Annotated in this window: 53 protein-coding genes, 1 tRNA gene and 3 pseudogenes (2 of these 57 cut by a window edge); 21 read left to right on the forward strand and 36 right to left on the reverse strand. The window is 61.9% G+C overall.

Annotation, left to right across the window (positions count from 1 at the left end; all coding sequences use genetic code 11):
- The 3 genes from A9K71_RS25625 to A9K71_RS25635 all read right to left on the reverse strand — a co-directional run.
- Positions 1-534, reverse strand: the 5' portion of a protein-coding gene (locus tag A9K71_RS25625) for a sarcosine oxidase subunit alpha (RefSeq protein WP_067002605.1). Its footprint begins 2,475 nt before the window's first position; only the first 534 of its 3,009 coding nucleotides appear in the window; the start codon lies at positions 532-534; its stop codon lies off the left edge, out of view.
- The gene (locus A9K71_RS25630) at positions 531-827 is read right to left on the reverse strand and encodes a sarcosine oxidase subunit delta (protein ID WP_067002607.1); all 297 of its coding nucleotides are present in this window, start codon (positions 825-827) and stop codon (positions 531-533) included. Before A9K71_RS25630 ends, A9K71_RS25625 begins: the two co-directional genes overlap by 4 nt.
- Before the next feature lie 86 nt (positions 828-913).
- Positions 914-2,167 (reverse strand): sarcosine oxidase subunit beta, encoded by a 1,254-nt coding sequence (locus A9K71_RS25635; protein ID WP_067002609.1) that lies wholly within the window; start codon positions 2,165-2,167, stop codon positions 914-916.
- 253 nt (positions 2,168-2,420) lie between these two features.
- On the opposite strand from A9K71_RS25635, the pseudogene A9K71_RS25640 reads away from it, so the two are divergent.
- The 6 genes and pseudogenes from A9K71_RS25640 (at position 2,421) to A9K71_RS25665 (ending at position 7,387) form a co-directional block, all read left to right on the forward strand.
- Positions 2,421-3,151, forward strand: a pseudogene (locus A9K71_RS25640) (SDR family oxidoreductase).
- A 108-nt stretch (positions 3,152-3,259) separates the two neighbouring features.
- The gene (locus A9K71_RS25645; RefSeq protein ID WP_067002611.1) at positions 3,260-3,646 is read left to right on the forward strand and encodes an SET domain-containing protein-lysine N-methyltransferase; all 387 of its coding nucleotides are present in this window, start codon (positions 3,260-3,262) and stop codon (positions 3,644-3,646) included.
- 177 nt (positions 3,647-3,823) lie between these two features.
- The gene (gene rpsU / locus A9K71_RS25650; RefSeq protein WP_040969057.1) at positions 3,824-4,087 is read left to right on the forward strand and encodes a 30S ribosomal protein S21; all 264 of its coding nucleotides are present in this window, start codon (positions 3,824-3,826) and stop codon (positions 4,085-4,087) included.
- 136 nt (positions 4,088-4,223) lie between these two features.
- A complete protein-coding gene (locus A9K71_RS25655) occupies positions 4,224-5,075 on the forward strand; it encodes a tetratricopeptide repeat protein (protein WP_067002613.1) in 852 nt (283 codons plus the stop codon).
- A gap of 189 nt (positions 5,076-5,264) precedes the next feature.
- Positions 5,265-5,741, forward strand: a complete 477-nt coding sequence (locus tag A9K71_RS25660; RefSeq protein WP_067002615.1) for a DUF992 domain-containing protein — start codon at positions 5,265-5,267, stop codon at positions 5,739-5,741.
- Positions 5,742-5,935: 194 nt separating this feature from the next.
- Positions 5,936-7,387, forward strand: a complete 1,452-nt coding sequence (locus A9K71_RS25665) for an MFS transporter (RefSeq protein ID WP_245299773.1) — start codon at positions 5,936-5,938, stop codon at positions 7,385-7,387.
- Here A9K71_RS25665 and coaBC read toward each other — a convergent pair.
- The 3 genes from coaBC to ubiE form a co-directional block, all read right to left on the reverse strand.
- The gene (gene coaBC / locus A9K71_RS25670) at positions 7,384-8,856 is read right to left on the reverse strand and encodes a bifunctional phosphopantothenoylcysteine decarboxylase/phosphopantothenate--cysteine ligase CoaBC (RefSeq protein ID WP_067002617.1); all 1,473 of its coding nucleotides are present in this window, start codon (positions 8,854-8,856) and stop codon (positions 7,384-7,386) included. The two genes, A9K71_RS25665 and coaBC, sit on opposite strands and share 4 nt — an antisense overlap.
- A gap of 73 nt (positions 8,857-8,929) precedes the next feature.
- Positions 8,930-10,504, reverse strand: a complete 1,575-nt coding sequence (ubiB, locus tag A9K71_RS25675) for a 2-polyprenylphenol 6-hydroxylase (RefSeq protein ID WP_067002619.1) — start codon at positions 10,502-10,504, stop codon at positions 8,930-8,932.
- A 13-nt stretch (positions 10,505-10,517) separates the two neighbouring features.
- Positions 10,518-11,294, reverse strand: a complete 777-nt coding sequence (gene ubiE / locus A9K71_RS25680) for a bifunctional demethylmenaquinone methyltransferase/2-methoxy-6-polyprenyl-1,4-benzoquinol methylase UbiE (RefSeq protein WP_067002621.1) — start codon at positions 11,292-11,294, stop codon at positions 10,518-10,520.
- A 171-nt stretch (positions 11,295-11,465) separates the two neighbouring features.
- Between ubiE and A9K71_RS25685 the strand changes: the two genes are divergently transcribed.
- The 3 genes from A9K71_RS25685 (at position 11,466) to A9K71_RS25695 (ending at position 13,861) form a co-directional block, all read left to right on the forward strand.
- Positions 11,466-12,440: an adenosine deaminase gene (locus A9K71_RS25685; RefSeq protein WP_067002772.1), complete on the forward strand. Its 975-nt coding sequence runs from the start codon at positions 11,466-11,468 to the stop codon at positions 12,438-12,440.
- A 119-nt stretch (positions 12,441-12,559) separates the two neighbouring features.
- Positions 12,560-13,189 carry a uracil phosphoribosyltransferase gene (gene upp / locus A9K71_RS25690; RefSeq protein WP_067002624.1) on the forward strand — a complete coding sequence of 210 codons (630 nt, stop codon included), beginning with the start codon at positions 12,560-12,562 and terminating at the stop codon, positions 13,187-13,189.
- A gap of 105 nt (positions 13,190-13,294) precedes the next feature.
- The gene (locus tag A9K71_RS25695; protein WP_067002626.1) at positions 13,295-13,861 is read left to right on the forward strand and encodes a TIGR02281 family clan AA aspartic protease; all 567 of its coding nucleotides are present in this window, start codon (positions 13,295-13,297) and stop codon (positions 13,859-13,861) included.
- Between the two features lie 8 nt (positions 13,862-13,869).
- Here A9K71_RS25695 and deoA read toward each other — a convergent pair whose 3' ends face one another.
- From deoA to A9K71_RS25725, 6 genes are read right to left on the reverse strand one after another with little or no spacing between them, the layout of a single operon-like run.
- On the reverse strand, positions 13,870-15,186 hold the full coding sequence (gene deoA / locus A9K71_RS25700) for a thymidine phosphorylase (RefSeq protein WP_067002628.1): 1,317 nt from the start codon (positions 15,184-15,186) through the stop codon (positions 13,870-13,872).
- A complete protein-coding gene (locus A9K71_RS25705; RefSeq protein WP_067002630.1) occupies positions 15,186-15,992 on the reverse strand; it encodes a purine-nucleoside phosphorylase in 807 nt (268 codons plus the stop codon). The genes deoA and A9K71_RS25705 overlap by 1 nt, the downstream gene beginning before the upstream one ends.
- Entirely contained in the window at positions 15,989-16,381 is a 393-nt protein-coding gene (gene cdd / locus A9K71_RS25710) for a cytidine deaminase (RefSeq protein WP_067002633.1), read from the reverse strand. Before cdd ends, A9K71_RS25705 begins: the two co-directional genes overlap by 4 nt.
- Before the next feature lie 58 nt (positions 16,382-16,439).
- A complete protein-coding gene (locus A9K71_RS25715) occupies positions 16,440-17,411 on the reverse strand; it encodes an ABC transporter permease (RefSeq protein WP_067002635.1) in 972 nt (323 codons plus the stop codon).
- Position 17,412: 1 nt separating this feature from the next.
- Positions 17,413-18,552 (reverse strand): ABC transporter permease, encoded by a 1,140-nt coding sequence (locus A9K71_RS25720; protein ID WP_067002637.1) that lies wholly within the window; start codon positions 18,550-18,552, stop codon positions 17,413-17,415.
- Positions 18,549-20,081, reverse strand: a complete 1,533-nt coding sequence (locus A9K71_RS25725; RefSeq protein ID WP_067002639.1) for an ABC transporter ATP-binding protein — start codon at positions 20,079-20,081, stop codon at positions 18,549-18,551. Before A9K71_RS25725 ends, A9K71_RS25720 begins: the two co-directional genes overlap by 4 nt.
- A gap of 163 nt (positions 20,082-20,244) precedes the next feature.
- On the opposite strand from A9K71_RS25725, the gene A9K71_RS25730 reads away from it, so the two are divergent.
- Together A9K71_RS25730 and A9K71_RS25735 are read left to right on the forward strand one after the other, a co-directional pair.
- Positions 20,245-20,454, forward strand: coding sequence for a SlyX family protein (locus A9K71_RS25730; protein ID WP_067002641.1), 210 nt, complete (start codon positions 20,245-20,247; stop codon positions 20,452-20,454).
- A 38-nt stretch (positions 20,455-20,492) separates the two neighbouring features.
- Positions 20,493-20,900 (forward strand): hypothetical protein, encoded by a 408-nt coding sequence (locus A9K71_RS25735; protein ID WP_067002643.1) that lies wholly within the window; start codon positions 20,493-20,495, stop codon positions 20,898-20,900.
- Here the strand turns inward: A9K71_RS25735 and A9K71_RS25740 are convergent.
- The 4 genes from A9K71_RS25740 to A9K71_RS25755 form a co-directional block, all read right to left on the reverse strand.
- Positions 20,895-21,350, reverse strand: a complete 456-nt coding sequence (locus A9K71_RS25740) for a GNAT family N-acetyltransferase (RefSeq protein ID WP_067002646.1) — start codon at positions 21,348-21,350, stop codon at positions 20,895-20,897. The two genes, A9K71_RS25735 and A9K71_RS25740, sit on opposite strands and share 6 nt — an antisense overlap.
- 70 nt (positions 21,351-21,420) lie before the next feature.
- Positions 21,421-22,410, reverse strand: a complete 990-nt coding sequence (locus tag A9K71_RS25745; protein ID WP_067002774.1) for a BMP family ABC transporter substrate-binding protein — start codon at positions 22,408-22,410, stop codon at positions 21,421-21,423.
- 197 nt (positions 22,411-22,607) lie between these two features.
- A complete protein-coding gene (locus A9K71_RS25750) occupies positions 22,608-22,928 on the reverse strand; it encodes a hypothetical protein (RefSeq protein WP_067002648.1) in 321 nt (106 codons plus the stop codon).
- A 91-nt stretch (positions 22,929-23,019) separates the two neighbouring features.
- On the reverse strand, positions 23,020-23,721 hold the full coding sequence (locus tag A9K71_RS25755) for a hypothetical protein (RefSeq protein WP_067002650.1): 702 nt from the start codon (positions 23,719-23,721) through the stop codon (positions 23,020-23,022).
- Between the two features lie 402 nt (positions 23,722-24,123).
- Here A9K71_RS25755 and A9K71_RS25760 point away from each other — a divergent pair.
- The 6 genes and pseudogenes from A9K71_RS25760 to A9K71_RS25785 form a co-directional block, all read left to right on the forward strand.
- A tRNA-Ser gene (locus A9K71_RS25760) sits at positions 24,124-24,213 on the forward strand.
- A 524-nt stretch (positions 24,214-24,737) separates the two neighbouring features.
- A complete protein-coding gene (gene groES, locus A9K71_RS25765; RefSeq protein ID WP_067002652.1) occupies positions 24,738-25,034 on the forward strand; it encodes a co-chaperone GroES in 297 nt (98 codons plus the stop codon).
- Positions 25,035-25,096: 62 nt separating this feature from the next.
- Positions 25,097-26,749 carry a chaperonin GroEL gene (groL, locus tag A9K71_RS25770; protein ID WP_067002654.1) on the forward strand — a complete coding sequence of 551 codons (1,653 nt, stop codon included), beginning with the start codon at positions 25,097-25,099 and terminating at the stop codon, positions 26,747-26,749.
- 1,873 nt (positions 26,750-28,622) lie between these two features.
- Entirely contained in the window at positions 28,623-29,708 is a 1,086-nt protein-coding gene (locus A9K71_RS25775) for an HlyD family efflux transporter periplasmic adaptor subunit (protein ID WP_067002776.1), read from the forward strand.
- Between the two features lie 30 nt (positions 29,709-29,738).
- Entirely contained in the window at positions 29,739-31,895 is a 2,157-nt protein-coding gene (locus A9K71_RS25780; protein WP_067002656.1) for a peptidase domain-containing ABC transporter, read from the forward strand.
- A 339-nt stretch (positions 31,896-32,234) separates the two neighbouring features.
- A pseudogene (locus A9K71_RS25785) lies at positions 32,235-32,627 on the forward strand (Tn3 family transposase); the annotation flags it as partial.
- Positions 32,628-32,682: 55 nt separating this feature from the next.
- Here the strand turns inward: A9K71_RS25785 and A9K71_RS30855 are convergent.
- The 4 genes from A9K71_RS30855 to A9K71_RS25800 form a co-directional block, all read right to left on the reverse strand.
- Entirely contained in the window at positions 32,683-33,396 is a 714-nt protein-coding gene (locus A9K71_RS30855) for a flavin reductase family protein (protein WP_082980700.1), read from the reverse strand.
- A gap of 186 nt (positions 33,397-33,582) precedes the next feature.
- Positions 33,583-34,815, reverse strand: coding sequence for an FAD-dependent oxidoreductase (locus tag A9K71_RS25790; protein ID WP_082980701.1), 1,233 nt, complete (start codon positions 34,813-34,815; stop codon positions 33,583-33,585).
- A 29-nt stretch (positions 34,816-34,844) separates the two neighbouring features.
- Positions 34,845-35,489: an FMN-binding negative transcriptional regulator gene (locus A9K71_RS25795; protein ID WP_067002661.1), complete on the reverse strand. Its 645-nt coding sequence runs from the start codon at positions 35,487-35,489 to the stop codon at positions 34,845-34,847.
- Positions 35,490-35,554: 65 nt separating this feature from the next.
- Complete coding sequence (locus A9K71_RS25800; protein ID WP_067002778.1) at positions 35,555-35,770, reverse strand: rubredoxin; 216 nt, start codon at positions 35,768-35,770, stop codon at positions 35,555-35,557.
- Positions 35,771-36,319: 549 nt separating this feature from the next.
- On the opposite strand from A9K71_RS25800, the gene A9K71_RS25805 reads away from it, so the two are divergent.
- The 3 genes and pseudogenes from A9K71_RS25805 to A9K71_RS31800 form a co-directional block, all read left to right on the forward strand.
- Positions 36,320-37,531 (forward strand): hypothetical protein, encoded by a 1,212-nt coding sequence (locus tag A9K71_RS25805; protein ID WP_245299775.1) that lies wholly within the window; start codon positions 36,320-36,322, stop codon positions 37,529-37,531.
- A 41-nt stretch (positions 37,532-37,572) separates the two neighbouring features.
- Entirely contained in the window at positions 37,573-38,070 is a 498-nt protein-coding gene (locus tag A9K71_RS30860) for a GNAT family N-acetyltransferase (RefSeq protein WP_082980702.1), read from the forward strand.
- A gap of 812 nt (positions 38,071-38,882) precedes the next feature.
- Positions 38,883-39,023 (forward strand): annotated as a pseudogene (locus tag A9K71_RS31800) (sulfite exporter TauE/SafE family protein); the annotation flags it as partial.
- A 287-nt stretch (positions 39,024-39,310) separates the two neighbouring features.
- On the opposite strand, the gene ccoS reads toward A9K71_RS31800, so the two are convergent.
- From ccoS to ccoN, 8 genes are all read right to left on the reverse strand, one after another.
- Positions 39,311-39,466 (reverse strand): cbb3-type cytochrome oxidase assembly protein CcoS, encoded by a 156-nt coding sequence (gene ccoS, locus A9K71_RS25820; protein WP_067002668.1) that lies wholly within the window; start codon positions 39,464-39,466, stop codon positions 39,311-39,313.
- A complete protein-coding gene (locus A9K71_RS25825; RefSeq protein WP_067002670.1) occupies positions 39,463-41,742 on the reverse strand; it encodes a cation-translocating P-type ATPase in 2,280 nt (759 codons plus the stop codon). Before A9K71_RS25825 ends, ccoS begins: the two co-directional genes overlap by 4 nt.
- A complete protein-coding gene (locus tag A9K71_RS25830; RefSeq protein ID WP_067002672.1) occupies positions 41,739-42,236 on the reverse strand; it encodes a FixH family protein in 498 nt (165 codons plus the stop codon). Before A9K71_RS25830 ends, A9K71_RS25825 begins: the two co-directional genes overlap by 4 nt.
- Positions 42,233-43,792 carry a cytochrome c oxidase accessory protein CcoG gene (gene ccoG / locus A9K71_RS25835; RefSeq protein ID WP_067002674.1) on the reverse strand — a complete coding sequence of 520 codons (1,560 nt, stop codon included), beginning with the start codon at positions 43,790-43,792 and terminating at the stop codon, positions 42,233-42,235. Before ccoG ends, A9K71_RS25830 begins: the two co-directional genes overlap by 4 nt.
- A gap of 211 nt (positions 43,793-44,003) precedes the next feature.
- A complete protein-coding gene (gene ccoP / locus A9K71_RS25840) occupies positions 44,004-44,867 on the reverse strand; it encodes a cytochrome-c oxidase, cbb3-type subunit III (protein ID WP_067002676.1) in 864 nt (287 codons plus the stop codon).
- Positions 44,864-45,019, reverse strand: a complete 156-nt coding sequence (locus tag A9K71_RS25845) for a CcoQ/FixQ family Cbb3-type cytochrome c oxidase assembly chaperone (RefSeq protein WP_067002678.1) — start codon at positions 45,017-45,019, stop codon at positions 44,864-44,866. The genes ccoP and A9K71_RS25845 overlap by 4 nt, the downstream gene beginning before the upstream one ends.
- Before the next feature lie 10 nt (positions 45,020-45,029).
- Positions 45,030-45,761 carry a cytochrome-c oxidase, cbb3-type subunit II gene (gene ccoO, locus A9K71_RS25850; protein ID WP_067002680.1) on the reverse strand — a complete coding sequence of 244 codons (732 nt, stop codon included), beginning with the start codon at positions 45,759-45,761 and terminating at the stop codon, positions 45,030-45,032.
- 11 nt (positions 45,762-45,772) lie between these two features.
- A complete protein-coding gene (ccoN, locus tag A9K71_RS25855) occupies positions 45,773-47,383 on the reverse strand; it encodes a cytochrome-c oxidase, cbb3-type subunit I (protein WP_067002683.1) in 1,611 nt (536 codons plus the stop codon).
- An 86-nt stretch (positions 47,384-47,469) separates the two neighbouring features.
- Here ccoN and A9K71_RS25860 point away from each other — a divergent pair, with 86 nt between their 5' ends.
- Positions 47,470-48,045: a hemerythrin domain-containing protein gene (locus A9K71_RS25860; protein ID WP_067002685.1), complete on the forward strand. Its 576-nt coding sequence runs from the start codon at positions 47,470-47,472 to the stop codon at positions 48,043-48,045.
- Here A9K71_RS25860 and A9K71_RS25865 read toward each other — a convergent pair.
- From A9K71_RS25865 to trbE, 8 genes are all read right to left on the reverse strand, one after another.
- Positions 48,042-48,800 carry a Crp/Fnr family transcriptional regulator gene (locus A9K71_RS25865; protein WP_067002687.1) on the reverse strand — a complete coding sequence of 253 codons (759 nt, stop codon included), beginning with the start codon at positions 48,798-48,800 and terminating at the stop codon, positions 48,042-48,044. The genes A9K71_RS25860 and A9K71_RS25865 overlap by 4 nt on opposite strands.
- 401 nt (positions 48,801-49,201) lie before the next feature.
- A complete protein-coding gene (locus tag A9K71_RS25870; RefSeq protein WP_067002689.1) occupies positions 49,202-49,474 on the reverse strand; it encodes a DUF2274 domain-containing protein in 273 nt (90 codons plus the stop codon).
- A 13-nt stretch (positions 49,475-49,487) separates the two neighbouring features.
- Positions 49,488-50,705 (reverse strand): TrbI/VirB10 family protein, encoded by a 1,218-nt coding sequence (locus tag A9K71_RS25875; protein WP_067002691.1) that lies wholly within the window; start codon positions 50,703-50,705, stop codon positions 49,488-49,490.
- An 11-nt stretch (positions 50,706-50,716) separates the two neighbouring features.
- Complete coding sequence (gene trbG / locus A9K71_RS25880) at positions 50,717-51,745, reverse strand: P-type conjugative transfer protein TrbG (protein WP_067002693.1); 1,029 nt, start codon at positions 51,743-51,745, stop codon at positions 50,717-50,719.
- Positions 51,735-52,466 (reverse strand): conjugal transfer protein TrbF, encoded by a 732-nt coding sequence (trbF, locus tag A9K71_RS25885; protein ID WP_067002696.1) that lies wholly within the window; start codon positions 52,464-52,466, stop codon positions 51,735-51,737. Before trbF ends, trbG begins: the two co-directional genes overlap by 11 nt.
- Complete coding sequence (gene trbL / locus A9K71_RS25890; protein WP_067002699.1) at positions 52,467-53,789, reverse strand: P-type conjugative transfer protein TrbL; 1,323 nt, start codon at positions 53,787-53,789, stop codon at positions 52,467-52,469.
- 33 nt (positions 53,790-53,822) lie between these two features.
- Positions 53,823-54,548 carry a P-type conjugative transfer protein TrbJ gene (gene trbJ, locus A9K71_RS25895; RefSeq protein ID WP_067002701.1) on the reverse strand — a complete coding sequence of 242 codons (726 nt, stop codon included), beginning with the start codon at positions 54,546-54,548 and terminating at the stop codon, positions 53,823-53,825.
- On the reverse strand, positions 54,545-56,289 hold the 3' portion of the coding sequence (gene trbE / locus A9K71_RS25900; protein WP_067002782.1) for a conjugal transfer protein TrbE. It continues 706 nt past the right edge of the window; the window shows 1,745 of its 2,451 coding nt (coding positions 707-2,451); the start codon falls outside the window, past its right edge; it ends in the stop codon at positions 54,545-54,547. The genes trbJ and trbE overlap by 4 nt, the downstream gene beginning before the upstream one ends.

The raw sequence follows: 56,289 nt of genomic DNA on the forward strand, positions 1-56,289 counted from the left end.
GCCGCCCAGCACCAGCACGTCGCAATGCGCGTAGCGCGCCGCATAATGGTCAGGATCCGGCCGGTCGGGGGAAACGCCAAGGCCGGCCGTCGCGCGGATCTTCGGCTCATAGAAGTTCAACCAGGCCGACTTCGGCCACATGAAGGTCTTGTAGTAGAAGCCGGCCGAGAACATCGGCGAGGCAATGTCGTTGACCGCGCCGACATCGAAGGCGAGCGAGGGCCAGCGGTTCTGCGAACTGGCGGTGAGCCCGTCATAGAGCTCCTGCACGGTCGCGCGCACATTCGGCGTCTTGCGCGCGTCGTCGCGCACGATCTGCACCAGCGCGTTGGGCTCTTCCGCACCGGCCGACAGGAAGCCGCGCGGCCTATGGTATTTGAAGGATCGGCCGACCAGATGGACGCCGTTGGCAAGCAAAGCCGAGGCCAGCGTGTCGCCTTCGATGCCGAGATAGGACTTGCCGTCGAAGCTGAACGAGGCGGTCTTGGCCTGGCTGAGGCGCCCGGCGCCGGAGATGCGGAACGACGCGTTCATTTCGAGGCTCCAGGCAGCTTCGCGGGCTTCGGCTCGCCGGCCTTGTAGGTCATGACGAACTTGTCGGTGACGGTGTCGCGCACGGCGTTGAAGAAGCGGGCGCAGCCATGGATATGCCGCCAGCGCTCATAGATGACGCCTTTCGGGTTCGAGCGGATGAAGAAGAACTTCTCGAAATCGTCTTCGCTTTCGGCGGCAATGTTGGTCGGGCGCGCGATATGCGCCTCGCCGGCATTGCGGAACTCGAGTTCCGGGCGCTCTTCCTCGCAATAGGGACAGCGGATGAGAAGCATCTAGGTTGATCCTACAATTCGCCATGGCCGACGCGGGCGCCGGCCGGGTTGATCGCAAACCTTCTGGCAGGCCATCTCGGCAACCATCAATGCGCCACCGCCGCCGCCGCCGCTTCGTCGATGAGACGACCGGTGCGGAAGCGCTCGAGCGTGAAGGGCGCGTTGATAGGGTGCGGGTCGTCCCTGGCGATGGTGTGGGCAAAGACGTTGCCCGAACCTGGCGTCGCCTTGAAGCCCCCCGTGCCCCAGCCGCAATTCACATAGAGGCCCTTGACCGGCGTCTTAGCCAGTATCGGCGAGCGGTCGGGGGTCACGTCGACGATGCCGCCCCAGGAGCGCAGCATCTTCATGCGGGTGAAGATCGGGAACATTTCGCAGATGGCGTCGAGCGTGTGCTGCAGGATGTGCAGGCCGCCGGTTTGCGAATAGGAGATATACTGGTCGGTGCCGGCGCCGATGACCAGTTCGCCCTTGTCCGACTGCGAAATATAGGCGTGCACCGTGTTCGACATGATGACGCATGGCACCACCGGCTTGACCGGCTCCGAGACCAGCGCCTGCAACGGATAACTCTCCAACGGCATGCGCACGCCGGCCATATCCATGATGACCGACGAATGGCCGGCCGCAACGACGCCGACCTTCTTGGCGCCGATGAAGCCGCGCGTCGTCTCGACGCCGGTGACCGCGCCGTTGGCCGCGCGCTTGACGCCGGTGACCTCGCAGTTCTGGATGATGTGCACGCCGCGCGCCGAGGCGCCGCGCGCATAACCCCAGGCGACCGCATCGTGGCGGGCCGTGCCGCCGCGGCGCTGCAGCGCGGCACCCATGACCGGATAGCGCGCCTCCTTGGAAATGTTGAGCGGCGGACAGAACTCCTTCGCCTGTTCCGGCGTCAGCCACTCATTGTCGATGCCGTTGAGGCGGTTGGCATGGATGTGGCGCTTGAACACCTGAACGTCATGCACATTGTGCGCGAGCATCATGACGCCGCGCGCCGAATACATGACGTTGTAGTTGAGCTCCTGGCTCAGTCCGTCCCACAACTTCAGCGCATGGTCGTAGATGCCGGCGCTTTCGTCATAGAGATAGTTGGAGCGGATGATGGTGGTGTTGCGGCCGGTGTTGCCGCCGCCGAGCCAGCCCTTTTCCAGCACCGCGACATTGGTGATGCCGTGCTCGGTCGCCAGATAATAGGCGGTGGCCAGGCCGTGGCCGCCGGCGCCGACGATGATTACGTCGTATTCCTTCTTCGGCTCGGGTGAGGTCCATTGCTCTTCCCAGCCCTTGTGGCCGCGCATCGCCTCGCGGGCAATGGCGAATACGGAGTATTTCTTCACGTTCAGCCTCGCGCCAAAAATCGCGGATCTCGGCCGGGCATCCCCCGGCGCGCGTGGTGTATCACTAGCGAAAGCGCGCAGCCACCCTTGCGCTGTTTGCGACGGCGCTTGCCGTTTTGCGCCGCGGCTGCGCGGCGCATGCCCGACAACTCGCATTCCGATCGGCAAGTCAGCTTTCGGGTGGCTGCCGAAATGCCGATTTGCGACCAAGCATCCCACCACCGGCTGGACCGGCATAGAAAAAGGATGTGAAATGTTCGCACTCACCGAAAAGGTCGCCATCGTCACCGGCGCCAGTTCCGGCATCGGCCGCGCTACGAGCAGGGCGCCAGTCTCGTCGTCGCGGCGCGCCGCCGGGCCGAGCTCGATGCACTCGTCGGCGAAATCGAGACGGCAGGTGGAACCGCAATTGCACTCGCCGGCGATGTCCGAGACGAAGCCTATGCCAGGGCTCTGGTCGAGCTTGCAGTCGAAAGGTTCGGCGGCCTCAACAATGCCGGCGCCGTCGGCTTCATGACACCGGTCCCGGAGATGGCGCCGGCGACTTGGCACGACACGATCGACACCAATTTGACCAGCGCCTTCCTGGCTGCCAGGCACCAGATCCCGGCGATGCTGGAGCGCGGCGGCGGCTCGCTGATCTTCACCTCGAGCTTCGTCGGCTATACCGCAGGCATGCCGGGCATGGCGGCCTACGCCGCCGCCAAGGCGGGGCTGATCGGGCTGACGCAGGTGCTGGCCGCCGAATACGGACCGAAAGGGCTGCGCGTCAACGCGCTGTTGCCCGGCGGCACCGACACGCCCGCAGCGACGTTCAAGACGCCGGAATCGCGGACATTCGTCGAAAACTTGCATGCCTTGAAGCGTGTGGCCCGGCCCGAGGAGATCGCCCGCTCAGCGCTCTACCTTGCCTCGGACGCCTCAAGCTTCACCACTGGCACGGCACTGTTTGCCGATGGTGGCGTCTCGATCAATCGGACGTGAATCATCTGACGGTCGGCAGCCATGCTCATCCGCTGAAATAGCGCGACGGGGCCTTGCATTCCGGTCCGTTTTGACGATTTGGTTTCCCGTCGAAAACGGACCGGAACGATGCTGCTGATCAGAACCTATGTCGCTCAGAGCGCCATCGAAGGCGTCGGTGTTTTCGCCGCCGAGCCGGTCAGGAAAGGCGCCTCCATCTGGCGGCTCGATCCCGATTTCGATCGGCTGATCCCGATGGAGAAATACGAGAAGGCGCCGCCGCATCTCAAGGAATTGCTCGACCGCTACGCCTATCCGAGCCCGGACAAGCCGGGTTTCATGGTTTATGAGGTCGACAATGGCCGCTTCATGAACCATGCCGAGCGGCCGAACACGGATTTCTCCCAACATGGTGGCGCCACAGCGACCCGGGATATCGCGGCCGGCGAGGAAATCACTTGCGACTATGGCGAATTCTTTGAGGATTTCGCGCGCCTGCATCTTGCGACCGCCTAAGGCTCAGACCCGCAAGGCACGGTACTCGGGCTTCCGATCGCGGTTTCCTGCAATCAACGGTGGACAGCACGGCCTGATTCTGCTATCAGCCGGCACAATTCGCGGTGCAGGTCACTGCGGAGGCATGTGGCTATGGGCTGCTTGCCTGAGATTTCAAACCCGAAGACAGGATTGCACGTGCAGGTACTCGTCCGCGACAACAACGTTGATCAGGCGCTTCGCGCGCTGAAGAAGAAGATGCAGCGCGAAGGTATTTTCCGCGAAATGAAGATGCGCGGTCACTACGAAAAGCCGTCCGAGAAGCGTGCCCGCGAGAAGGCGGAAGCCGTCCGCCGCGCCCGCAAGCTGGCCCGTAAGCGCGCCCAGCGCGAAGGCCTGCTGCCGATGACCCCGCGCCCGGCTCCGGCTGGTGCTGCCGGCGCATCGCGTTCGCCGCGCTGATACCGTCAATTTTTCGTCCTTTTCGAAGGATACCGAGGGTGGCGCGATGCGGAATCGCCGCCACCTTTTTGTTTATGCGTTCGAGCCGGTTCGGAGAGGGAACGGACCTGACGGCGCGGCGCCAGTGAGGACTGAGATGAACGCAATTACCGTGGAGCGCAGAACCGCTTTTCGCGGCTTCGCCCTGACGGCGGCCCTGCTTTCGGGCCTGACCCTTGCAGCATGCCAGACGGCCCCGACGGGGGAGTTCAACAATATCGACAAGGCGCAAGGCTCGACCGAGAACATCTCCTCATTGTCGGCTGTCATCCAGCGCAATCCTCAGGATCCCGAGGGTTACAATGTGCGCGGCTCGGCCTATGGCCGCGGCGGCCAGTACCAGGCGGCGCTCAAGGATTTCGATACCGCCATCCAGCTCAATCCGAACTTCTATCAGGCCTATTCGAACCGGGCGCTCATCCAGCGTTTCCTGGGCAACCAGCAAGCAGCGCTTGCCGACTATAACCGCTCGATCCAGATCAACGCCAATTACGACGCCGCCTATATCGGCCGCGGCAATCTCTATCGCAAGGCCGGCCGCGTCAACGACGCCTTCAACGATTTCCAGAAGGCGATCCAACTCGACACGACCGACGCCCGCGCCTACCACAATCGCGGCCTGATCTATCAGAGCCAGGGCCAGCATAAGTTCGCCATCGAGGATTTCTCGACCGCCATTTCGCTGGCGCCGGACGCAGCCGAGCCCTACAACGGCCGCGGCCTGTCCTATCTCGCCATGAATGACGAGGACAACGCCTTCGCCGACTTCAACATGGCCATCAAGCTCGACGGCAAGAACGCCGAGGCCTGGGCCAACCAGGCGCTGATCTACGAGCGACGCGGCGACAAGGAAAGGGCGGCCAAGTCCTACCGCGAAGCTGTCCACCTCGACCCGAACTACCAACCCGCCAAGGACGGCCTGTCGCGCACCTCGGCCGGCGCCAGCTGATCGGAAGCTAAGGCCGCCCGGGGGTCCGGTCGCCCGCGATGGGTCTATTGCGGCGCTGACACGCCGATGTGGCCGTTAGTCGCCAACGGCGATGTGTTGGCTCGCCATGCTCGCGCCAAGTTTTGGGCGGAACGCTCCTCGCACCTCGACCGTTTAACCGGGGCCGTTTGTTGCGAAAGGACCTTTCCGATGATCAAGACACTTGCCTGTGCCGCCGCCGCGCTTGCCGCCACGGTCCTCGCTTCTCCGGTCAGCGCCGGCACGCTCCGGCTCGGCACGCTCGATTGCACCATCGACGGAGGCACCGGTTACGTCATCACCTCCAACAAGGGCGTGTCCTGCGTCTTCCGCCCCTATCATCACGGCCCGGCCGAGCTATACACGGGCATGATCTCCAAGCTCGGCGTCGATATCGGCCGGACGCATCAAGGTCAGCTTGTCTGGGCGGTTCTCGCCGCCACCCGCCACCATGACGCAGGCGATCTCGCCGGCAGCTATTACGGCGTCAACGCGGAGGCGAGCGTCGTGACCGGTGGCGGCGCCAATCTTTTGGTCGGCGGCCTCGACGGCGCCTTCATGCTCGAGCCGCTGAGCGTCCAGGCGCAGACCGGCGTCAACCTCGCTGTTGCCGTGGCTTCGCTGGACCTCGTCCACTCCTATAAGTGAAATTTCAAATCAGTTAGCACCGATACGGCCCGGGACTCTCGCTCCGGGCCGAATTTTTAGCGCGCTGCTCGCCGATATCGCCGAAATGCCTCTTGAGCTCAACTGCGCTTGAGGTTCTACAAGCCCTGCCGAACTGGATCTGGCGCTTCGTTCGCAATGTGGATGAGGTTGCGGAAAACAAGCGGGAGATCGACGTGACGGCAGCAGGCGGCGGCAAGGTGGCCGGCAACAAGGTGGACTGGCGAGCACTGTGGGCAAGCGGCGACCTGGCGCGTTTCTGCTTTGTCAGTCTCGGCATCCTGCTGCATGCCACCAACGAGACCATGGTGGCGACGGTGATGCCGGCCATGGTCGGCGAGTTGGCCGGCGTGCAGCTCGTTGGCTGGTCGCTGGCGATCTATGAGCTCGGCGCCATCGTCGCGGGTGCGGCCGCCGGGCGGCTGGTGAGCTATGTCGCGCTGCGCTCCAACATGATGATCGCTGCCCTGCTCTACGCGGCAGGCGCGCTGATCTGCGCGACGGCACCCTCCATGCCGTTCTTCCTCGCCGGGCGGCTGGTCGAGGGACTTGGCGGCGGCGCGCTGGTGTCGCTCGCCTTCGTTTCGGTCGAGCGTCTCTTTCCGCGCAACATCTGGCCGCAGCTCTTCGGCATCATGTCGGCGATCTGGGGCGTCGCCGCCTTCAGCGGACCGATGCTCGGCGCTGTTATGACCGAGTTCCTGTCGTGGCGCTGGGCCTTTGGCGTCTTCACTTTCGGCGGCGCAGCGATGGCGCTGGCGAGCTTTATCGTGCTGGACACGCCGCAGGCGACGAGGCCGCAGGCGGGCAGCGGCACGGCGCCGCCGTTTCCCTATCCGGCGCTTGCCTGTCTCGCCATCGCCGTCGTGCTGATCGCTGCCGCCGGCATCGACATCGCCCTGCTGCGCTCGTCGCTGCTGCTGGCCGTCGGGCTGATCGGCCTGGCGCTTTTCTTCCGCATCGATGCCCTCAGGCCGCGCTCGCGCCTGTTTCCGGCACCTTTGTTCTCATGGCGCTCGCCGCTTGGCTCAGGCATGACGATGGTTGCGGCCTTCTCGGTAGCGACCTGCACGTTCACCATATACGGGCCGCTGCTGCTCACCACGCTGCACGGCATTCCAATCCTGACCACCGGCTATATCATCGCTGCCGAATCCATCGCCTGGTCGATCCTGTCGATCCTCATCGCCAATGCGCCGCTGGAACGCGAAAGACTGATCATCGTCGTCGGCGCGCTGATGATCGCCTCCGGTCTTGCCGGTTTCGCCTATGCCATCCCCGCAGGTTCGATCCCGCTGATCCTGCTCTGCGCTCTGCTGCAGGGCGGCGGCTTCGGCGTCTGCTGGCCGTTCCTGACGCGCGTCATCGTCGCTTCGGCCCGCGACGGCGAGCAGACGATCGCTTCGGCCGCCGTGCCGACCATGCAGCGGATCGGCTACGCGGTGGGCGCGGCCGTTGCCGGCATTGTGGCCAACGCCAGCGGCTTCTCGGAAGGCCTCAATCGTGACGCGGCTGCAGGCGTGGCCGGTTGGCTCTTCCTCGCCTTCGTGCCGCTTGGGATCCTCGGCTGCATCGCCGCGCTGCGGATCGCGCTGCCGCCAATGCGACCGCAGGCAGCGGCCAGCTAAACCACTGTCGTTTTCAGCCCCTCGGCAATCGATGCGGCGAGCCGTGTCGCCACCTCGTCCTTGCCCATCTCCGGCCACTCCTCGACGCCGGCGCGAGAGACGATGCGCACCTTGTTGCGGTCGCCACCCATTACGCCGGAAGGGCCGATGCCGCTCCCATGCGAGACGTCGTTGACGACGATGAGATCGGCGCCCTTCTTCCTGAGCTTGGCCTCGGCGTTGCCGATGAGGTCCTGCGTCTCGGCGGCAAAGCCGACGACAAGGCCGGGCCTCTGCGCATGATGGCCGACGCCCGCCAGGATGTCGGGATTCTCGACCATCTTGAGCGACGGCGGGCCCTTCCCTGCCACCTTCTTGATCTTTTCACCGGCGGCATTCGCGGTGCGCCAGTCGGCCACGGCCGCGACGAAAACAGCCGCGTCCGCCGGCAAAAGGCTCTCGACCGCTTCCTTCATCTCGGCCGCTGTTTCCACATGCGTGGTCTTCACCCCGGCTGGATCGGCGATGTTGACCGGGCCGGACACGAGCCGGACATCGGCGCCGAGCTTCGCCAGTGCCGCCGCGATAGCATGGCCCTGCTTGCCGGACGAACGGTTGGCGATGTAGCGCACCGGATCGATCGGCTCATGCGTCGGCCCCGAGGTGACGATGATCTTGCGGCCCGCAAGCGGCTGCGGCTTCTCGTCGAGCATCGCCTCGATCGCGGCCACGATTTCCAGCGGCTCGGCCATGCGGCCTTCGCCCGCCTCGTTGCTTTCCGCCATCTCGCCCTTGGCCGGCCCGACAAAGGCGATGCCATCCTTCTGCAAGGTCGCCCGGTTGCGCCGCGTCGCCGGATGCGACCACATCTTCGGATTCATCGCCGGCGCCATCAGCACTTTCTTGTCGGTCGCAAGCAGCACCGTCGAGGCAAGATCATTGGCATGGCCGTTGGCGAGCTTCGCCATCAGGTCGGCAGTGGCCGGCGCCACGACCAGCAGATCGGCCTCGCGCGACAGCCTTATGTGGCCGACATCGTGCTCGTCATTGCGGTCGAAGAGTTCGGTGAAAACATGGTCGGCCGAAAGCGCGCCGACGGACAACGTGGTGACGAATTCCTGCGCGGCTGATGTCATTACCACCCGGACAGAAGCGCCGCGCTCGCGCAGGCGCCGGGTCAGATCGAGCGATTTGTAGGCGGCGATCCCGCCGCCGATGACGAGAAGGACGCGTTTGCCGGAGAGCGTTCCGCGAACTGACGGCCTGCCGGGCATGTCGGCGATAGGCGGTGCTTGCTGGCCGGGGCCGGTCAGCGCGCGCAACGTCTTCTCAATCTGGTCGATGCGGTCGGCCTGTCCTGCCCGGCCCTCAACCGCCGCCCTGATCATCGCCCGGGCCTGCTCCTCCATCGAGCAGCCATTTTCGGCAGCCAATTGGCGCAGCAGGTCCTTAACTCCATCGTCAAGGTTGCGGATCGTGATGCTGGCCATCTGATTGCACCCGCTTCAAACTAGCGCCGGCAATGATAGCAATGCAATCAAACCGCAGCAAGGCGGCGGGCGGTCAGAAAATCCGCCACGCGATGTAAATCAGCGTCAGCGCAATGATCCACAGCGCCACGCGGCCGGAGCGGGTGTGGCGCGCCTCCGCCTTGCCGATCGCGCGCGCGGTCGCCTCGTCGAAGCGCAAGCCATGCTCGGCCATCAGGTCGATCTCACGCGACAGCCGCTCGGTGCGAACCGCAATGTCCGGCGCCTGCCTCGCCAGCGAGATCAAAGCCTTGCCGGCGTCCCGCGCGTCCGAGAGCACGCCGCGCGGGCCGAGATTGCCCGCGATCCAGTCGCTGACCACCGGCTCCGAAGTCTTCCACATGTTGAACGCCGGATCGAGCGTGCGGGCCACGCCTTCGACCACCACCATGGTCTTTTGCAAAAGCACCAGCTCGGTCCGCGTCGCCATGTCGAAGAGGTCGGTCACCTCGAACAGCAGCGTCAGAAGCTTGGCCATCGAGATCGTGTCGGCCGACTGGCCGTGGATCGGCTCGCCGATGGCGCGGATCGCCTGCGCGAAGGCCGAGACATTGTGCTGACGCGGCACATAGCCGGCCTCGAAATGCACCTCGGCGACGCGCCGGTAGTCGCGCACGATGAAGCCGTAGAGGATCTCGGCCAGAAAACGCCGCTCCTTCTTGCCGAGCCTGCCGGCGATGCCGAGATCGACGGCAACGATGGTGCCGTCCGGTTCGACGAACAGGTTGCCCGGGTGCATGTCGGCATGGAAGAAGCCGTCGCGCAGCGTGTGCCTGAGGAAAGACTGGACGAGATTGGCTGCGATCGCCTTAAGGTCGTGACCGGCGGCAGCAAGGCCGGTCAGATCGTTCATCTTGACGCCGTCGATCCACTCCATGGTGATCACGTCGCGGCCGGTCCGCTCCCAATCGACCGCCGGCACGCGGAAGCCCGGATCGTCCTTGGTGTTCTCAGCGAGTTCGGAAAACGCGGCGGCTTCGAGCCGCATGTCCATCTCGACCTTGGTGGTCTGCGCCAGCGTCTGGGTCACCTCGATCGGCCGCAGGCGGCGCGAGGAGGGGATGTACTTCTCCTGCAGGCGGGCGGCGAGGAAGTAGCTCTCGAGATCCTGGAAGAAGCGATGGCGCACGCCGGGGCGGATGACCTTCACCGCGACCCGTGAAGCCTTTCCGTCGCGAACGACTTCGGCGCCGTGCACCTGTGCGATCGATGCCGCCGCGACCGGCTCGCCGAACGTTGCGTAGAGATCCTCGATCCTGCGCCCGAGCGAGGCTTCGATCGCCGCGACCGCTTCCGCCCTCGGAAAGGTGTGCATCTTGTCCTGCAGCAGCGCAAGGTCGACCGCCATGTCGTTGCCGACGACGTCGGGCCGCGTGGCGAGGAACTGGCCGAGCTTCACATAGGATGGCCCCAGCCGCACCACCGCCTGCGCCAGCCGGTCGCCGCGCAGATGGCTTCGGGCGCGGCGGCGAGTGAGCACGCGCGCCAGCCGCCAGCCGAGCTTCGGCATACCGGAAAGCTCTTCGCCGGGCAGCGCCGCGACGACGCCCTCGCGGACCAGCACCCAGCCGGCCCTGGCGAGCCGGAAGCCGGCGCCAACGCTGGTCATCGGACGCCCTGCCTCAAAGCTTCCAGCCCGAATGGAGCGCCGCGATGCCCCCCGAATAGTTGCGGAAAGTGACCCGATCGAAGCCGGCCCGACCAATCATCGCGGCGAAGTTCTGCTGGTTGGGGAACTTGCGGATCGATTCGACCAGATAGGAATAGGGCTCGCCGTCGCCGGTCACCGCCCTGCCGATTTTGGGGATGGCGTTGAACGACCAAGCCTCGTAGGCCTTGTCGAGCAGCGGCATGTCGACCTCGGAAAACTCCAGGCATAGGAAGCGCCCGCCGCGCTTCAGCACACGAAAAGCTTCGCTCAGCGCCACATCGATGCGCGGCACGTTGCGGATGCCGAACGCGATCGTATACGCATCGAACGTGCCGTCCTCGAAGGGCAGCGCTTCGGCATTGGCCTCGACGAAATCGGTCTTTTCCGAGAGGCCTTTCTTTTCGGCCCTGTCGCGGCCGACGTCGAGCATTGAGCCGTTGACGTCGAGCACCGTGGCATGCGCATGGCGCTGGCTTGCCTCGATGATGCGAAAGGCGATGTCGCCGGTGCCGCCGGCGACGTCGAGCCCCTTCCAGCCCGGCCGCTTCGGGGGGTTGAGCCACGCGACCATCGCGTCCTTCCACAGCCGGTGCAACCCACCCGACATCAGATCGTTCATCAGGTCGTATCGATTGGCCACCTTGTGAAAGACGTCATTGACGAGCGACTGCTTGTCGCCCGCGCCAACCTTCCTGAAACCATAGGAGGTTTCCATGCCGCCCGCGGCCGTGGTTCTCTCAACTGACATTATTTCGATCCGCCATAAAACCGGCGGGACCATAGCCGATCGATGGGGCGGGCGCTATTGTCCAAGGCGCGGTTTTCGGCCGCGCTTTCAGAACGGGTCGGGGAAGAGTTTGCCACGATTTTCCACCCGGAATCGGCGCGACGACAGAAGAATACCGCACGGGATGGCCGCATGATCTTGAAAGCCGAATTGCACTGCCACATCGAAGGGGCAGCGGCGCCCGACCTCGTCGTCAGCCAGGCCCGCAAATACGGCAAGGACCCTTCGCCCTACATCCAGAACGGCTCCTTCGTCTGGCACGATTTCACGTCTTTCCTCGCCGCCTATGATTTTGCTTCCGACCTGTTCCGCACCGAGGAGGATTATGCCCGTCTAACCGATCATTATCTCACCAGCCTCGCCCGCGACGGCGCCATCTATTCCGAGGTCTTCACCTCGCCGGATCACGCGAAGAAGGCCGGGCTTTCGCCCAAGGCCTATACGGACGCGCTGGGCGAAGGCATGGCCCGCGCCAAGGCGAGGACCGGCATCGAGGGGCGCATGATCGTCACCGGCGTACGCCACGTCGGCGTCGAGGCGATCGAGCAGGCGGCGCGCTTTGCGGCGCGCTGCGGCCATCCGCTGGTCACCGGCTTCGGCGTCGCCGGCGACGAGCGCATCGGCGATTTCGAGGACTATGTGCGGGCTTTCGAGATCGCGCGCGAGGCCGGCCTCGGCATCACCATCCACGCCGGAGAATTGATGGGCTGGGAAAGTGTGGCGGCAGCGCTCGACCATATCCGCCCGTCGCGGATCGGCCATGGCGTGCGCGCCATCGAGAACCCGGACCTTGTTCGCCGCATAGCCGCCGAGGGCGTGGTGCTGGAATGCTGCCCCGGCTCCAACATCGCGCTCAAGGTGTTCGATAGTTTCGCCACGCATCCTTTTCCGGCGTTGCGCGCGGCCGGCTGCAAGGTGACGCTCAATTCCGACGACCCGCCCTATTTCTGGACCTCGCTGAAGCGCGAATACGATATCGCCGCCGAGCATTTCGCGATGGACGACAAGGCGCTTACCGCCGTCACCAGGACGGCCATCGAGGCCGCCTTCGTCGACCGGAAGACCAAGGCGATGCTGATGAGCCGGCTCGACCCCAAGGGCTGGTGAAGGTGAATGGTGAATGGTTCGCGGGCTCTCGGCCTGTCAACCACAATCATCGGCCCATCAGGACTCGCAAACCGGCTCACTATTCACTATTCACTACTCACCATTCACTGGAGAAGACCATGCAGGGCGTCACCGTCGTCGACCACCCCCTTGTCCAGCACAAGCTGACCATCATGCGCAAGAAGGAGACCTCGACGGCAGGCTTCCGGCGGCTGCTGCGCGAGATCTCCCTGCTTCTCGGCTACGAGGTGACCCGCAACCTCGAACTGACGACCACCACGATCGAGACCCCGATCGAGGAGATGGAAGCGCCGACGCTGGAGGGCAAGAAGCTGGTTTTCGCCTCCGTGCTGCGGGCCGGCAATGGCCTGCTTGAGGGCCTGCTCGATCTGGTGCCGGCGGCGCGCGTCGCCCATATAGGCCTTTACCGCGACCATGAGACGCTCGAGGCGATCGAGTATTTCTTCAAGGCGCCGAGCGACCTTGCCGACCGTCTGGTGATCGTGGTCGATCCGATGCTTGCGACCGCCAATTCCGCGATCGCGGCGATCGACAAGCTGAAGGGGCGCGGCGCCACCAACATCCGCTTCCTTTGCCTGCTGGCCGCGCCCGAAGGCATCGAGCGCTTCACCAAGGCGCATCCGGATGTCCCGATCTTCACCGCCTCGATCGACCGCCAGTTGAACGACAAGGGTTACATCATGCCTGGCCTCGGTGACGCCGGCGACCGCATGTACGGAACCAAGTGAGATCTTTTCTTAACCGCTCGTTTACGAAACGCCGTGGTTCCGGCGCGCGTTAAAGCCGAAAACACCATGTCGGCTTAAGGATCGAACCTTCACGAAGGTCGATCCATGCTGCGCAAGCTTCTTCTCCTTGGCGTCTTTGTCGGAAGCTCGGCATCGATTCCGATCGTCTATCAGTCGAACCCGCAGATGGTGGAAACCCTGCTGAGATCGGCGGTTGCTTCGAAGCCGGCGCCGCCTGAGGCTCAGCCGGACGTCAATCTCGCTTCGGTTCCAGCCAGGCCGGCGGCGCCGATGCCGCTCGGCCGCCAGGTGCTGGTCAATGCCGACCAGCGCGGCCATTTCACTTCCGCCTTCAAGTTCAACGGCCGTCAGATAGACGGCATGATCGACACCGGCGCGACGCTCGTCGCGATCAACATATCGACGGCGCGCCGGATCGGCATCTCGCTCAACCAGTCGGATTTCAATCAACAGGTGAACACGGCGAACGGCGCCATCAAGGCCGCCGTGGTCACCGTCGACCGTCTGCAGATCGGCAAGATTTCCCTCGACAACGTCCAGGCGGTGGTGCTCGACGATCGAGCGCTGCAAACCAATCTGATCGGCATGAGCTTCCTGCAGCGGCTGCAGAAATACGAAGTCCAGGACGGCGCGCTGTTGCTCGTTCAATAGGCGCGATTTTACAGAGGCAGTATCCGCCTGAGCACCGTCTTTTCTGCGGTCGGCTTCGAGTGACCGACCGTATAGGCGGCGCGCACCGCGACGGCGGCAGCCTCGGCGTCGGCCTCGGTCCGCGCATGGACCAGCGCCAGCGCCTCGCCCGCATGCACCTCCGCGCCGACCGGCAGCAGTCGGGTGAGGCCAACGGAATGATCGATCTTGTCGTCCGGACGGATGCGCCCGCCGCCCAGCGCAACGACGGCGAGCCCGATGTCGCGCGTCGCGATCCCGGTGACGAAGCCGTCCTCGGCCGCTTTGACCGCCAATTCCACTGCCGCCTTCGGCAGATATTTCTCCGGGTTCTCGACGAAGTCGGCGGGTCCGCCGAGCGCCGTCACCATCCGCGCGAACACCGCCGCCGCGCGGCCGCCGGCGAGCGTCTCGGCCGCGCGCCTGATCCCGTCCTGGTTGGACGAGACAACTCCCGCCGATTGCAGCATCTCGGCGGCAAGCGCCAGCGTGACGTCCTCCAGCCGGCGGTCGCGGAAGCGGCCGGTGAGAAAGTCTACCGCGTTCTTCACCTCGACCGCATTGCCCGCTGCCGAGGCCAGCGGCTCGTTCATGCCGGTCACCAGTGCCGAAGCGTTCAGGCCGGCGCCATTGGCGACCTCGACCAGGCTGTTCGCAAGTGCGGCCGCATCGCGCGACTTCTCCATGAAGGCGCCGTTGCCGACCTTGACGTCGAGCACAAGCGAGCCGAGCCCGGCGGCAAGCTTCTTCGACAGGATCGAAGCCGTTATCAGCGGCACCGATTCCACTGTGCCCGTCACGTCGCGGATCGCGTAGAGCCGGCGATCGGCCGGCGCCAGGTCGGCGGTCTGCCCGATGATGGCGCAGCCCGTCTCGAGCACCGTCCTGCGGAACCGCGCCAAATCCGGCTGGCTGACGTAACCGGGAACGGCATCCATCTTGTCCAGCGTGCCGCCGGTATGGCCAAGGCCGCGGCCGGAGATCATCGGCACATAAGCGCCGCAGGCCGCGACGATCGGCGCCAGCATCAGCGAGACATTGTCGCCGACGCCGCCCGTCGAATGCTTGTCGGTGACCGGTCCCGGCAAATCGGACCAGTCGAGCACGTCACCGGAATCGCGCATCGCGAGCGTCAACGCCACTGCTTCCTCGCGACTCATGCCTTTGAGGAACACCGCCATGGCGAAGGCGCCGATTTGGCCTTCCGAGAGCGTGCCGGCCGTGATCCCCTCGATGAAGGCCGCGATCTCGGGCGCCGAGAGCTTGTGGCCGTCACGCTTGCGGCGAATGATTTCCTGCGGGAGCATCAGCTTTCCGGCAAACCTTCCTCGAAGACGCGCCGCAGGATCGTCGCCAGCCGCGCGCCGCCGACCGGCGCCATGTCCTTGGTTTCCTGGTGCGAGAGTTCCGCCCCGGTCATGCCTGCCGCAAGGTTGGTGATCACCGAGCAGGCGGCGACCTTGAGGCCGAGGAAGCGGGCCAGGATCACTTCGGGCACGGTCGACATGCCGACCGCGTTGGCGCCCATGACGCGCGCCATGCGGATTTCGGCCGGCGTCTCGAAACATGGTCCGGAAAACCACATGTAGACGCCCTGGTGGAGCGCGGTGCCAGTCTCCTTGGCCGCCGTCTCGATTGCCTTGCGCAACCCCGCATCATAGGCCTCGGTAAGGCCGACGAAGCGGCGGTCGCTCGGCTCGCCGATCAGCGGATTGGAGCCGGAGAAGTTGATGTGATCGGTGATCATCATCACCGAGCCCGGTCCCATCTCGGGATCGACCGAGCCGGCGGCGTTGGTGAGGATGAGATGCGAGATGCCGATGCCGGCAAGCACTTCGAGCGCCGGGCGCATGGCGGCGGCATTGCCGTGCTCGTAATAGTGCGCGCGCCCGGAAAGCATCAGCACCGGCGTGCCGGCGAAATGCCCTGCCACCACCTCGCCGACGTGGCCGGAGACGCCGCTGCGCGGGAAGCCCGGCAGTTCGGCATAGGGGATGCGCCTTGCGTCCTCCACCTGGTCGACCAGCCCACCGAGGCCGGAGCCCAGCACAAGCGCCGCGGTCGGGGCCAGCCCGTCCAGTTTCTCGACCAGATGATCCAGCGCTTCCTTCATTTCAAGATATCGCCCCTGAAGCCGTAAGGCAGCATGTCGCCCATGGTGACCGTCTCGGCCACGCCGGTATTGTCGCAGAGATAGAGCTTCGTCTCCGGCCGGCAGAATTCCGCCAGCCGCTGCCGGCAGCCGCCGCAGGGCGAGCATTTGGCCATGCGCTCGGCGATCACCGCGATCTCGGTGATCTTGCCGCCGCCGCCCATGATGTAGTGGCCGAGCGCGGTGGTCTCCGCACACCAGCCCTCCGGATAGGACGCCACCTCGATGTTGGCGCCGGTGAAGACGCGACCGTCCTCGGTGCGCAGCGCGGCGCCTACGGGAAACTTGGAATAGGGCGCATAGGCCTTGGCCATCGCCGTCCTGGCCGCTTCGAACAGATCATGCGACATTTGCTTCTTCTCTCCCACGATCTTGTTCAAATTGCCGGTTGCCGAGACTGCCCGAGCCTCAGCGTTCCTTGACATAGGGCACGCCGCCGGCGCGCGGCGGGATCGCCTTGCCGATGAAGCCGGCGAGCAGGATGACGGTGAGCACATAGGGCAGCGCCTGCATGAACTGCACCGGCACTTTGCCGAGGATCGGCAGCGGCGAGCCCTGCAAGCGGATCGATGCCGCGTCGAGGAAGCCGAACAGCAGGCAGGCGAACATCGCGTTGACCGGCTTCCATTTGGCGAAGATCAGCGCGGCAAGCGCGATATAGCCCTTGCCTGCGGTCATGTCCTTCACGAAGCCGCCATTCTGGACCATGGAGAGATATGCGCCGGCGACGCCGGTAAGGATACCGGTGCAGATCAGCGCCCGGTAGCGCAGCCAGGCGACCGAGATGCCGGCGGTGTCGACGGCCGCCGGGTTTTCGCCCACGGCCCGCATTCTGAGACCGAAGCGGGTGCGGAACAGCACCCACCAGGTGAACGGCACCATCGCGAAGGCGAAGTAGACCAGGATCGAATGGCCGGAGATCAGCTCGGCATAAACCGGCCCGAGGATCGGCACGTCGCGCACCGCTTCGGCGCCGGGCCACACGATCGCCTCGAAGCGCTCGCCCGGCTGCAGCGCCGGCGTGCGGCCGCCCTGCTCGAACCAGGCCTGGCCGAGGATGATGGTCGAGCCGGCGGCGACGAAGTTGATGGCGACGCCGGAGACGATCTGGTTGCCGCGATGCGTGATCGAGGCGAAACCGTGCACCATGGCGAAGGCGACCGAGATCAGGACGGCGGTGCCGAGACCGATAAAGGCGGAGTGGAAGACCGATGCCGCTGCAGCGCCGGCGAAGGCGCCGACCAGCATCTTGCCTTCGAGACCGATATCGAAGATGCCGGCCCGCTCTGAATAGAGGCCGGCAAGACAGGCAAGCAGCAGCGGCACCGACAGGCGGATGGTGGAATCCAGGACCTGGACGATCGCGTTGAAACTGTCCATCTCAGGCCCCCTTCCCCTTGACCGCCTGCATGCCGACCGATTTGGGGCTGACCGATGCGAACAGCGCCTGAATATAGGGCCTGAACATATGCTCCAGCGCGCCGGCGAAGAGGATGACCAACCCTTGAATGATGACGATCATGTCGCGGCTGATCGCCGGCATCTCGAAGGCAAGCTCGGCTCCGCCCTGGTAGAGCATGCCGAACAGGATCGCCGCCAGCACGATGCCGACCGGATGCAGCCTGCCCATCAGCGCGACCGCGATGCCGACATAGCCGGCGCCCGAGACGAAATCGATCGCCACATTGTGCTGGTCGCCCATCACTGGGTTGAGCGCCATCATGCCGGCCAGCGCGCCCGAGATCATCATCGCGGTGAGGATGATGCGGGTTTCTGAAATGCCGGCATAGCGCGCCGCTTTCGGACTATGGCCGTAGGTGCGCATCTCGTAGCCGAGCTTGGTGCGCCAGATCAGCAGCCAAACCAGGAATGCCACCGCCAGCGCCAGCAGGAAGCAGATGTTGAGCGGCGCCGAGCGGATCTTGGCGCCGAACAATTCGATCATCCAGTTGAGCTTCGGCAATTCCGCGCCGGCCAGGAAATTGCGTGTCTGCGGCGCCTGCGATCCGACCGGCTTCAGCGGACCGACCAGCAGATAGACCATTACCGAGGCGGCGATGAAGTTGAACATGATGGTGGTGATGACGATGTGCGAGCCGCGCTTGGCCTGCAGGTAGGCCGGGATGAAACCCCAGAGCGCGCCGAACGCCGCCGCGGCGACGATCGCCATCGGAAAGATCACCCACCAGGGCAGGACGCTGTCGAAGCTCAGGCAGACGAGCGCGATGCCGAGGCCGCCGATATAGGCCTGGCCTTCGGTGCCGATGTTGAACAGGCTGCAATGCGCCGCCACCGCCACCGACAGCCCGGTGAAGATGAAGGTCGTGGCATAGAACAGGGTGAAGGCGATGCCTGTGCCCTTGCCGAAAGCGCCTTCGACCAGGATGACGGCGGCGCGGAACGGATTTTCGCCGACAAGCATGACGACGAAGCCCGCGACAATGAAGGCAACCGACAGGTTGATCAACGGAATCAACCCATAATCGGCCCAGGCCGGCAGCTTGGCGTAAGGCGTGCTCATTCGGCGGCCTCCTGGTGCTCGACACCGGCCATCAAGAGGCCAAGCTCGCCTTCCGTCGCTTCCGGTCCGCGTTCGCCGACGATGCGGCCGGCGAACATTACCAGGATGCGGTCGGACAGCGAGCGGATCTCGTCGAGCTCGACCGACACGACCAGCACCGCCTTGCCCTGATCGCGCATGGCGATCAGCCGCTTGTGGATGAATTCGATGGCGCCGACGTCGACGCCGCGCGTCGGCTGCCCGACGATCAGCACGCCGGGATCCTGCTCCATCTCCCTGGCCAGCACAATCTTCTGCTGGTTGCCGCCGGAGAAGTTTGCGGTCTTCAGCCGCGGATTGCCGGGCCGGATGTCGTATTTTTCGATCTTGTCCTTCGCGTCGGCCATGATGGCATCGACGTTGAGGAACGGTCCCTTGAGGTAGCGCTCGTCGTCGTGATAGCCGAGGATCGAGTTCTCGTTCTCCTCAAAGGCGAGCACCAGCCCGACATGGTGGCGGTCTTCCGGCACATGGGCGAGACCGCGGTCGCGCAATTCGCCGGGATCGGCCTTGCCGGTCAGGTCGATTGGCTTGCCGTCGAGCATGACCTCGCCCGAGACGGCGTGCCGGATGCCGGAGATCGCCTCGAGCAGCTCCGACTGGCCGTTGCCGGCCACGCCGGCGATGCCGACGATCTCGCCGCCGCGCACGTCGAAGGAGACGTCGTCGACCATGGTGACGCCGCGTGAATCCTTGACCGTCAGGTTCTTGACCGAGAGTTTTGTCGCACCGGCCTCCGACTGGCCTTTCTCCACCCGCAACAGCACGCGCCGGCCGACCATCAGTTCGGCCAACTCGCCGACCGTCGTTTCCCTGGTCACCCTGGTCGCCACCATGGTCCCCTGGCGCATGACCGAGACCGTGTCGGTAACGGCCATGATCTCGCGCAGCTTGTGGGTGATCAGCACCACCGTTTTTCCCTGTTCCTTCAGCTGCTTGAGGATGCGGAACAGATGGTCGGCCTCGGCTGGCGTCAGAACCCCTGTCGGCTCGTCGAGGATCAGGATCTCGGCGCCGCGATAGAGCGCCTTGAGGATCTCGACGCGCTGCTGCAGGCCGACCGGCAATTCCTCGATGATGGCGTCGGGATCGACCTCGAGGCCGTATTCGCGCTCCAGCCGTTCGAGCTCGGAGCGCGCCTTGGCGATGCTGCTCTTCAACAGCGCGTCGGTCTCGGCGCCGAGGATGACGTTCTCCAGCACCGTGAAATTGTCGACCAGCATGAAATGTTGGTGCACCATGCCGATGCCGAGCGCTATCGCGTCGTTTGGGGTGTTGATCGACACCGGCTTGCCCGCCACGCGGATTTCGCCGCTGTCGGCCTGGTAAAAGCCATAGAGGATCGACATCAGCGTCGATTTGCCTGCGCCGTTCTCCCCGACAATGCCATGGATGGTGCCGCGCGTTACTTCCAGGTTGATGTCGCGGTTGGCGCGCACGGCGCCAAAACTCTTGTTGATGCCTATGAGCTCGATTGCGGCTTGCGCCATGCAGCCTGTCCCACTCGTTATTTTTTATCGCTTGGTCAAAATGCCTAGCATGATGCCCCGCCCGTGCCAATTGGCCGGAACGCCATTCACTCTCGACAAATCCCCCCGCGCTTGTCAATTTCGAAGGTGGCCGGGAGCTTAACATTCACAGAGACCGGGATGGATGACGATGCCTGACGATCGGCTGACGACGCTGGAAATCCGCGCCGCCGAGCAGGAAAAGACGATCGAGGAACTGTCCGGCCAGATCGCCGAGCAGTGGACGGTGATCGAGCGCATGGAACGCAAGCTCGCCGCCCTTGCCGACAGGTTCCTGGCCCTGGAGGAGCAGGCCGCTCCCGACGTGCCGGTGACCAAGCCGCCGCACTACTGAGCCTGCAGGGGGAGCGAGCGAGTTCGAGGAGAACGGTCATGGCCGGTGAAGGAGACCGCATCGCAAGGGCCGGCGACTATGTCTTCGGCCTGATGGACGAACGGGAGCGCGCTCGCGCCGAGCGCGACCTTGAGATCGATCCCGCCTTTCGCGACGCGGTGCTGCGGCTCGCCGAGCGCATGCGTGCTTTGGAGCCGCAGGGAGCGTCGGGCACGGCTTCGGATGAGCGCTGGCAGCTTGTCCAGCGCCGGCTTGGCGAATTGCCGCAAATGCGGTTTGCCAGGCTGGACAAGCGCGATGCGAAGCCGCAGCCGATCGTGATCAACAAGATCGAGCGCAAGCCTTATGGCGTCGGCCTGCATTCCCTTGGCGGCCGGCTCGGCCTGGCTATCGCGCTCGCCCTGGCGGCCGCCTTCGCGCTGGGCTACCTCGCCGGCACGCTATAGGGCGCACGACATCAAAAGCATCGGCTCGCCCTGCTGCTCGAAAGCTTCCGCTGCGGTCCAGCCAAGCGCTTCGTAGAAGGATCGTGCCTGCCAGGTGTAGAGATAGAGCCGGTTAACGCCGGCCGACGCGGCGTGGCCTTTTATCGCCCTGACCAGCGCCGTGCCAACGCCCTGCCCTCGATACGCCTCGTCAACAACAAGCCCGGCGAGCCACGGCGTCAGATCATGCGCCGGGTCGATCTCGTTGCAGACGAAGAGGCAGCTTCCGATCGGCGAGCCGCCGAGGCGGGCGACGACAGCCGCCTCGAACCCGTCGCCTGCGATCAGCCCGCGAAGTCCCGCAATATCCTCTGCAAGCGTCCGCCCGGTGCCTTCAAAGAAGGCGGCCAGGCGCAGCTTGGCGATCGTCTCCACATCGCGCTCCCTCATGGCTTCGATAATCGGTTGCATGATGCTGGTCCGAAAAACAAACCGCCGGGCAAAAAGCCCGGCGGTCGAAGAAGCCTCGTGCAGTTGCCGATCAATACGGGCAGTTGTTGTCGGTGGTGTAGTCGTGCACCTGGACCTTGCCGGCGATAATGTCGGCCTTGGCCTTCTCGACGGCCGCCTTCATCTCGTCCGTCACCAGCGCCTTGTTGTTGTCGTCCATGGCGTAGTCGACACCGCCTTCCTTGAGGCCGAGATTTTCGACGCCGCCCTTGAAGGTGCCGTTCTTGCCGTCCATGAAAGCATTGTAGACGGCAACATCGACGCGCTTCATCATCGAGGTCAGCACCTTGCCGGGCTGCAGGCCGTTCTGGTTGGAATCGACGCCGATGCCGAGCTTGCCGGCATCCGCGGCCGCCTGCAGCACGCCGACGCCGGTGCCGCCAGCCGCGGCATAGACGACGTCCGCGCCCTGATCGATCTGCGTCTTGGCGATCTCGCCGCCCTTGGCGGGGTCGTTCCAGGCAGCAGGGGTATCGCCGGTCATGTTCTGGATGACCTCGGTGGCCCCGGCAGACTTGGCGCCGCCGACATAGCCGCATTCGAACTTGCGGATCAGCGGGATGTCCATGCCGCCGACGAAGCCGACCTTCTTCGACTTCGACGCCATCGCAGCCAGGATGCCGACGAGGTAGGAGCCTTCGTTCTCCTTGAACACCAGCGAGCGGACATTGGGCAGGTCGACGGCATCGTCGATGATGGCGAAGTTGAGGTCGGTATATTCGGCCGCGACCTTCTTCAGCGCATCTTCCCAGGCAAAGCCGGCCATCACGATCGGGTTGCGGCCGTCCTCGGCGAAGCGGCGCAGCGCCTGCTCGCGCTGCGAAGCGTTGGAGACTTCGAACTCGACATAAGCGACGCCGGTTTCCTTCTTGAATTTCTCGGCGCCGTTATATGCAGCCTCGTTGAAGGATTTGTCGAACTTGCCGCCGAGATCGTAGAGGATGGCCGGCTGGACATCCGCGGCGAAGGCCGGGAGAACCATTGCGGTTGCGGCCAGGAGGCCGAGAACGATACGTTTCATGTGATCCACACCCTGTCGGTTATTTTCCGTTTGCACCGCAAACCCTGCCCGGTCCTCCGGCAGGCATGCGACGTCAGGCAGGAAGTGTATGCCCCTCCCGCTCGCGGCCAATCTGGCACGGCCCGAAACAAAATTCACGTGGAATTTTGACCTGTTGGAAAAAGCGTGAAAGCCGACCGTTTCGGGCGGAGTCCGCGTCAGTTGGTCGGGGCGAATTCGTGGCGCCGCCGGCGGTAGCCGAGGGCGTAGAGCAGGAACGCCAATACCGCGAACACGGCGAATCCCGGCTGGCCGAGCACCCAGGCGATGATCCCGTCCCAGACCAGCGGACTGGCCTTGGCGCGCACATAGGTCTCGAACGCGGCGCGCGTGTCGGGCGATACCGCCAGCCAGCTTGCGTTGAGCGGCGTCATGACCAGCGCCGACGCCGCGACAGAGCGCGTGGTGTCGATCACCGCCATGATGACAGAAATCGACAACGCAACCATGGCCGCCAGCCGAAAGATGAAACGCAGCATCCAACGCACTCCCCGGGAACACTCCCGTCTGCCCCGCCAAACGACATAGAGCGTGCACAACCGCCACGCAATCGCGACACGTGATTTTGAGTTAGGCCCTCCGCGCCGCTTTGCGCCGGTTGACGCGCCAGATGGCGAAAATCCCGCCGCCGACGGCGCCGGTGATCAGGCCGCCCAAGCCGATGAAGACAGCAAAAAACCCGCAGGCGCCCTCGAAGCAGCTCATATGGGTGGCGTCGGCGATTAGCGACCCCGCGAAAAATCCGATGCAGGCGCCGATGGCGCCGCCAAGGATGATGCCGAGCAACGCGGCGACGAGCGAGACCAGGAGCGGCGGGCGTTCGGCCTCGGCATTCGCATACACCGTCTCGGCGCCGGCGCCGCGCCGCAAGAGGTAGATGCAGAGCAGGCCGATGGCGATCTCGGCGACCGTGAAGCCCAGCGCTTCGGCCGAGAAGACGAAATCGGGCACAAGAAGCGTGTAGGCCTGACGCACGACGAGCCAAAGGATGATGGCGACTTGCCAGATCGTATAGTGACGCGGGAAACGCGCCGACCGGTTGAAGGCGAGGCCGAGCAGGTAAAGCCCCCACAGAATGGTCACGACGCCGCCGGTCAGCCCGCCGTAGATCAGGAAGAGCACGCTTTCCGGCAGATTGAAGTCTCCGATCAGCCGCCAGCTCGAGATCAGGCCATAGGCCGATAACCCCATGACGATGATCAGCCACGCCACGGGGATGAAGGAGAGCCCGCTGTCGGGCCGGCTCGCGGGCTGCGGGTTGATCGATGCCATGTCAGGACGATGCCCCTCGCAAAGCCCAAGCAGTTCCGGGAACTGCGTCGTGGTTTTCCGTCCGGAAGTGCACGAAACAAACGCCTGAGACAGTCGACAGGCGGCCAGGGCCGAAGTCAAGCGCGGGAAACCGCGCCGGCCAGCCTTTGCACAGCATTCGGCTGCATGGCAGGCCACCGGAGCAGCTTTCGCGCCATCCACGGCAAAAGCCACGGAATGACTTGGCATTCGCTTTAGGATCGACTAGATGAGCCCCGCGCCTGTTTTGCCTAGACGGCTAGAGGTGCCGGGAAAGGGTTGCCTGCCGGTTGAAGGCACCCCAACTTTAGGCCGAGAGGCCTTCCCGAGGAGATGCATCTCCCCAACCCGCGCGGCGAAACCGGCCGACGCGACATGCAAGACGGAGAGGTGGCCGAGTGGTTGAAGGCGCACGCCTGGAAAGTGTGTTTACGGGAAACCGTAACGCGGGTTCGAATCCCGCTCTCTCCGCCAGTTCATCAACAAAATCAATACTTTAGAGAGAATTTCCGAATTTACCCCGCCAAAAAGCCCATCATGCAGGACGCTATTGATTTAGACAGCATGCGACGGCATGAGACATCCAGCCGGGGTGCATTCCCATCGTAACGGGGACCCCATCGAGATTGGTGAGCGACTAGTCTCGAGCGCCTTCTGCAAGTGCCTGCCAAAGCGATGAGCGCTCGTTGCGACCCCGAGTTTATGGATGCGGCCGACGGCTCGGCCGTTAATTTCACATAATTTCACATTCCAAATAAGACACAAAAGTCGGCCCAGAGATCACGGCCGAAACGCGCTTAGGCACTGGGATGCGCCCGTAATGGAGCCCAGGCCTTCCGTGTCGATTCCAAATCTTTTGCTCTTCGGGGGGTCCGCTCATCCGTCTTGACCAGGACAAACCTACAGCCTATCTCATCGCCACGTTAGCACTCCCCGCTGGCAAGTGCTAACCGGCTCCGGCAACGAACCTTTCAACCTCCGCACCAGGGATATCCAATATGGCAAAGTCGAATTTCCGGCCGCTGCATGACCGCGTGGTCGTTCGTCGGGTCGAATCCGAATCCAAGACGGTGGGCGGGATCATCATCCCGGATACGGCGAAGGAAAAGCCGCAGGAAGGCGAGATCATCGCTGTCGGCTCCGGCGCCCGCGACGAAAGCGGCAAGCTCGTCCCGCTGGACGTCAAGGCCGGCGACCGCATCCTGTTCGGCAAGTGGTCGGGCACTGAAGTCAAGCTCAATGGCGAAGACCTTCTGATCATGAAGGAATCCGACATCATGGGCATCATCGGCTGAATTTCGGCCTCTCCATCAAATGAGTTTTCGGGCTCTTCTCGAGCCCCTGTCAGGAGCTAACCATGGCTGCAAAAGACGTAAAATTCTCCCGCGACGCCCGTGAGCGCATGCTGCGCGGTGTCAACATCCTCGCCGACGCGGTGAAGGTCACCCTCGGTCCCAAGGGCCGCAACGTCGTCATCGACAAGTCGTTCGGCGCCCCGCGCATCACCAAGGACGGCGTCACCGTCGCCAAGGAGATCGAGCTCGAGGACAAGTTCGAGAACATGGGCGCACAGATGGTCCGCGAAGTCGCTTCGAAGACCAACGACATCGCCGGCGACGGCACGACCACCGCGACCGTCCTCGCCCAGGCGATCGTGCAGGAAGGCAACAAGGCGGTTGCCGCCGGCATGAACCCGATGGACCTCAAGCGCGGCATCGACCTCGCCGTCACCGAGGTCGTCGCGACGCTGGTCAAGAACGCCAAGAAGATCAAGACCTCCGAGGAGGTTGCCCAGGTCGGCACCATCGCCGGCAATGGCGACGTTTCGGTCGGCTCGATGATCGCGGAAGCGATGCAGAAGGTCGGCAACGAAGGCGTCATCACCGTCGAGGAAGCCAAGACCGCCGAGACCGAGCTGGAAGTCGTCGAAGGCATGCAGTTCGACCGCGGCTATCTCTCGCCCTACTTCGTCACCAACGCCGACAAGATGGTCGCCGATCTGGAAGACGCCTACATCCTGCTGCACGAGAAGAAGCTCTCCAACCTGCAGGCCATGCTGCCGGTCCTGGAAGCCGTCGTTCAGACCTCGAAGCCGCTGCTCATCATCTCGGAAGACGTCGAAGGCGAGGCCCTGGCCACGCTGGTCGTCAACAAGCTGCGTGGTGGCCTGAAGATCGCCGCCGTCAAGGCTCCGGGCTTCGGTGACCGCCGCAAGGCCATGCTGGAAGACATCGCCATCCTGACCGGTGGCCAGGTCATCTCGGAAGACCTCGGCATCAAGCTCGAGAATGTCGGCCTCAACATGCTCGGCCGCGCCAAGAAGGTGTCGATCTCCAAGGAGAACACCACCATCGTCGACGGCGCCGGCAAGAGGGTAGAGATCGAGGGCCGCGTTGCCCAGATCAAGCAGCAGATCGAGGAGACCACCTCGGACTACGACAAGGAGAAGCTGCAGGAGCGTCTGGCGAAGCTCGCCGGCGGCGTTGCGGTGATCCGCGTCGGCGGCGCGACCGAGGTCGAGGTCAAGGAAAAGAAGGACCGCGTTGACGACGCTCTGAACGCGACCCGCGCGGCCGTGGAAGAAGGCATCGTTCCCGGCGGCGGCGTCGCGCTGCTGCGCGCTTCGCTGGCCATTACTGTCAGCGGCGCCAACTCCGACCAGACCGCCGGCATCGCCATCGTTCGTCGCGCGCTGCAGTCTCCGGCTCGCCAGATCGCTGCCAACGCCGGCGCTGAAGCCTCGATCGTCGCTGGCAAGATCCTCGAGAACAAGGGCGCGACCTTCGGCTTCAACGCCCAGACCGGTGAGTATGGCGACATGATCGCCATGGGCATCGTCGACCCGGTCAAGGTCGTGCGTACCGCTCTCCAGGACGCGGCCTCGGTAGCCGGCCTGCTCGTCACCACCGAGGCCATGATCGCCGAAGCTCCGAAGAAGGAAGCTGCCGGCGGTATGCCGGGCGGCATGCCCGGCGGCGGCATGGGTGGCATGGGCGGCATGGACTTCTAAGGTCCACGCACTTCAACAATCTCAAGGGGGCGGCAGCGATGCCGCCCTTTTCTTTGAAGTCGGATCGGCCGGAAATATTCGGCGCGAACGCCGACCGCAAGACCGTTGTAGCGATGGTCGCGAAAGCAGGACCAGGAGGGCGAGAGCGCGGGCCGGGGCGCGGAGTTCGACGGCCCTCCGCGAAGGCCGTCGGCGAGTAGGACCGCAAATGTCGCGGTTCCCCTCACCCGTTCGGCCGTTCGGTCGTACCAGGGCGTCCCGTAGCGCGAAAGCTACGCGGGCGACCCTTCGTGATCTCGACCGGATCGACGCCGTCCTGGGACAGGAAAGCAGGCGAATTGCTGGCAAAACGGTTCGCCGCAGCCCTGCGTCGAGCGCGGAGCAACTCCAGGCGGAGGCCATTCCGGAATAGCTGCCGCCGATAACGATGATGGAACCATCAGCCACTCAATTCGAATGGTTGTGAGCGGCCCGCTTCGGAGCCCTTCAATTGCCGACCCGGCTCATGCGTTGACGGGCAGTATTCTGAGGGTGTTTGCGCGCATGTTCATGGTGGCCACAATGGAGATCACCTCAGAAGCGGCGCCCATTCGGACGCATTAGAACCTCCGCCAGCTTCCTGCGCAGTTGGCACGAGTCTTGATGCTCTCATTGCACGGCGGCGATCTGCCTTCCGACAGTCGACCTTGACTGATCTTCATGTGTTATAAGGAGAAAACGATGAATACCGATATGTCTGTATATGGCGTGACTGAGCTAACTCGGGAAGAGGCATCCTCAACTTCTGGCGGTTGGCTTCTCTGGGCATTGTTTGGAGCTTTTAGCGTCGCAGTCATAATCGCTGGCATTCTAGAGCTAATAAAGAAAAAGCCATAGGCCTACTACTGGTCACTAGCTGGGCTAGGGAACAATATCTTAGGTATCCAGCTACAATGGAGAGAGCATCCTTTCCAGACGATCAGAACGACCTTTGGTAGGCCGTTGTCGGTTTTGTCGAGTTCGTGACACTGTGCTGTTCGCCCCATGTGCCGCCGCGCTCGCAACTAAGCTGTTGAAACAAAATCGATCAGCGCTGTTTTGCGGCTCCCTGTACAGTTGGCACGACCTTTGATGATCTCGTTGTGCGGCGGCACACGCTGCTACGGTGGATTATTACTTCATCCTGTCACTTAGAGCTCTAGGAAAGGAGAAAAAATGAAGACCAATATGCAAGTCTATGGTGTGACCGAGTTAACGCGCGAAGAAGCATGTGCAACGTCCGGAGGGTGGTTCTGGCTGGCGTCGGCAATATTTGGGGGAGTTGCTGCGGTAGCATTGGGTATAGCAGCCGTGATAACATACGTTAAGCATCATTAAGACGGATCGACAATATTCGCAACTGCATGGGGTTAACCTCGGTCACCTCCAGGCAGATGTCGGCTGGTTTGTCGCATAAGACAGCGTGATGTACGGCGACGCACTCTCAGTTGGGTTGGGAATAAGCTACAGAACGCCTTTTTGGCCTCTATTCTCGTAGTCGGCATGGGTATTGCCGTCTTTCGGCGGGGGGCGGGGAGTGCTACCGAGGGGCAGAATGATCGCCGACATTCATCTGAATCTTTTTGAAAAGGAAAAAAATGAATACCCACCTATCAGTATACGGCTTTAACCGAGTTAACCCGAGAAGCGGCATCGTCAACTTCCGGTGGTCTTTGGTTGATAGCCTCAGTTTCTGCTGTAGGAGATTGGTCTACGCGCCGAAGCCATGTGGATGATTGGCAACATCATCGGTCAATACACTGTAACCAGCGAGATCGGCACCATTATCTCACTTATTCCTGAACTCGCCAACTGCACTGCAGAGAGCATCCTTTCTCGAGGGTCAGAGAGATCCTTGACCATCTACAAGATTATTGTGCTCTCGGTGGCTACTGCCTTGGCGTCGCTGCCTTTCATCACCATAACGGTATCTTTCCAAAGTGCCGGTATCATTCGACCCACCGTCGAGAAGACGCCGCTAGTCGCGCCCGTCTCCGGACGCATCTCCCGCATCCTTGCCGCTGAAAACGATCTGGTTGCTCAGGGGCAAGAGATCCTCGCCCTCGATGATGGGGTGGTTGAGGAAAAGCTCAGGGCGCTTAAGGGCGATATTCGCGCAAAGAGCGATTTTGCCAGTGACCTCGAAACCCTGATCTCCTCCGGCACGCAAGCCAAGGACCCGATCCGCCTCTTGACCGAGTCAGCCACGGCCGAGCGCGCCCATTTCCTCAACCTTGTGCGGGAGAACCAATATGCCCGCGAAAATGCCGCCGCGGAACTTGAGCGTGCTAAGCGACTGCTCTCCGCTGCTGTAGCACCGGCAAAGGCCGTTGAGGAACACGCCTTCGCACTTCAGAATGTCGAGCTCCAGGGCGAGATCCTCGCCCGGCGCAAATTCGCCGAATGGAACCAGCAGCTGTTCGACGTTAACCTGCGCCTCGAGGAACTCACGGCCGCCTTGCATCAGCTTGAGAGCGAACGGGACCTGACTCTCATTCGAGCCCCCGTATCAGGCGCTCTCGAGCAATTCTCGGGCCTCACTTCCAGCAGCTACGTCCAGGCGGGTCAAACCGTCGCTTGGATTTCGCCGGATGGTGAGCTGGTGGCGGAAATCTTCGTTTCCCCCAACGACATCGGCTTTGTGCGCCCCGGCCAGTCGGTGCGCCTCCAAGTGGATGCCTTCAACTACAATCAATGGGGTGTCATTGACGCGACGGTGCTCGACGTGGCGCACGACTTCACCTTGCACGACGGGACCCCGGCCTTCAAGGTCCGCTGCGCGCTCTCTCGCCGCCATCTCGCCCTCAAGCACGGGCTCATCGGTAACCTGAAGAAAGGCATGACCGTGCGGGCCCGCTTCCTCCTGGGCGACAGCACTGTCCTGGAACTCCTGTACAACGAGGTCGACGATTGGCTCAATCCGCTCCTGGCGAGCCACTGATTCTCCATTTTCCACAGTCAGCGAGCCGCTATGTCGAGCAAGATTATCAAGTTCAAGCAGCGCGACATCACGGATTGCGGGGCCGCCAGCCTTGCTTCCGTCGCGGCCTTCTATGGCTACAAGCTGCCATTGTCGCGAATCCGCCAGTATGCCTCGACCGGCCGCTCCGGCACCACTGTGCTGGGCCTTATGGAAGCGGCCCGGAAGCTGGGCTTCGTTGCCAAGGGGGTAAAGGGTGGTTTCGACAGCCTTTACAAAATCCCGAAGCCTGCCATCGCGCACGTAATCGTCAACGAGGTCCTGCATCACTTCGTCGTGGTCCAGGCGGTCAACGCCAGGTGGGTCATCGTCATGGACCCAGCCTATGGTGAAATCCGCAAGCTGGCGCACGAGGAATTCAAAAAGCAATGGACTGGCGCCCTGGTGCTCCTTGTTCCGGCAGACACCTTCAAGCGCCGCGACGAGACCACCTCACCCCTAGGTCGTTTCGTGCGTCTGCTTGCGCCACACAAGGCGGCGATGGCGCAGGCTCTCGCGGGGGCCCTGGTGACGACGATCCTTGGCCTCTCGACGGCCATTTACGTCCAGATGATCGTCGATCATGTGATTACAGCGGGCAACCGCAATCTGCTCAACCTGATGAGCGTCGCCATGCTGCTGATCTTGGTTGTACAGGTCGTAATCAATCTCCTCAGAAACCTGCTCGTCCTGCAAACGGGACAGAAAATCGACGTCCACCTAATCCTTGGCTATTACAATCATATCCTGAGCCTGCCTCAGAAGTTCTTCGACAGCATGCGCATGGGCGAAATCATTTCCCGCATGAACGACGCGGTGAAGATCAGGAACTTTCTGAACGACGTCTCGATCAACATGTTCGTCGACGTGCTAATGATACTGTTCTCGTTAGGGCTGATGTTCATCTACTCGTGGAAGATCGCGTTGGTCGTGGCGGCCTCCATCCCGTTGTATCTCTCCGTCTATTGGACCATCAACCGGCTGCATAGGAATCGACAGCGCGCCATGATGGAGAACGCTGCCGAACTTGAAACGCAACTGGTGGAGTCACTCGGAGCTGTCTCCACGATCAAGATCTCCGGCATGGAAAGCTTCGCGAACTTCAAGGTGGAGACCCGCTTCATCAAGATGCTGCATTCCGTCTACAGCTCCGGCCTGATCTCGATCTTTGGAGACAGTACCTCGACTTTCCTCGCAACTCTATTCACCATCGTGCTGCTGTGGTTCGGAACGACGCTTGCCCTCGATCAAACCGTCACGCCCGGCGAACTACTGTCCTGCTACACCTTGCTGGGCTATGTCACCCGGCCGGTTGCCAGTCTGATCCAGACCAACCGGATCGTTCAGGATGCTTTTATCGCGGCGGATCGCCTGTTCGAGATCTTCGACCTGGAGCCGGAAAGCGGTGGTGGCATCAATGCCGACAAATCCGATATTGGCGACATCCACCTGGAGAAGGTCACGTTCCGCCATGGTAGCCAGCTCGAGCTTTTCCAGGATCTTAGCGTCACCTTCCGTCGGGGGGAAATGACAGCGGTGGTGGGGGAAAGCGGCTCGGGCAAGAGCACACTTGCGGCGCTGCTGCAGAATGTCTACCCGCTTGAGTGTGGACACATCCGGATCGGCCGTTATGCCCTTGAGGACCTGTCGACCGTATCCCTGCGCAAGGTTGTCGCTGCGGTGCCGCAATCGATCGACGTGTTCTCGGGCTCGGTGATCGACAACATCGCGCTCGGCGAGTTCGAGCCGGACATCAAAAAGATCCTCCAAATCTGCGATCAAACAGGGCTGCGGGAGGTGATCGAGCGCTGGCCCGGCGGCTTCCAGGCCTATCTAGGCGAAAACGGCGTACGCCTCTCCGGGGGCGAGAAGCAGCGCCTTTCGTTGGCTCGGGCTCTGTACCGGGATCCGGAAATCCTGATCCTCGACGAAGCGACTTCCTCGCTCGACTCCGTCGCCGAGGCGTTTGTCCTGCGAGTGGTCGAGGACCTGCGTCGGGGCGGCAAGACTATCGTCGTCATCTCTCATCGACTGAGCACGATCCGCGGGGCCGACAAAATAGTGGTCTTGGACAAGGGGCGGATCGTCGCGGAGGGAAAGCATGCTGATCTGGTGACAAGTGAAGGCGCCTACGCCCGCTTGTGGCGAGCGCAAACCGGATCCAGCTAATAGCTTCAGGTGAGGGGCATCGCAGAATTTTGGGGCCGGGAGGCATAGAACAGCAGCGGCGAATGTACATCGCCGTCGTTTAATTTCAACCTCGTGAGTGTGCCGCGGTCCAATCCGTCGACGAGTTAGACAGCTATAGGCATCGTATTGCGGATGTCCTCGCAGTGTTGGACGAGTTTCAATCAAGCGGAAGGCTCAACCGACGACGGAAGCCGGTTAGCTCGAAGAGGGCCACGCAGCTCTCAAAGCTCACATGAGGAGTTTGGCATCAAAACATAGCGGCCCTCCATTCGGCCATCGGTTCCATGGGTCTGAGCCTCGCGCCTGACGCTTTGCCCGTTTTTGCTCGACACCAAGCTCCGGCGCAGATCGCATGCCATCCTCAACAAGGGTGAAAGCCGTCACGCTCTTGCCCGTGCGGTGTTCCTCCACCAGCTTGGCGAGCTGCGCAACCGCGTGGCGGAAACCATGGCCTATCGGGCGTCAGGTCTGAACCTCGTCGTCAACGCCATTATCCTGTGGAATACCGTCTATCTCAGCCACGCTGTTGATTATGTCCGCAGCCAGGGCATCGATATTCCCGCCGAGTTGCTCTCCCAGGTAGCACCGCTTCCCTGGGCTCATATCGCACTCACCGGAGACTATCTCTGGAACGAAATTGACCGACCCCTCGAACGCTTCCGACCGATGCGCGCTAACCGCTTCAATCAAACAAACTTTGATTTCCCTTAGGGGGTATCATTGCAGAAATGTCCACGGAGCCCCGTTATCGGACGGGGAAGAGCGATTATGCGGGCGTAGAGGCGTTGCGCCGGAATTCGGTCGGCTTAAATAGCTCTTCGGAAAACTCACTGAGGCGCGAATGATGCAAATTGCCTCCGAGCCCATAAAATTCTCGAAAGCTCATGATTAGGGGCCGCCATTTCGCCGGGTCGATGCGATCCTTGTTATTTTCACGCAAGATGTTCTCGGCAGCATGCACGCGAACAATTCGCACCTCAATTGCTTTCATAGGCGAACGAATTCGCGGGTTGCCGACACCGAAGTCATGAAACGCGGCAAGTTCTGCTTCTAACTGAACCGGACACTCAGATGCACGTGGGGGCGCTACGAGCTCAGAATCAATCGGGGTCAAGCCAGCAAGACCGAATTTATCCTCTATATGTTGAAAACCCATTGGAGCTTTGTTGCTCGGAACAGGACTACTGCCTGTTGTGAGGGCGAGCCGATCAACCGAACTGACCTGTTTTTCCGACGGCAGGTTGAGGACGCATTGCCCCGTTCGCAGTATATTTTCAACGGTCTTCGAACTGCCATTCAAGCCGAGCATGCAGCCCCACCCTAACCACCATGCCGAAGACATGGGTGCCAGGTTTGCCGTTCCGTTCTCATTCAACGAGGAAATAAGAACGACGGGCGTCCCCATGTAAAGAATCGCAGGGTCGACTGCAATCGTGGATGGGGTCGAGTTCTTCGTATCGGGCTGTAAACCACTTAACATTTACCGGTACCTCATGTTTGCGTCTGCCTTCTGGCATTCGCCAAGTGATGCGACGTGAGCCGCCTCGTAGCTCCTGCTCAAGCTGAACAAATGCCGAACTAGTATTTATCCACCTACGAGGCCTATTTCCGCGCTAACGATTGTCACCGCTCGGTGCTTCGTCTGCAGCGGAGTTTGTGAACTTGGCTAGTTCTCCAGAAGGGCATCGATCGCTGCGGGCGAGCACCCGTTTGTCCCGACGTCGATCGTTGGAGCCAAAGCGATCGCTGCCTTAAGCTTTCTGATCGGGCTTGCAACGTCGCGGACCGGGCCGATGGCGCTTGCGCCGCGAAGCACCCCGTCTGTTGTGACTGACAGGAAGATTCGAGCGGCACCGGATGTCGCCGGGATGATAATTTCGCCATGCGTCGGCAGGCCGGCAACCTGAAGCGAAAAATCATACTGGTTGCTCCAGAACCACGGCACCTCGTCGAACGCCTTTTCTTGACCAAGCATGTTCCGCGCCGCTGTGTCCGCCTGATCTTCGGCGTTGCGCCAGTTTTCAAGTCTCAAGGCGCCACCGAAAAGGCGGCTTTCATATCGGCAGACGTCACCGCATGCGAAAATGTCGGGATCCTCCGTCTGCAAGAACCGATTAACGACGATACCATTGTCGACGGCGAGCCCGGCCGCCTCGGCTAGTTCGGTTCGCGGCCGGACACCAACGCCATAGACGACTACGTCGCACTCAATGACTTCGCCGCCTTGAAGACGGACGGCCGAGACCGTGCCCCTGCCTTCCAGTACGGTTACGCCGACACCAAAGCGAATATCCACGCCGCGACGGCGATGTTCCGAAACCAGGACGTCCGAAACCGCCAGAGGCAGACTACGGGCCATGGCATGAGGCGCCATTTCGAGGACGTGCACGGCGCAGCCGAGCTCCACCGCAGCCGCGGCGACTTCCAGCCCGATCACGCCGGCTCCGATCACGACAACCTTTTGCCCGCTTCGGAACGAACGCGCGATCGCATCCGCATGTTGGGGCGTTCGCAGCGGCCAGACGCCGTCCAGCTCGGCTCCAGGTATCGTCAACCGATTGATCGCCGAACCCGTCGCCAAAATAAGCTTTCCGTAGGACAGGTCCTGACCGTCAGCCAGCACCACGCGCTTGTTGCGACGATCGATGCTTCCGACCGATTTATCGAGATGAAGGCCGACCTCGTTTTCGCCAAACCAGGTGGCTGGAAAGAAGGCACACTGTTCGCTGGTCTTCTTGCCGAGAAGCACAGCCTTGGACAGTGGCGGGCGGTCATATGGGGGGTGAGGCTCGTCGCCGACCAAAGTAATTTCTCCGGTCCAACCATGTTTGCGAAGGGCGGCTGCCGCCTTCACGCCGCTGTGGCCGGCGCCAACAATAACTACAGATTGGGCGTTCACGATGGAATACTCCAGAACCGGGCCGAGCCTCAGGATTGACGTGCCTTTTCCGTTCCAAATGCCACCATGCTGTCGCCGATCAACTCGTCTCCCTGCTTCTGCAGCATCTCGCCTGCCTCGAGGATATCCCGCGCCTCGCGGTTCTGGCTCAGCTTGAACTTGCCCGTCAGGCGGGTGATCTCGATTTCGACGCCGACGATCGCCTTCAGCATCATGTCGATATAGTCCTTGGGACTGTCGGTCATCTTCCAGGGATCCGCCTGCGCCGCCTCATGCGTGCGGGTGAGGCGGGCGACCAGGCCGCGCACATATCGCTCGTCATCGCGGATCGTCACCCGGCCGTGTGCGTGGACCACAAGGTAGTTCCAGGTCGGGACCTGCTTCTTGAACTCGCGCTTGCTCGGATACCAGTTGGGAGCAATGTAGGCATCGGCGGCGCGGAACACGACGAGCACTTCGTCGCCTGTCGACACGTCCTGCCAGACCGGGTTGGCGCGCGCGACGTGGGAGTGAAGGACGCCCTTCTCCCCCTGGGTCCTGTTTACTTCGAACGGAAGATGGTTGGCGTCGAGGCCGGACTGCCCGCTGGTTACAAGAATGCCGAGCGGGTTCTTTTCAACTAGGTCGAAGAGAACCTCCGGACGGTTTTCGGCAAAGTGTGGGGGCACGTACATGTTAATTCCTCGCGGCAAGCGCATCGATGGCTTGCGGTGGTGGATTCAGGGGGGCTAAGGGGTGTTCAGATTTCGGTCATCTGAAAATCGGCTTTGGATGCGCCGCAGTCGGGGCAGCACCAATCCTCCGGCACGTCTTCCCAACGCGTTCTCGGCGGGAGGCCCTCGTCGGGCCAGCCGTCTTTCTCGCTGTAGACGAGGCCGCACAGGACGCATAGCCACGTCTTGAAGGGTGGGGTTTCGACAGTTTTTTCCAGCGTCTGAATGGCTTCTTCGCTCATCGGATGCTCCATTTCCCGGAACCGTAACTTGGCTCGCTTGATTTCTGGAGCATCCTTCATCCGAATTGGTCCACTTCACAGGACCAGTATCCATCATTTTCGCTGAACCAGTTCACCGCCATGGCAACGACTTGCCGATGCGGGAATCGCATTAGCTCTCAGTTGCAAGATGTTCGGGCTTGGACAGAGCTTAGGCGTGATCTGGAGAGCAGACGATTGCATTCATTCCCACGTATTCGACGACTGTTTTACAGCTCAGCCGCGTGCGGTCAAAGACGCGCTTGTTCGAAAGCCGACGGTCAGGCCGCGAGCATTTCCGTCGGTGGGGCCACTCCTGCCCATGTTTTCCCGTCTTTCAAGCAAGGTCCGCAAAAAACCTGTGTTGGCATGCCGGTTGCAAGGACACCGTAAAGGACCCGCACGACCATGGCGGTCTCGCGGTCCTTACGCCAGAGTTCAAATGAAACTTCCAAGCTGACAGCGATGTAGCGCGAGTGCAACTCCGTCGCGCCTTGACTTCCCAGGAAACACCAAAGGAGCCCTGAAGAAATGAACGTGCCAAGTTATTCCGCGGCTTCGCCAGATCAGCGGGCGGTGCGGGGGATATTTTCTCACCTAGCGGACCGCATCGATCGCCGCCTGCGAATACGCCCGTTTGGGATTATTAGCGATTTTGTCGCCGACCAACTCCCGCACCGTATCGCCGAGATCAAAAATAGTGAACAGCGAGCTGAAGCTGTCAAGGCGCTTGGGCGTAGCATCAACGCCATGCTAGCGGCAGGGGACTATGAGGCGCACCTGCTGAATCTGACCCAGTCGGAGTTTGGGGTAGCCAAGACAGACATCCAATATCTCCTCAATATTGCTTATCAGATGTCTGCATTTGCGGGACTTAACCATTACGATGCCGAGTTAACGGTGGGAGAACGGCTGAGGCACATTGCGGCCTTAAGTTGCGAGCGGGAGCCTAGCATAAATGTTCTTTCCTATGAAGACATGATCCTTACCAATCCGGTGGAGAGCGATCCGCGCGTATATTGCCTCGACTCAGCTGGGGTCGAGGAGCGAGATTTTTGCCTGGGTCATCAACTCATTGAGAGAGACTTGCAGTTCGCAGTGGACACCCTGCTTGAGCTGCGTGATGAGGTCGAGGCGGATGCGCGCCGGTGTCTTACACAGTGCCTAGAGCGCCTGGAGTCGGCGAATTATATTCTGACGCGCTTTCACGATCATATGTCGCCCGATCTATTTGGGGAATTTCGCGAGTTCTACGGAAAAAACCCTTACAAGAATAGGCTGGCCCCAAGTGGCCGATTCTCGGCCCGCGTTGTCGCGGTTTCTGTACTACTCATCGGTGAAGAAATCTTCCGCCAAAAACCGCAATTCTATAGGGATGTTTATCGGCTGTCAGAATACTACCCGCAAGGATGTATTGGTGCGGTCTTTGGCTGGTTATCTTCAGATAAGAGGAGCACGGGGGCCCAGCCAGGCTGGCTTAAAGGGAAAGCGGCCTTTCCTAAAATTGCGACCGTCTCGCCCGTGATAGAGCGGAAAAGCACTCAAATCCGAGAGCTGTACGCGTCCTGTGTCTATGCGCTGGACCGGTTCGCCCGAATGCACCGAAAGACGGCTTTGAAATATACGATTGAACCCGGTCGCCCCATCGCCGGAGTTGAGGCGTGGGAAAGCATGGACGCTGTGCTTTCACAGCGGCTGTTAACGGCGGCGGATCAAAGCCAACAGGCACAATCGTCTAGGTGAGCGCGATGCCAGCCTCGCAGGCGTCCAATAGGTGATGGTCGATGTTTCAAGATGACGTGATCTTTCGTAGGTTTGAACGTGAGGATGTCGATAATGTATGGCACCTGCATAGGAGTGCATCTGAGGCTGTTGGTGTCCATGGTCCGGAAGGGATGTGGGAGGATGATTTACGCAATATCGGAGAAGCATATATCGAATCTGGCGGAGACTTCGTAGTTGGGCGTATTGGTCCCCAGCTCGCAGCTATGGGCGGATTGCAACCTGTCGACGATGAAATCGCAGAACTCAAGCGTATACGGGTCGATCCCGCCTTTCAACGACGTGGGCTTGGAAGAAGGATTGTTAGCGAGTTGGAATCGCGAGCTGTTGCTCTCGGATTCAAATGCATAGTGCTCGAGACGACAACGATCCAAGTAGGGGCTCAAAGACTTTATGAGACGGCCGGCTATATTCGACGCGGAGAAGGGAGGTTGCACGGATATGCCGTGATCTTCTACGAAAAGCGTCTCTCCGGCCAGGATGCTCTCGGTTTCTGCTGAGAAGTGCCCCACCATCCGCTGCATGTATGTTTCGAGATTCAGCTTGTAAGTGGGCGCGTCTCATGCAGACCGACAGACCTTCGGTTCCGAGTTCACCGACGACGTAACTGCCCCGGTCCGATGAGCCGCAGTGTCCGTTCTGAGGATCGTCGTCATGAAAATGGTGGCACGCAGCGAACTGTTCCGAGGGCAGACAGAAGCGCCGCGCAGCCGAGCTTGAGATGATCGCGGCCACCCCATCGAGAACGTCAGCCTCTTTCAGGCGGCGCTCCTTTCGGCTGATTTCGGCCTTGCGACTGTTGCTGCCGATCAGCATAGAAAAAATGTCGACCGCAAGATCGGTGATCGCTGCTTGCCTTTCGATGCGTCGGTCCAGTCACAGCATTTTCGTTCATGACGGACGAATGCGGCCACAGGTATTTTGCAGACGAGACCCAGACCCGAGCCGGCTCACTTTGCCTTCGAAGACATCACCTGGGTTCAGCCCAGATTCTTGCTTGTCGTTTGACTCAGCAGCTTCATCCGAGCGTCACTACGCCACGCTGACCGCTGTCGTCACGGCGCGACCGAGATCGAAGTCAAGGAAAAGAAGGACCGCGTCGACGACGCCCTGAACGCGACCCGCGCGGCCGTCGAAGAAGGCATCGTTCCCGGCGGCGGCATGGGTGGTATTGGCGGCATGGATTTCTAAGGTCCACGCACCTCAACAATCTCGAGGGGCGGCAGCGATGCCGCCCTTTTCTTTGACGAGGAGCCAAGCCCGATCGCCATCCACAAGGCTACATACGGCGGCACTTTCACGGCTGACAGCAGTGACTGAATTCATTCTGTTCGCCATGGTCGGCTTCCTCGCCCATGCGGTTGACGGTGCATTAGGCATGGCCTATGGCGCGATCTCCTCCACAGTGCTGCTCTCCTTCGGTGTTCCGCCAGCGCAGGCTTACGCCGCGGCGCAACGCGGCGGCCGGTCGCGCGGCGGATCGGTTCCAGCCTCCGCACGGGGGTTTCGGCGAAGCGTTCGGTGGCGGACCAGATCATGCCTCGGCTTGAATGTCGATGTTGTAGTGCACGCCATGGGCGGCCGCGACATTGGCCGCGGCTATGCTGCGACGCAGTCCTTCGAGCAACGGGACTTTTCACAAATCTACGTCAAGGGTGGCTAGCTGATTGCGGAGCCTCAATCCTTGTTCCGAGTCAGCTGACGGCCGGCGTGCGCACAGCGTCGGGACAGCGATCTGGCTCAGCGTCCCGGCTTGTCGTCCTGGTCGATGAGAATGCGCTCAACGGCCCCATCAAGATCCTCATATTGGCCACTTCTCAACGCCCATAGAAAGCCAGACAGCCCCATTGCGCCAAAAAATAGGGCGACTGGTATGAGGTAGACGAGTGTCGTCATGGCGGCCGCGCTGATGAGCGAATGCCGGAACGCGTTGCCGAAGAAGCCCTTGTCAGCTCGGCGAGCATAAAGCCCTGCAGCCGCAGCGCGTTTCCGATCACCAGCAGCGATGAGGCGGACATCGCGACCGCCGCGATCAACGGTGTGACGTGGCCGAGGATGGCGATCGGAACGGCAACGGCGTTGTAGATGATCGCGATGGCTATGTTCTGGCGGATCAGCCGCCCTGCCTTCCGCGAGACGTCCAGCGCAAGAGGTACCGCCGAAAGGCTTTCACGCAGGAACACGAAATCGGCGGCGTTGCGGCCGACATCGGCAGCGGTGGCTGGAGCGATCGAGACGTGCGCCGCGCCCAGCGCTGGGCTGTCGTTGAGCCCGTCGCCCACCATCAGGACCTTGTGGCCGGCCTTGGTCAAGACTTCGATCCGCTCAGCCTTCCCGGACGGCAGCAGCGCTGAAACAAAACGGTCGATGCCCAATATTCTTGCGACATCGCCACAGGCGTCTGCGGTATCGCCCGACAGCATTTCGACCGAGACCCCGGCATCGTTCAACTGCGCCAAGGCGGCCCCGGCATCGGGCCGCAACGCATCCTCGAAAACGAAGGATGCGACAACGACCCCGTCTTTCGTCAGGACTGTTCCGCCCTGCCCGCCTTCGCCGCCGGTCCGCGCCTTCCATCCAGCCCATGCGCGCCGGCCCAGCCGCCAGATACTTCCGGCGACAGTGGCTTCGATTCCAAACCCCGGATGCTCTTTGACGGCATCGAACTTGTGCTGCCCGCCAGCAGCGGCAAAACCGGCTATGGCCTTTGAAAACGGATGACGCGAATGCGCGGCCATATCGGCGGCGATCGCCAGCACGGCCGGATCGATCGACGACGCATTGACGAGCCGGGGCTGTCCGAGCGTGAGTGTTCCGGTCTTGTCGAACACCGCCGTATCCGTCGTCGCCAGGCGCTCCATGGCCGAACCGTCCTTGACCATGATGCCGCTTTCGAACAGACGCCGCGCAGCGACCACCTGCACGATCGGCACGGCGAGGCCGAGCGCACATGGGCACGTGATGATGAGAACGGCAATTGCAATCGTCATTGCCAGGTGCCAGTCGCCGACCGCAACCATCCAACCGATGAATGTTATTAAGGCTGTGAGATGGATCACCGGCGCATAGAGGGCGGAGACACGATCGGCGATGCGTCGATAGGGCGGGCGGCCGCCCTCCGCCGCCTCCATCAACCGAACCATTTCCGCCAGGAACGAGTCCTTCGCGGTGGCTGTCGCCTCGATTGTCAGGGAGCCGGTAAGGTTGAGTACGCCAGCCTGCACGGGTACGCCTGGCGCCACGTTTCTGGGCGTGCTTTCGCCGGAGACAAGGGAGCAGTCGAGATCAGATGATCCCCGAATGATCTTTCCGTCGACAGGAATCCTTTCGCCCGCTGCGATGAGCAGCTGCATTCCCGGTTCTATCTCGACAACCGGCAGGTAGTCGCGCGCGCCGTCGCCGCGCAGCACCATGGCACCACGCGCCGCCAGCTGCGACAGGCCGTTTACCGCGGTCCGGGCCCGCTCGCGCATGACGTGATCCAGCGTACGGCCGATTAACAGGAAGAACAGCAGCGATACAGACGCGTCGAAATAGGCGTGATCGCCATGATTGATCGTCTCATAGAGGCTCATGGCGTATGCGAGCGACACCCCGACCGCGATCGGCACGTCCATGTTCAGGCTGCCGTGCCGCAGCGCGTTCCAGGCCGAGCGGAAGAAAATGCCGCCGGCGAAGGCAAGCGCCGGGATGGCGATCAGCGCCGAGACCCAGTGGAACAAGTCGCGGGTCGCGCCTTCGGCGCCGGACCAGACCGAGACCGAAAGCAGCATGATGTTGCCCGCCGCAAAACCAGCAACCGCGACCGCGCGGATCAGTTCGGATAGCGTCTTGTTCTTGTCGCCGACCTCGGGGTCGAACAGATGCACCTGGTAGCCTAGCCGCCCAAGCGCGACGACGAACGGTGGCACCTCGTCACCACGCCACCTGACCGAGACCCGTTTCGTCGACAGGTTGACGCGGGCGCTCTCGACGTGATCGAGCTTTGCCAACGCCGTCTCGATCGTCTGGATGCAGGCTGCACAATGAACCGTCGGAACTGAAAGGTCGGTCTGGCGAAGACCATCGCTAACCAAGCGGCTCGCCAACCTGATCTCCTGGCCAGACGGCAGGACCGATGTGGTACCGGTCAGATCCAGCGCCAGTTCCGCGCCGGGTGAACAGCAGCTCATTGCAGCGCTCCTTGCGAAATCATGATCCGGCGAACGTCGCGATAGGGCTCCGCGAGACCGGCGTCGACATCGACTTCGACGATCCAGACGCCATCCTTGGGCACGTCCCGTGCTGCAAACTCCTGAGCCGAAGCAGGGGCAAGAGTGACGGACTTGTCCTCTGCCTCATAAGTGGGGTGACGAAACAGTATCTTCACGCCGTGCAAGGGGACCGGCTTGCCGGTGGCATCGCTTAAGCTATAGCGAACATCAGTCCGAGCGATCGTCAGGTTGCCGGTCCAGCCGAGTGCCGCCTGCGCGCGCCCTTCCTCGGCCTTTTTGTTGAATTGCTGACTGGCCACATAGGTGTTCTCGACGACAAGGCCGGTCCAGCTTTTGCTGGCGAGCGTCGCCATGGTCAGGTTGACGGCGATGACCACGCCGAAAAAGCCGAAAATGGTGAACAGCATGTGCCTGCCGGTGAACTCACGCGTCTTTTGCGTATTGGCGCTCATCTGGCGATCTCCGGTGCGTTAAAGGTGGCGGTGTATTCGTCCGATTCGAAGTTCGCCTTGTCCTCGACCCGGAACTTGAAGGTTTGTGCAGCATGCCGCACCTCACCCGCCGGCTGGCGCACGAAAACCTTCAGGATCTTCAGCCGGTCGGGTTCGACCGCGATGCCGAAGAAGCGATCTGCTGGCAGATCACTGCCGACGACGCTCATTTCGGCTCCCTGCAAGCCCTGCATCGCGACAATGATTGTCCTTGCCTCGGGGATCATGTTGAGCAGTTTGACGGTATAGCCATTGCGGATCGAACCGTCGGACAGCGTGACGAACTGTGGATTGCGGTCATGCAGCACGTTCAGTTCGAGCCGATCGCGCGTCAGCAGCGAATAGAGCAGGCCCAGCCCGATCAGCGACCACAGGCCCATGTAGACGTAGGTGCGCGCCCGAAGGATCTTGCGAATGTGAAAATACGCCACCTGATCGCAGAAGGTGCCGACAGCAGTCCTGACCAACGACGGATTGATCGTACTGGAGCCGCCTGCTGTCGCCAGCATCATATTGGCGTTGTAGTCGAAGAGCGTCGCGTAGGAGATCAGCCCACGCTCCTTTCCGAGCTTGTCCATGACGCCGTCGCAGGCGTCGATACACAGCGCGCAGGTAATGCATTCGAGCTGCTGGCCGTCGCGAATATCGATCCCCATCGGGCACACCGCGACGCAGGCATTGCAATCGACGCAGTCGCCGACCCGCTGCCCCGCCGCCTGGACCTTCTTGGCGTGCCTCGAACGAGGTTCGCCGCGCCAGTCGTTGTAGGTCACGGTGAGCGAATTCTCGTCGAGCATGGCAGCCTGGATGCGCGGCCATGGGCACATGTAGGTGCAGACTTGCTCGCGCATCAGCCCGCCGAACGTGTAGGTGGTCGCCGTCAGCACGGCGATGGTGACGTAGGCGACCGGAGCGGCGGTGCCGGCGAATACCTCGCTGATCAGCGTTGGCGCGTCGGCGAAATAGAGGATCCAGGCGCCGCCGCTGGCTGCCGCTATGACCAGCCAGATGGCGTGCTTCGATACGCGCAGTACCAGTTTGCGCACCGTCCATGGGCCGGCGTCGAGCTTTATGCGGGCAGTGCGATCGCCTTCGATCGCCCGCTCCACCACCAGGAAAAGATCGACCCATACGGTCTGCGGGCAGATATAGCCGCACCAGGCGCGGCCGACGGTGGACGTGATCAGGAAGAGGCCGATGCCGGCCATTATCAGAAGGCCGGCGACATAGTAGAATTCCTGCGGCCATATCTCGAAGAAGAAGAAGTAGAAGCGGCGGTTGGCAAGATCGATCAGCACTGCCTGATCCGGCGCGAACGATCCGCGATCCCAGCGCAGCCAGGGTGTCAGATAGTAGATGCCCAGCGTGATCGCCATCACCAGCCACTTGAAGCGGCGGAAGCTACCCGAGGCGCGCTTGGGGAAGATTTTCTTGCGCGGTGCATAGAGCGGCTGTCGTGTCTTGGCGGAGTTGCCCGCTTTTGCCTCGAACCGCTCCATTTGCGTTTTATCCAGCACGTGTATCTCCACTTGCCCGCGGCCTTTGACATCGTTGTGCGACGGACTCGTCTGCTAAGACAGACGTCGGGTCTGCAGTGAGCCCGCTTCGCCGAATGGGGCCGCGCCGCCTTGCAGCAGGGTCAATCGCCGCATGCCGGAATGGTGTCGAGGCCCGGCAAAGCCGGGCCTCGTCGCTTGGCGGGGGAGGGCCGAGAATAGGCTTCCGTTCCTATTCTCCGCCGCCAAGCGAATGGACATAAACCGCAAGTTCCTTAACCTTGGTCTCGCCGAGACGCCCGATCCAGGCCGGCATGACGCCGTGCTTCGGCGCACGGACCTGGACGGCGACGGCTGTCTCGCCCGACCCGTAGAGCCAGATCGCGTCGGTCAGGTCGGGTGCGCCGAGTTCCCTGTTGCCTTTCGCATTGTCGCCGTGACAGGAGACGCAGTTTTCGGCGAAGATCTTGGCGCCGGGTTGAATCAGAGTTGCATCGCGGACCTTGCCAGACAGGCTGGCAACGTAGGCGCTCACCTGTGCGATCTGATCGGCGGTGATGATATCGCCGAAGGCCGGCATTTCCGACAGGCGCGTGTCCGGATCTGACGCGAAGCGGATGCCGTGCGCGATCGTTTGCTGGATCTGCTCGGCCGTGCCGCCCCACAGCCAGTCATCGTCGTTCAGGTTTGGAAAACCCTTCGACCCTTGGGCGCCGGAGCCATGGCACTGCGTGCAGTTGACCTTGAATGCGGCGCCGCCGGCCGCGACCGCGAATTCGCGCAAGGCATAATCCGAGGCGATTTCAGAGAGGCTTTTCGACTCCACCGCCGCGGCGTATTTGCCTTTCGCCGCTTCCGCCGCCGCCAGCTCATTCTTGACATCGTTGCGGCTGGAATATCCAAGCACACCCTTGGTTGCGGAAGACAGCATGGGCCAAGCCGGATACGCAATTGTATAAGCTACCGCCCAACCGACGGTGATGTAGAAGGTTATCACCCACCATCGGGGCAATGGGTTGTTGAGCTCCCTTATCCCGTCCCATTCATGACCGGTCGTCGAGATGCCCGAGACTTCGTCGATGTGCTCGTCGCTCATGATCGGTCGCCCTTGAGTGGAATCTGGGCGGCTTGCTCGGCCTGTGTTTTGCCGCCGGGACGCAAGGCAAAGGCAATGCTGCCGACGAAGAAGAGCGACATGGCAAGCAGACCCCAGCTGTCCGCGAATTCCCGCATCAAATCATAGCTCATTGGGCCCCCCTCAGCGGTAGCCGGCTGCATCGTCATAGGTCTTGAAATCGACCAGTGTTCCCAGCATTTGCAGATAGGCGACGAGGGCATCCATCTCGGTCACCTGCTGCGGATTGCCGTCCAGATCGCCGACCTTGGCTTTCGGATAGCGTTTCTCGAGGCCGGAGCTATCGGCATTCGGGTCGGCCTGGGCCATTAGATCGGTATTGGCGTGCGCGATCATGTCATCGGAGTACGGGACGCCAACACGCGCGTTCGCAACCAGATGCGTCGAGAAGTCCTTCACCTCGATCGGAGCGTCCTTCAGGAAGGCATAGCGAGGCATGATAGATTCCGGCACCACCGAACGTGGATCCACAAGGTGCTGAACGTGCCATTCGTTGGAGTAGCGGTTGCCGACTCGTGCAAGGTCAGGGCCGGTGCGCTTCGAGCCCCACTGGAAGGGGTGGTCGTACATGGACTCAGCCGCCAGGCTGTAGTGGCCGTAGCGTTCGACCTCGTCCCGGAAAGGCCTGATCATCTGGCTATGGCAGAGGTAGCAGCCCTCGCGCACATAGATGTTGCGTCCTGCGAGTTCGAGCGGCGAGTAGGGGCGCATGCCCTCGACCTTCTCGATCGTGTTGTCGAGATAGAACAGCGGTGCGATTTCGACTATGCCGCCGACGGTCACGACAAGAAGAGAGCCAACGAGAAGAAGCGTGGCGTTCTTCTCGATGATCGCGTGTTTGTCCGTCAAGCCCATTGTCTGGCTCCCTATTCGGCAGGCCGGAGGGCGGGCTCGGAACCCGGCATTGGTTGCTCTTCACGCTGGTATCCGAGGATGGTCATAGCGATGTTCCAGGCCATGATCATGGCGCCGGAGAGGTACATCGCACCGCCGATGGCGCGCATGACGTAGTAGGGGTGCATGGCGGCGACGGTTTCGGCGAAGGAGTAGACCAGGAACCCCTGCTCGTCGTATTCGCGCCACATCAGGCCCTGCATGATGCCGGACACCCACATCACCGCGGCGTAGACGACGATCCCCAGAGTCGCCAGCCAGAAGTGCCAGGTGACGAGCCGTATCGAATAGAGCCGGTCACGGTTCCACAGTTTCGGCACCATGTAGTAGATCGCGCCGAACGAGATCATGCCGACCCAGCCGAGCGCACCTGAGTGGACATGGCCAATGGTCCAGTCCGTGTAGTGCGACAGCGAATTGACCGTCTTGATCGACATAATCGGCCCTTCGAAGGTCGACATGCCGTAGAAGGCGACTGCCATCACCATCATGCGGATGATCGGATCGGTGCGCAGCTTGTCCCAGGCGCCTGACAGCGTCATCAGGCCGTTGATCATGCCGCCCCATGACGGCATCCACAGCATGATCGAGAATGCCATGCCGAGCGTCTGCGCCCAGTCGGGTAAGGCGGTGTAATGCAGGTGGTGCGGGCCGGCCCAGATGTAGAGAAAAATGATCGCCCAGAAGTGGATGATCGACAGCCGGTAGGAATAGACCGGCCGGCTAGCCTGCTTGGGCACGAAATAGTACATCATGCCAAGGAAGCCGGCCGTCAGGAAGAAGCCGACCGCATTGTGGCCATACCACCATTGCGTCAAGGCGTCCTGGACGCCGGAGAAGGCGGAGTAGCTCTTCGAGCCGAGGAAAGAGGCCGGCATCGACAGGTTGTTGACCACATGCAGCATCGCGATGGTCACGATGAAGGATAGATAGAACCAGTTGGCGACGTAGATATGCGGTTCCTTGCGCTTCAGGATAGTGCCGAGGAACAGGATGAGATAGGCGACCCAGACGATGGTCAGCCAGAGGTCCACATACCATTCGGGTTCGGCGTATTCCCGGCTCTCGGTGATGCCGAGCAGGTAGCCGGTCGCGGCCATGACGATGAACAGCTGGTAACCCCAGAACACAAACCAGGCCAGATTGCCGCCGAACAGCCGGGCGCGGCAGGTGCGCTGGACAACATAGAGCGATGTGCAAAGCAGCGCGTTGCCGCCGAAGGCGAAGACGACTCCCGATGTGTGCAGCGGACGCAAACGGCCGAAATTGAACCAGGGTGGGATGTTAAGATCGGGGAAGGCGAGTTGAAGGGCGATAATGACGCCGACCAGCATGCCGACGACACCCCAAAACACCGTTGCGATGGCCCCGTAGCGGAGCGGACCATCCATGTAGGCGGAGGGGTCGATCCGCCCCACGGGCTTGAAATCCCAATTGCGCAGCAAGATCGCGATGAAGCCAGTCAGCGCGAAGAACAAAACCCACATGTGCTGGCGAAAGGGTCCTTCTACGCCGAAGCCGGCAGCCACCAGCGCCGCAAAGGCAAACAGGCTTAAAAGGACGATCTCCGTGCCGAATTTCATGACATGTCCCCGACCAGGATTCCAATGCGCGGACGCTTAATCCGCGGTGCATTAATTCCCTAGTTGCCGCCTGCTCGCCCTGATCCATGTCAGAGCCGCACGATTTTGCTTCGGGCAGCATCGAGTTCGGTGAATCAGATGGTGGCGATTTGAACAAGGAAACGCAGCACGGGCCACCCCACTCATGGACAAGTGCAGCTTCCTCGCGTCAGGCCGGTACAGAGGCGATTCCGGGCGAGGTCATGAAGCGTGGCCATCGGGAAAAGCTGTATCTCTGCGACTCGCTGGAAACCATTGCCGATGCACTGCCGAACGTCGACCGCCTCAAATGTCTTGGAACGGCCAAGAAAATCGTTCCGCTGCTCCGTGACATTCATGGGCTTGAGGAGACGGTGATTTTCCCAGCGTATGAGGCGCACTTGACGCCGGCCGAGGCCAAACTTGCCTCTACCAGCCGGTTGCGCGTCGAGCACCTTGAGGATCAATGCTTCGCTAGCGAGGTGGCCGAAACGCTCCTAGCGATAGGTCATGGTAATCCGATAGAGAGCCCGGAAGCTGTCGGGTTCATGTTACGAGGCTTCTTCGAAGGCTTGCGGCGACACATCGCTTTCGAACGCGAGCACGTCCTGCCGCGGATCGCAATAAGCGACGTAGGCGCTTAGGTCTCAAAGGCCGGTTGCCGCGAGCCTCGGCCGCCGCAGCGCTGCTCCAGCCGGCTCATGCTGTCCACCGTTATATGGCGGTTGTTCTTGATCCGGATCACGCCGTCAGCCCGCAATCGCGTAAGCTGGCGGCTCACGGTCTCGTTCGTCAGTCCAAGGAAATCAGAGATGTCGGCACGTGTCAGTGGCAGATCGAAGCATGAGGACCTAGCCGCCGGGTCGATACTGGAATCCATATTCTGGGCGATCATGAGGAGAAAGCTGGCCACCTTCTCGGGTGCGGTCTTGCGCCCGAGAGTCACCATCCATTCAAGTGCCTCGTCGAGTTCGTTCAGCGTCTGCTTGAGCAAGCGAAGCTGGAGTTCCGGTGATTCCTTCATTATCCGTTCAACGGCCGCCTTCGGAAACGAGCACAGCGAGACGGAGGTTGCCGCTTCCACATTGATCGTGCTTTTCACCTTGAAGGGCCGGCCCAGAAAATCCGGTGCGAACCGAAGACCGACAATCTGCTGGCGGCCGTCCGAAAGGCACTTCGTCAGCTTCACTACACCTGAAAGAATGTTTGAATAGCTGTCGACAGCCGCGGCGTCGGCGATCAGTTCGACCCCCGGCTCGATTTTGTGCCGCGACGAAGTCTTGGCGAGCCCAACCAAATGGTTTCGATCGAGCGCACCACAGATCCCGCGATGCCGTGCGGCGCAAGACAGGCAAAGAACGGGAATGCCGGAACTGTGAATGTCCTGCTGTACTGTCATTACGCTCGCGCCATCGATCCCAAGTTTCGGCAGGATAGCAAGCGATGGCAGAGAAATCCTTGCGGCAGTTTGTCCGTGCTGGAGGCTGACCGAAATCAGGGCTTTGACTCTTCGACGAGGCCAGACTTCCGGCGAGGCAAAAACGATTCACCAAATGAGACCGGAATTAGGTGCCAGGCTTGGCGAGACATAGGGCGCCACTTTATGTTCTGTGGCGACGCGGGTATTTCCCAAAGGGGGTCGCATGGCAGAGGGCCGGCCGGAACCTGCAGGCAGGGCTCCACTTTGTATCCGCCCAACGAGGTTGGATTGTTCGGCCCATTCTTTCACTGAATGTCGACGCACCCCATTGCGGCTCCGCTACTCAGCGCTGCGGCTTGCGCCATTGACGAAACTTTATATTACTCGGAACCTGAACCTGACATGCGTCGCGATTTCTCTGACATGCCGGCGGCAGGCAAGCTTTCCTTTCTGGCCTTGGCAAACGCGCGATCGCCTTCCAAGAACCCGACCAGCATGAATGGAATGAGCTCAGCTACTGTCTCAGACTCATTGTAGGTCTGACGGTAAAGCGCCGCGTAGTCCTTCAGTGCTTGGCTGAGACCCGCGCTGACGGTGATAGTGATCTTGGAAGGCGTCCGGTCCGGAAGCTTTCCTAATTTCAGATTCGCCATGAGCGGCTCCTATTCAATTTGTGTACGGTCGTAGCAGGATGTCCTTGTGCACGATGACGCGGAGCGGCCAACCAGGACGGACGGTGATGGTGGGTTGAATATTGAGGTTTTTTTCGGTGATGCGCTGGCCAGCTTGACTGACGTTCTGCTGAGTGGATTCGCGGATTGCCTTGAGCAGATCGCTTTCGTTGTCCCCAAAGCTCAACTCGGTGCCGACGCCCAGCAGCGTGGCTAGAGCAACTCCCTTGATCAGCTGCCAAGTGTGGAAATCCACCTGGTCCTCCAGCCCTGCATAGCCGGCAGTATCTGTCGCTGGCAGATTGTCGATTTCAATTGACGACCCGTCGGGCATCACAATGCGCTGCCAGACTAGCAACGCGCGCTTCTGTCCAAAAGCGACGACACTGTCATAGGTGCCGATGAGCCGCGAGCCCTGCGGGATGAGCAAGGTGCTGCCGGTGACTGTGTCGTGCACATTCTCGGTAACCTGTGCAACCACGAGGCCAGGCAGGTCGGAATGGATGCCGGTGATCAGGCTTGCGGCGATTACGCTGCCGGCCATCAGCTGATAGGGCGAAGCCGGAGTCTGCAGCGCGTGCGGATTGTAGATCCCGTTTGTGCTCTGCTGGCTGACAAAGTCGAGCTTGCGCTGCTGATTGTTCTGATCACCCTCAGCCGGTGCAACGGAAGCCCTTGCGTCTTCGGCATCGGGTTGTGCAAGTGGTGCTTCAAACGGCGGCCGCGCTCCCTGTGCATTGTCGCCGACATTCGTTTCCCTGGGCCGGTTCTCGATCCGGAACATGACTTGCGACTCACGTGCCTCGATCGCCTGCTGGGCAAGCCGCTGCTCCTCGGCGGAGGCCTCCTGCCCCGGGGCGATGCCAAGCTGTCGCTGGCGTTCAAGAATGGGGCGGCCGAGATCGCCGGGCAGAGGTGGCCCAAGCACGGGAGGCTTCGGCTTGATTACGGAGTAGTCCTTGGGAAGCGTTTCAAGTCCCTCCGCGGTTGGCTTACGTTCGGTGTTGTAGAGGTCTTCCGCCCGCTCTTTGATACGCAACGCCGGCCACTGAAGCGCTATCATCGTGACGCCTAGAATTGCGCCGGATCCAACTGCAGCGATAGCGACGATCAAGCCGCGCCTGAACCGCACCGCGCGCCGGGGAGAAGCCCGCAACTGCAGCTGCTCGGGGTCGAGTTTCGGCGGTGCATCTGGTCGGGAAGTATCGGTCATGAGCGCTCTCCTCACCTGCTGGATCGCGCAAAGAGCGGTATCCGCCGTGGCGGTTGCCGGCCGTCGATCCTGGTGATGCGGACCACTTGCTGCTCCTTGACGCCGAGGCGCAATTCGGCGGCGGCAAAGAGACGATCGACGATGTAATAGTTCCCGCGCATGCGGTAGTTGACGAGCTGGTTGCTCCCGTCAGCACCGACGATGAAGAGTGGCGGTGCCTCACCCTGATCGATGCGCCGCGGGAATTCGATATAAACCTTGTTGCCGTCGTCGAAGGCACGCGTCGGCCGCCAAGGCGGCGTGTCACCGCTGATCGAGTAGCGGAAGCGAATGTTTTCGAGTGCCACATTTGAAGCTGCCGGCATGGCGGCGTCGGCCTGCGCATTGCGCTGGCGCAACGCTATGATCTGGTCTTCGCTATAGGTCCAGGAGATCGCCGCCATTGCAGTTTTCTCGGTGCTTTTAAGCTGCAGGTGGTACGTCCGGCGTTCCGTGGTGATCACCAGATTGGTGCTAAGCCCCGGCGCGAACGGTTTGACCAGCACATGGGTGCGCTGACTGTCGCCGGTGCCGCTGACGGTGTCGCCGATGACCCAGCGCACGGTGTCGCCAGCCGACACGGCTGTTAACTTCTCGCCCGGCTGTAGAGCGATATCGGTGACGCGCTCCGGCGCGGCATAGAGCTGATAAAGTGCGCCGTCGGTGAAGGGATAGACTTGGACCGCATTGACATAGCCGTATCTGGTGGGCTGCTGCGTGGCCGCCTTGTTGGCATCGGTGACCCTTTCTTCAGGGGAACGCTTTTCCTCAGCGACCTTATCCGGATCGGGCTGCAACTGGCCCGGGAGCGGTAGCGGCTTTGGGACCTGGACAATCTTCACCGGATTCTCCGGTGGCTTTTCGATCGCGGCTGGTTTGAAGTCGGCAGCATCGTAGGAAATCTCAGGCGGTGGCACCGCCTTCGAGGCGCAAGCGGGAAGGACGGCTGCTGACGCGGACAGGAGTAGCGCGGCACGGAATGATGGGACTCTATTTTTCATTTGCAGGCTCCTTCGGGAAAACAGATGCAGGTGCTGCGCTGTCGAGCTCACGCGACCAATCGATGGCGTTGATGAAGACGCCGAGCGGGTTGCTGCGCAGTTGTTCGGTATTGCTTGGCGGGCGGATCACGATGGTGAGGATCGCGGTCCAGCGCGTCGTGCTGGCCAAGCTGCCGCGCTCAAAAACCTGCTCGGTCCATTTGACCTGGAACGAGCTGTCGGAAGCCCTGACCACGCTGGTCACCTGCACCGACACGCTGCGCGTGCCGATCTGGCCGAAGGGGTCATTCGCCTTGGCGTACTCGTTGAGAAAGAGCGCTGCGCGGTCGGTGGCAAAGTCGTAGGCTGCCAACCAGTTCTGTCGCACCAGCACCGGGTCGGTGGACACGGACCGGACATTTTGGATGAAGCGGCCGAGATGCCAGGCGATCTGAGCATCCGAGGGCTCATAATCCTGGATTGCCGGCGCAACGGCACGCGCCTCGCCAAAACGGTCGACCTCAACGACGTAAGGTACGACACGGCTCTGCATCGACTGCCAAACAAGGCCGCCGGAGAGCCCGGTTGCCAAAGCCAGGCAGCCAAGGGCCATCAGCCGCCAATTGCGGGCCTGCACCCGCGATGAGCCGATGCGCTCATCCCAGAGCTGGCCGGCCTTTTGATACGGCGTGACCGGCTCGGGCGTCTTGCCGTAACGTTGAACGGGTCGCTTGAAGAGCATCTAGTCGTCCTTGTCGTTGAGAGAGGGATTGGCGCTGGCGCCCGGCCTGTCCCCTTCGCGGACAGCCTGGATGGCGGCGTGGCGATGAGCACGAGCGGTCTGCTCGGAACGCATGCGTCTCGCCCAATTGGGCGCGGTATTAGGGGCAGAGCCGGCCGGACCTCCGGTCATTGACGCGGTCGGCGCACCGCCAGTCGCGGTCCATGCGGCTTCGCGCCCGGCATCAGCGCTGCGCCTGAAGTTTCCCGCGGCAGATCCTGCTGCTCGCATCACGACGCCGCTGGCGGCACCCGCCACGCCCTGCATTCCAGCAGCCACACCGGACAGGCCGGTATTAAGCGAAGCTACCCGTCCCAACTGCCAGGCCGTGGAAGCGGCCGATCCCATGGCCGTGCCGGCTCGGATGGCGGCAAGGCCGCCGCCGGTTGCCATGCGCGCACCGGCAAAGGCGGCTCCCCCGGCAACGAGCGCCGATCCGGCAGCGGCCGCCGTGGTCCCGAGCGCGGCGCCGGCGCCAAGTTGTGGCGCGCCGGAGACAAGACCCGAGGCGATCCCGGGCCCGAAGATGCCCAGCCCAAGCAGCGCCAGCGCCCCGAGCACCTGCGACATGGCAGCGGCCAAGTCCGGCTCCTTGCCCTGGAGTGCCGAAGCGAACTCGCCGAAGAGCGTGGACCCGATACCGACGATTGCGGCGAGCACCATCACCTTGATGCCCGACGAGATCACATTACCGAGCACGCGCTCGGCCAGAAACGACGAGCGGTTCCACAGCGCGAAGGGCACGAGAACGAAGCCTGCCAACGTGGTGAGTTTGAATTCCAGGATGGTGATGAAGAGCTGGATGGAGAGAATGAAAAAGGCGATGATGACTAGGAACCAGGCCAAGAGCAGCACGAAGATGGTGAGCGCGTTGCCAAAAATTTCGGGGAAACCAAGCAACTGGCTCGCCTGATCGAGAAGCGGCCACGCGCCCTCGAAGCCCGTCGCGGCAATGCGGCCTGGATGCAGCAGATTGTCGGCGGAGAGATTGCCGGAAGACGCATTGATGCCGAGACCGGCAAAGGACCGATAGATGATGTCGGCAAGGTTTTTGAAATTGTTCAGAATGAAGGCGAAGACGCCGACATAGAGGACCTTGCGGATGAGGCGGGCTAGAATGTTGGGCTCGCCGCCGAATGCCCAGGCCAGGCCGGCAAGCGTGATGTCGATGCCAATTAAAGTCGTAGTGAGGAAGGCGACGTCGCCCGAAAGCAGACCGAACCCGCTATCGATATAGCGGATAAAAGTCTCCATGAAGCGATCAATGACCCCGAGGTCGTTCACGCCGCCACCTCTCTCATATGGAAGAACTGGTGATCAGTTGCCGGGATAGGCCATGCCGGTGCCCAGGAAGCGCTTTGTCGTCTCGCGGGCGGCTTCCTCGGACTGCGCTTTGCGGGCCGCATCCTCAGCCTCAGCCCGAAACTGCGTCGCAAGCAGCGTCTGGATCTGCATCTGCTGCTTGGCCGAAAGCGCGATCAGCTGATTGGTGGCCTGGCTTGCCTCAAGCGCGCCTGCCGCCCCTTGGCTGCGGTTGACGAGATCGGCAAGCAGGTCACCGTCGCCTCGGACATTCTCGACGATCTGCGACTGCACACCCATGGTCTGTCGGAACGCCTGCATGGCGCTTTGCCAGCGTTCGCGCGCGGCGGTGGCCACATCGCTCACTTTGATCGTCGCATCGTAACTTTCCGGATATTGCTGTCGCCACTGGTCCTGAAGCTTGTCCAGATCAAAGCTCAGGCCGCTCGCCTGGTCCATCAGTCCATCGATGCGATGGAGCGCGCCGGTCAGCTGACCCACGGAGGAGAAATCCAAACTCTGAAGATTGCGTGCCATGTTCTGTAGCATGGTGGCCTGGTTCTGCAGCGACTGGATCTGGTTGTTGATCTGCTCCAACGAGCGCGCCGCCGTCAGAACGTTCTGGGCGTAGTTCGAGGGATCGAACACGATGAGCGCATAGGCCGGCTGGACATAGTCGGCCATCGGCTTGGCGATCAGAGAAATAGTGATCAGGGTGGAGAGAAAACGGCGCCGCATCATGACGATTGCTCCTTGGGTTGAGGGAATTGCTGGAGAAGCTCGGCGGCCCAATCGAGGCCGCGCGCATTCAGGAACCGAGCGGCAAAGCCGTCCTGCCCGTGCTCGGACAGCACGCTATCGATGAGCGTCTGGCTGGCAGGATCGGAGGCACCGCAAAGGGCGAGAGCAATCGGGCCGAGGCCGAGCTCAAAGAGCCGGTTGCCGCGGCGCGACTGCAGATAGTACTGGCGCTTCGGTGTGGCGCGAGCGACAAGCTCGATCTGCCGCTCGTTCAGACCGAAGCGTTCGTAGGCCGCCCTAGCCTGCGGTTCCACGGCACGATCATTGGGAAGAAAGATGCGCTGGGGGCAGCTCTCGATGATTGCCGGCGCTATTGCCGAGCCGGCGATGTCGGCAAGCGACTGCGTGGCGAAGATGACCGAGACGTTCTTCTTGCGCAGCACCTTCAGCCATTCGCGGATGCGGGCGGCAAAGAGCGGATTGTCGAGATAGACCCACGCCTCGTCGAGCATGAGCAGTGTCGGCCGTCCGTCGAACCGCTCCTCAAGACGATGGAAGAGATAGGTGAGCACCGGCGTCGTGACAGCGCCTTGGCTGTGCATCAGTTGCTCGGTCTCGAAACACTGCACATCGGACAAGGCCAGCCGATCATCATCGGCATCGAGCAGCCGACCGTAGGGGCCGTCGAGTGTGTAGGGCATCAAGGCAGACTTCAGCGCATTGGACTGAAGCAGGACGGACAGGCCGGTCAGGGTGCGTTCCTGCGCCGGCGCTGTAGATAGGCTGATAAGTGCCGACCAGATGGCCTCCTTCACTTCCGGAGTGACGGTGACGTTCTCATGGGCAATGAGGCCCTCGATCCATTCGGCCGCCCAACTGCGCGTCGCGGGGTCGCTGATGTCGTGCAGGGGCTGGAAGGCAACCGCGCCATCCGCGCCGAGTGCGTGGTGCTCTCCACCCATGGCGAGCGTTGCCGCTCGAGCCGAATTGCCCTTGTCGAAGACATAGACCTGGGCGCCGGCATAGCGTCGGAACTGCAGAGCTACCAGCGCAAGCAGCACCGACTTGCCGGCGCCGGTCGGACCAACGATTAGCATGTGGCCGACATCGTCGATATGGGTGGAAAGCCGGAACGGAGTTGACCCGCTCGTCTCGGCGAAGAGAAGCGGCGGAGCGTCGATCTGGGTGACTTTCGCGACATGCTCGTTCGTCGCCGGGCCGGCCCAAACCGACGACAGCGGCATAAGATGGGCAAGGTTCAGCGTGTGAACGAGCGGCTGGCGAACATTGGCATAGACATGACCTGGCAGCGACCCGAGCCACGCCTCGACCGCGTTGACGCTCTCCGGGATCGTGGTGAAACCGAGGCCGTTGACGATGCGCTCGACCGCGCGGAGTTTCTCCGCGGCGGCGTGGCGATCCTCGTCCCAGACCGTCACGGTCGTAGTGAGATAGCCGAAGCCGACATGATCGCCACCCAATGCTTGAAGCGCGTCATCGGCATCGAGCGCCTTATTGTCAGCATCGCTGTCCACGAGAGGGACCGGTTCGTTGGTCACAACCTCGCGCAGGATGGCCGAGATTGACTTGCGCTTGGCAAACCACTGCCGCCGCAACCGGGTCAGCGTCTTCGTGGCGGCAGTCTTGTCGAGCGGAATGAACCGCGTCACCCAGCGATAGGAAAAATCCTGATGATTGAGGGCGTCGAGGATCCCGGGCCGGGTGAGGTTCGGGAAGCCGA

It is taken from the genome of Mesorhizobium sp. WSM3873, from assembly GCF_001672445.1.
Lineage (GTDB): Bacteria > Pseudomonadota > Alphaproteobacteria > Rhizobiales > Rhizobiaceae > Mesorhizobium.

Coding starts and splice junctions, on each gene's coding strand:
- A9K71_RS25865 (WP_067002687.1), bottom strand. CDS start 48,800: ATGACAGTACAGCAGGACATTCACAGTTCCGGCATTCCCGTTCTTTGC.
- A9K71_RS25795 (WP_067002661.1), bottom strand. CDS start 35,489: ATGTACGTGCCCCCACACTTTGCCGAAAACCGTCCGGAGGTTCTCTTC.
- A9K71_RS25645 (WP_067002611.1), top strand. CDS start 3,260: ATGCTGCTGATCAGAACCTATGTCGCTCAGAGCGCCATCGAAGGCGTC.
- A9K71_RS25875 (WP_067002691.1), bottom strand. CDS start 50,705: ATGACCGATACTTCCCGACCAGATGCACCGCCGAAACTCGACCCCGAG.
- trbG (WP_067002693.1), bottom strand. CDS start 51,745: ATGAAAAATAGAGTCCCATCATTCCGTGCCGCGCTACTCCTGTCCGCG.
- upp (WP_067002624.1), top strand. CDS start 12,560: ATGCAGGGCGTCACCGTCGTCGACCACCCCCTTGTCCAGCACAAGCTG.
- A9K71_RS25745 (WP_067002774.1), bottom strand. CDS start 22,410: ATGAAACGTATCGTTCTCGGCCTCCTGGCCGCAACCGCAATGGTTCTC.
- A9K71_RS25825 (WP_067002670.1), bottom strand. CDS start 41,742: ATGAGCTGCTGTTCACCCGGCGCGGAACTGGCGCTGGATCTGACCGGT.
- A9K71_RS25720 (WP_067002637.1), bottom strand. CDS start 18,552: ATGAGCACGCCTTACGCCAAGCTGCCGGCCTGGGCCGATTATGGGTTG.
- A9K71_RS25870 (WP_067002689.1), bottom strand. CDS start 49,474: ATGGCGAATCTGAAATTAGGAAAGCTTCCGGACCGGACGCCTTCCAAG.
- ccoN (WP_067002683.1), bottom strand. CDS start 47,383: ATGAAATTCGGCACGGAGATCGTCCTTTTAAGCCTGTTTGCCTTTGCG.
- A9K71_RS25660 (WP_067002615.1), top strand. CDS start 5,265: ATGATCAAGACACTTGCCTGTGCCGCCGCCGCGCTTGCCGCCACGGTC.
- trbJ (WP_067002701.1), bottom strand. CDS start 54,548: ATGATGCGGCGCCGTTTTCTCTCCACCCTGATCACTATTTCTCTGATC.
- A9K71_RS25730 (WP_067002641.1), top strand. CDS start 20,245: ATGACGATGCCTGACGATCGGCTGACGACGCTGGAAATCCGCGCCGCC.
- A9K71_RS25860 (WP_067002685.1), top strand. CDS start 47,470: ATGTCAGAGCCGCACGATTTTGCTTCGGGCAGCATCGAGTTCGGTGAA.
- A9K71_RS25725 (WP_067002639.1), bottom strand. CDS start 20,081: ATGGCGCAAGCCGCAATCGAGCTCATAGGCATCAACAAGAGTTTTGGC.
- deoA (WP_067002628.1), bottom strand. CDS start 15,186: ATGCTCCCGCAGGAAATCATTCGCCGCAAGCGTGACGGCCACAAGCTC.
- A9K71_RS25715 (WP_067002635.1), bottom strand. CDS start 17,411: ATGGACAGTTTCAACGCGATCGTCCAGGTCCTGGATTCCACCATCCGC.
- cdd (WP_067002633.1), bottom strand. CDS start 16,381: ATGTCGCATGATCTGTTCGAAGCGGCCAGGACGGCGATGGCCAAGGCC.
- A9K71_RS25800 (WP_067002778.1), bottom strand. CDS start 35,770: ATGAGCGAAGAAGCCATTCAGACGCTGGAAAAAACTGTCGAAACCCCA.
- A9K71_RS25655 (WP_067002613.1), top strand. CDS start 4,224: ATGAACGCAATTACCGTGGAGCGCAGAACCGCTTTTCGCGGCTTCGCC.
- A9K71_RS25780 (WP_067002656.1), top strand. CDS start 29,739: ATGTCGAGCAAGATTATCAAGTTCAAGCAGCGCGACATCACGGATTGC.
- coaBC (WP_067002617.1), bottom strand. CDS start 8,856: ATGGCCAGCATCACGATCCGCAACCTTGACGATGGAGTTAAGGACCTG.
- A9K71_RS30860 (WP_082980702.1), top strand. CDS start 37,573: ATGTTTCAAGATGACGTGATCTTTCGTAGGTTTGAACGTGAGGATGTC.
- ccoO (WP_067002680.1), bottom strand. CDS start 45,761: ATGGGCTTGACGGACAAACACGCGATCATCGAGAAGAACGCCACGCTT.
- trbF (WP_067002696.1), bottom strand. CDS start 52,466: ATGCTCTTCAAGCGACCCGTTCAACGTTACGGCAAGACGCCCGAGCCG.
- A9K71_RS25630 (WP_067002607.1), bottom strand. CDS start 827: ATGCTTCTCATCCGCTGTCCCTATTGCGAGGAAGAGCGCCCGGAACTC.
- A9K71_RS25735 (WP_067002643.1), top strand. CDS start 20,493: ATGGCCGGTGAAGGAGACCGCATCGCAAGGGCCGGCGACTATGTCTTC.
- ubiE (WP_067002621.1), bottom strand. CDS start 11,294: ATGTCAGTTGAGAGAACCACGGCCGCGGGCGGCATGGAAACCTCCTAT.
- groES (WP_067002652.1), top strand. CDS start 24,738: ATGGCAAAGTCGAATTTCCGGCCGCTGCATGACCGCGTGGTCGTTCGT.
- A9K71_RS25845 (WP_067002678.1), bottom strand. CDS start 45,019: ATGAGCTATGATTTGATGCGGGAATTCGCGGACAGCTGGGGTCTGCTT.
- A9K71_RS30855 (WP_082980700.1), bottom strand. CDS start 33,396: ATGTTAAGTGGTTTACAGCCCGATACGAAGAACTCGACCCCATCCACG.
- A9K71_RS25685 (WP_067002772.1), top strand. CDS start 11,466: ATGATCTTGAAAGCCGAATTGCACTGCCACATCGAAGGGGCAGCGGCG.
- ccoP (WP_067002676.1), bottom strand. CDS start 44,867: ATGAGCGACGAGCACATCGACGAAGTCTCGGGCATCTCGACGACCGGT.
- A9K71_RS25805 (WP_245299775.1), top strand. CDS start 36,320: ATGAACGTGCCAAGTTATTCCGCGGCTTCGCCAGATCAGCGGGCGGTG.
- ubiB (WP_067002619.1), bottom strand. CDS start 10,504: ATGACCAGCGTTGGCGCCGGCTTCCGGCTCGCCAGGGCCGGCTGGGTG.
- ccoS (WP_067002668.1), bottom strand. CDS start 39,466: ATGACGACACTCGTCTACCTCATACCAGTCGCCCTATTTTTTGGCGCA.
- groL (WP_067002654.1), top strand. CDS start 25,097: ATGGCTGCAAAAGACGTAAAATTCTCCCGCGACGCCCGTGAGCGCATG.
- A9K71_RS25830 (WP_067002672.1), bottom strand. CDS start 42,236: ATGAGCGCCAATACGCAAAAGACGCGTGAGTTCACCGGCAGGCACATG.
- A9K71_RS25695 (WP_067002626.1), top strand. CDS start 13,295: ATGCTGCGCAAGCTTCTTCTCCTTGGCGTCTTTGTCGGAAGCTCGGCA.
- A9K71_RS25755 (WP_067002650.1), bottom strand. CDS start 23,721: ATGGCATCGATCAACCCGCAGCCCGCGAGCCGGCCCGACAGCGGGCTC.
- A9K71_RS25740 (WP_067002646.1), bottom strand. CDS start 21,350: ATGCAACCGATTATCGAAGCCATGAGGGAGCGCGATGTGGAGACGATC.
- A9K71_RS25705 (WP_067002630.1), bottom strand. CDS start 15,992: ATGAAGGAAGCGCTGGATCATCTGGTCGAGAAACTGGACGGGCTGGCC.
- A9K71_RS25750 (WP_067002648.1), bottom strand. CDS start 22,928: ATGCTGCGTTTCATCTTTCGGCTGGCGGCCATGGTTGCGTTGTCGATT.